Origin of the sequence: Bradyrhizobium sp., assembly GCF_027451485.1 — a bacterium.
Classification (GTDB): Bacteria; Pseudomonadota; Alphaproteobacteria; order Rhizobiales; family Xanthobacteraceae; genus Bradyrhizobium.
The window spans coordinates 1-43,377 of the sequence record NZ_DAIDJE010000079.1 but is presented as its reverse complement, the minus strand read 5'-3'; the positions used below and the strand labels follow the sequence as shown (position 1 = coordinate 43,377).

Here is a 43,377-nt window from a genome sequence, read left to right as displayed (position 1 = left end):
TCGCGCGCGCCCTGACGTTGCTCGGCGGCGATGCCGTCAAGCTTCACCACAGGACCGCGGCGCTGCTCGCCAGTCTGCCTCGGGTCGATCCGCGGGAGCTGCATGCGCTTGGTGATGCGCTTGGCGGCAGCGACAAGGTCGCGCTTGCGACCTTCATTGACAGCATCGAACGTTGGCTCGCTGCGCGCCTGCGCACCGAAAACCCTCGGGCCGACTTGCCGCGTCTTGCACGGCTGGCGGAGGTATGGGAAAAGATCGGCCGCGCTGCGCGCGACACCGCGGAATACAATCTCGAGCGAAAGCCGCTCGTTTTCTCGGTGTTTGGGATGCTTGCTGAAGCTACGCGATAACGGCTGCTTCGTTCACGATCCCGATAATCTCGTTACCGACAAAGGAATTCGTCGTGGCCAGGCTCACGAAAAAGAAGAAGTCGAAAGCAAAGACACACCGCAAGGCTTCGCGGCCTCTCCCGGCCAGGGCAGCCGCTCGCAAACAGAGCAACCGCAAGGCGAGGAAGGCCAAGAAGGCCGGGCCGAGGAAGCCAGGCAGGAAGGCAGCAAAACAAACCATCAAGAAATCTGCGAAGAAGGCGGGCAAGAAGAAGGCTGGCAAAAAGGCACCGGCAAGGAAAACAAAGGCGAAAGCTGCAGCTCCGAAAGCTCCCAAAGCCGCGCCAAAGCCCCGATCCTCCGGGGCCAAGCCGACTGCCATCGCGGCCGCTCCGAAAACGCCGGCTGCGCAAGCCAGAAATTCGTTCTACATCACGACTGCAATTGCCTATCCGAACGGCGTGCCGCATATCGGCCACGCCTACGAAGCGATCGCAACCGACGCGCTGGCGCGCTTTCAGCGCCTCGATGGCAAGGATGTTTTCTTCCTGACCGGCACGGACGAGCACGGCCTGAAAATGATCCAGACGGCGGAAGCCGAAAAGCTTACGCCAATGGACGTGGCAACACGCAACGCGCAACGTTTCAAGGAAATGGACGAGCGGCTGAGCATCTCATTCGACCGCTTCATCCGCACCACCGAAGAGCAGCACCATCGCTCCAGCCAGGAAATCTGGAGGCGGATGGCTGATAACGGCGACATCTATCTCGACAGCTATTCCGGCTGGTACTCGGTGCGCGACGAGGCCTATTACGCCGAGGAGGAGACCACCCTCGGCGAGGACAATGTTCGCCGCGGCCCGCAGGGTACGCCGGTGGAGTGGGTGGAGGAAAAGAGCTATTTCTTCCGCCTTTCCGCCTATCAGGACAGGCTGCTGGCGCTGTACGAACAGCATCCGGATTTCATCGGCCCGGATACCCGCAGGAACGAGGTGGTTAGTTTCGTCAAGAGCGGTTTGCGGGATTTATCCATTTCCCGCACCACGTTCGATTGGGGCGTCAAGGTGCCCGGCGATGGCGAACACGTGATGTATGTCTGGGTCGATGCGCTCACCAACTATATCACCGGCGTCGGCTTCCCTGACGAAAGCGATACGAAGTGGCATTACTGGCCGGCCGACGTGCATATCATCGGCAAGGACATCATCCGCTTTCATGCCGTTTACTGGCCGGCCTTCCTGATGTCGGCTGGAATTCCCGTGCAGAAGCGCGTCTATGCGCACGGGTTCTTGTTCAACCGCGGTGAGAAGATGTCGAAGTCGGTCGGCAACGTCGTCGACCCATTCAACCTCGCCGACCAGTACGGCGTCGATCAGATGCGCTACTTCTTTTTGCGCGAGGTGCCGTTCGGACAGGATGGAAGCTATAATCACGAAGCTATTGTCGCGCGCATCAATGCCGACCTTGCCAACGATCTCGGTAACCTGGCGCAGCGTTCGCTATCGATGATCGCGAAACAATATCAGGGCGTGTTGCCGGAACCCGGCGAATTCACCGACAACGACAAGGCCATTTTGGCGCAGGCGGATGGGATGATTGGGCTCGCCCGCAGCGCAATGGCGAGCCAGCAAATTCACCAGGCGCTCAACGCGGTCTGGGCGGTCGTCGCCGAAGCCAATAGATATTTCGCGGGGGAAGCGCCCTGGGCGCTGGCCAAAACCGACCCGAAGCGTCAGGCTACTGTTTTGTACGTGACCGCGGAAGTCGTGCGCCAGATCGCGATCCTGGCCCAGCCGGCAATGCCGCAGGCTTCCGGCAAACTGCTCGACATTCTCGGCATTGCCGGCGAGGTCAGTTCCCGCAACTTCGCCGCGCTCCCCGTGCGGATCAAGCCGGGCACGGTGCTTCCAGCACCGGCGCCCGTATTTCCGCGCTATATCGAACCGACAGCGGCCTAAGCGGTTCTAATCCCATGCTCGTCGACAGCCACTGCCATCTCGACTTTCCGGATTTTGCCGACGACCTCGATGGCATTGTCGCGCGAGCCGAAGCGGCCGGAATCGGGCGCATCGTCACGATCTCGACGCGGGTGAGGCGGCTTGAGGCCTTGCTCGCCATCGCGCAGCGATATCGGCAGGTCTATTGCTCCGTCGGCACCCACCCGCATCAGGCAGACGAGGAAGACGGTATTCCAGCCGATGAGCTGATCGCACTGACCGGACATCCGAAGGTGGTCGCGCTCGGCGAAGCCGGTCTCGACTATTTTTATCAGCATGGCTCGCGCGAGGCGCAGGAACGCGGCTTTCGGACCCATATCGCAGCGGCACGCGCAACAGGCCTTCCACTCGTCATCCATACCCGCGAGGCGGACGAGGACTGCGAGCGCATCCTCGTTGACGAAATGTCAAAGGGGCCGTTCCGCGCGGTGCTGCACTGCTATACGGGTGGGCGAAAGCTCGCGCACAAAGCAATCGAATTGGGGCTTTCGATCTCCTTTACCGGCATTCTTACGTTCAAGAAGTCCGATACGCTGCGCGCGCTCGCGGCGGAATTGCCGGCCGACCGCATCATGGTCGAGACGGATTCTCCATTTCTTGCGCCCGGAAAATTTCGCGGCAAGCGCAACGAGCCCGCCTATGTGGTCGAGGTCGCCAAGGTCCTGGCAGAGGTCCGCGGCGTTTCGCTGGAAGAGATCTCGCGACAGACGACGGAAAACTTCTTTCGTTTGTTCTCAAAAATACCCGCGCCGCAAACCGCATGACGCTCACACTGACCATCCTTGGCTGCGGATCTTCGGCCGGCGTACCGAGGCCGGCGCTTGGCTGGGGTGCGTGTGACCCTACGAATCCGAAGAACCGCCGCCGCCGCTGTTCGTTGCTGGTCGAACAAACCGGCGAGGGCGGCGCGGCCACGCGGATCCTGATCGACACCTCGCCTGATTTGCGCGAGCAGCTGATTGACGCTGAGGTCGATCACCTCGACGCCGTGTTTCTGACCCACGAGCATGCTGATCAAACCCACGGGATCGACGATCTTCGCTCCGTGGTGCTGCATCAGCGCCGCCGGATTCCGACCTATTTCAACATGTCGACCGCCAAGGACATCATGGCGCGGTTTTCGTACTGCTTCGTGACCCCGGAAGGCAGTCAGTATCCGCCGATACTCGATCGGCATGGGATTGAAGGTGGAGAGAGCCGAACGATCAAGGGGAAGGGCGGCACTGTCACCCTTTCGGCGTTCAATCTCGAGCACGGTGACATTCCCGCGCTCGGCTATCGCATCGGCGGGGCGGCTTACACGCCCGATGTCAGCGATATTCCAGAAGCGAGCTGGCCGTTCCTCCGGGAGCTCGATCTCTGGATCATCGATGGCCTGCGCTATCGGAGCCATCCCAGCCATTTCAGCGTCAACGACGCATTGTCCTGGATCGATCGTCTCAAGCCAAAACGCGCCGTGATCACCAATATGCACGCCGATCTTGACTACGAGGAGCTGCGCCAGAGCCTGCCGCACGGGGTCGTGGCAGCCTATGACGGCATGCGGCTGGACGTCGGCTGAATATTCACTGTCGAGCGCACGTCTTCATCCGCATCGTCGATGTCGTGCCCGGCCCTGTGTCGTCCATCCACGTCTTCTCTGCAGACGCAAAAGACGTCGATGGCCTCGAGCCGGGCACTGACGGGACATACCAGCCCGCCATCAAATCTTGTGCAGTTCGAGGGCAGATGGATGAAACAGCTCTTCGGGGCTAAGCAGGCGAGACGACAGGCCCTCGGCATGATGACGCTCCAGGAAGCGGCGGAGTACGTCGCGGTTCGGCTCGAGCCCATAAGACCAGAAATCCGCGCCCATCAGTCGCCGCGCGGCACCGAGCTGTTCCTCGACGAATGGCAAAGTTACCTTGGTGGCCGAAGTATCCGTAAGTTTCGCCAGCGCGATCGCCTTGGAGCGCTCGAAGGCCTTGGTGACCGCGACCGGCAGCCATGGGTGTTTTTCGACCAGCGTGCGGCGAATGCCCAGCGTATGCATGATCGGAAACAGGCGGGTTCGCCGGTACCAATCGGTCGCAGTCGCCTGCGGATCGGGGAAGAGATAGCCGACATGGGGATGTCCGCGATCGAAGCAGGACGGCGCACGCGGCCCGATCACCGCGTCGACTTCGCCGCTCGCCAATAGCTCGGAAATTGTGGCATCGACCCGCGCATTCTCGATCACGACGTCGGAGGGAAGATTGAGGCTGATCTTCTCGATCCTCCCGGGATGCTCATAGCCGCCGCGCACCCAGGTGACGTCGGACGGCCGAACGCCGTAATCCTCCTCGAGGAAGAGGCGAACCCAGATGTTTGCCGTGAGTTGATATTCGGGCACGCCGACGCGACGTCCTTTCAGGTCGGCCGGCGATTTGATCCGATCGGTGCGGACATAAACCGAGGTGTGGCGGAAAGCGCGGGAGGGAAACACCGGCACGGCGATATAAGGGCTGGTCCCCGCGGCCGTTTTCACCGAATAGCTGGAGAGCGACAGCTCGCAAATGTCGAAGTCGGCGTGCCTGAAAGCGCGAAAGAAAATCTCCTCCGGATCGAGCAGCATGAACTGTGCATCCACGCTGTCGATCTGGACCAGGCCGTCGACCAGGGGACGCATCCGGTCGTAGTCGCCGATCGCGACCGATAGCTGCAGTTTGCTCATGCATGCTCCTTCATTGACATTCCCCTGCGCCGGCTTATGGCTTCTTGGAAGTCAAAAACATAGCATCCTAAGGAATTTCCCACCATGTCCGCCGCTGCATCAGAGACCGTCGCAACGGTCATCCGCGAACTGGTCGACGCCAACCACATCTTGTTCGACCAGGGCGTGGTCGATGGGTTCGGCCATGTCAGTGTCCGGCACCCCGACCGGCCGGATCGCTTTCTCTTGTCGCGCAGCATGGCGCCGGCACTGGTCACGGAAAACGACGTGCTGGAGTTCGATCTCGACGGCAATCCAGTTGTCCCGAACGGTCCCGCTCCGTATCTCGAGCGCTTCATTCACGGCGAAATTTACCGCAAACGGGCGGACGTGAATTCGGTCGTCCACAGCCATTCCCCTTCGGTGGTCCCATTCAGTGTCGTCACGGGCGCTACGCTGCGGCCAGTCTGTCACATGTGCGGCTTTCTCAGCGAGAAGGGCACACCGGTCTTCGAAATCCGCGACTTTGCAGGGCCCGGCAGCGATCTCCTGATTACTAGCGGCAAGCTGGGCGCGGCGCTCGCCGACACCTTGAGTGAGGGACCAGCCGTTTTGATGCGCGGCCATGGTTCGACGGTGGTGGGCAGTACGCTGCGCCAGACCGTATTCCGCGCGGTCTACACCGAAATCGGCGCACGCCTGCAAATGGAGGCAATGAGGCTCGGGCCCGTCACTTATCTCACTGAAGAAGAGACCATCGGCACGACCAAGACGATCTCGACGCAGTATGATCGCTCCTGGTTCCTCTGGCTGAAGGCCGCCCGTAACAGCCCGATGTCGCGCTGATCCCTTATCCTATTGCCGCGCATTTGATTCCAGGGGTCGCCACGGGATGCAATCTGGTCTCTCCCCCTTTGTGGGCCTGGAGCGGGAGGGAAACGCACCGGGTTGCGAAATTCTATGACAGGATCGCCTTTGCCGAGTGAACCTGATCACGCAGCAGGAACTTCTGGATCTTGCCTGTGGAGGTTTTCGGGATCGGTCCGAACACCACGGCCTTTGGCGTCTTGAAGCCAGGCATCTGCGTCCGGCAGAATGCGATGATATCCGCCTCAGTCGCCTCGGCGTTTTCCTTCAGTTCGACGAAGGCGCAAGGTACCTCGCCCCATTTCGTATCCGGCTTGGCGACGACAGCGGCGAACAGAACCGCCGGGTGCTTGTATAGGACATCCTCGACCTCGACGGATGAAATGTTCTCGCCGCCGGAAATGATGATGTCCTTGGAGCGGTCCTTGATGATGACGTAACCGTCCTTGTCGAGCACGCCGAGGTCGCCGGTGTGAAACCAGCCGCCGGCAAAGGATTCCCGCGTGGCCTTCTCATTCTTGAGATAGCCCTTCATGACGATGTTGCCGCGGAACATCACTTCGCCGATGGTTTCTCCGTCGCGCGGCACTTCCCGCATGGTCTCCGGGTCGAGGACGGTGACGGCTTCCTGGAGCGGGTAGGAGACACCCTGGCGGCGCTTGAACTGCGCACGCTGATCGGCGGCCAAATCGTCCCAACCGGGCTGTTCGGCGCAGAAAGAGGCCGGACCATAGGTTTCAGTCAGGCCGTAGACGTGGGTAAGCCTGATGCCGATGCGCTCAGCTCCCTCAAGCACCGCGACCGGAGGCGCCGCGCCCGCGATCAGGCCGACGAGGGGGCGGGCATCCGACTTGTTCGGCGCTCCGGGCGCATTGATCAACGTATTGTAGACGATCGGCGCGCCGCACATATGCGTGACGCCGTGCCGCTTGATCAACTCGAAGATCTTCGCCGGGTCGACCTTGCGCAGGCAGACGTTAATTCCGGCCGCCGCCGCAATGGTCCAGGGAAAACACCAGCCGTTGCAATGAAACATCGGCAGCGTCCAGAGATAGACCGGATGGGCACCCAGATTGGCCGCGAGGATATTGCTGACCGCGTTGATATAGGCGCCCCGATGATGGGTGACGACACCCTTGGGATTGCCGGTCGTGCCCGATGTGTAACTCAGCGCGATCGCGTCCCATTCGTCAGCCGGCAGGCGCGCGACAAAATCTGCATCGCCCTGTGCGAGGGCCGCCTCATATTCGATTTCGCCGATTCGCTTCGGGCCGAAGGCTTCGTCGTCGACATCGATTACCTCAGGCTTTGCGCCCTTCATCTGTTTGAGCGCATCCGAAATCACGCCGGCGAATTCAGGATCGACCAGGATGATCTTGGCGCCGCCGTGCTCGAGCTGGAAGGCGATTGCCCCCGCATCGAGCCGGATATTGAGCGTGTTGAGCACGGCCCCCGTCATCGGCACGGCAAAATGCGCCTCGTTCATGGCCGGGATATTCGGCAACATCGCGGCGACCGTATCGCCCGGCCCGATGCCGCGCCCCGCAAGGTAGGAGGCAAAGCGCCGGCAGCGCGCGTAGGTTTCCGACCATGTGAAGCGGCGGCCCTCATAGACCGTGCTGACATGGTTGGGATAGATCGCGGCCGTGCGGGCCAGGAAGCTTAAGGGCGTGAGTGCCACGAAATTGGCCGGCGTCTTCTCAAGGCCGACGTCGTATTGGGTCTGTGCTCGTGCCATCGGTCACCCTCACTTGCTGCTTAAAGGAAGCCGATCGATATCCATGGAAAGATTGCAACGATAATCAAGCCTGCCAGCAGGGCCAGCATGTAACCCCAGATCGGGCGGATGCCCTCGGCGGGATCGACGCGGCCAATGGCGCAGGCCGCATAATAGCCGACGCCGAAGGGGGGCGCGAACAGGCCGATGCCCATCGCCAGAATGATAATCATCGCATAGTGAACTTCGTGCACGCCGACGGCGCCGGCAATCGGGAACAGAAGTGGACCGAACAGCACGATGGCCGGAATGCCTTCGAGCACACTGCCAAGCACGATGAAAGCCAGGATCGAAACGGCAATGAAGCTGGCAGAGCCCCCGGGCAGGCCGGTCATCGCGGCTGCCAGCGCCCGGGAAAAGCCCGACTGGGTCAGCCCCCAGGCCATGCCGGTCGCCGTTCCGATGATCAACAGGATCGCGCCGGAAAGGCAGGCGGTCTCGATCAGCATCGGTACCAGCCGCCGCCAGTCGAACTGGCGGTAAATCGTAAGGCCGACGACAAAGCCGTAGACGATGCCGATAGTGGAAACCTCGGTCGCAGTCGCAACGCCTTCGACCACCGCGGCGCGTATCACGAAAGGCAACGCGAGCGCGGGCAGGGCGATGACGAAGGCGCGGAGAACTTCCGACCTCGTAGCCCGTTTGACATGGCTCAGATCCTCGCGACGATAACGCCACCATACCAGCGCCGAGAGCGTGATCGCGCACACAACGCCGGGCAGGAGGCCGCCGGTGAACAGCGCCGAGATCGAGACGCCGGTCACCGAGCCGATGGTGATCAGCACGAGGCTCGGAGGAATGGTTTCGGTCTGCGCGCCGGTCGCCGCCAGCAGGGCGACGAGATCGCCGGGACGTGCGCCGCGCTCCATCATTTCGGGGAACAAGACCGGGGCGACTGCGGCCATATCGGCGGCCTTTGAACCGGAAATGCCCGAAACCAGATACATGGCGCCGACCAGCACGTAGTTCAGCCCGCCGCGAACATGGCCGAGCAGGCTCGCCAGAAACGTCACCATGGCCCGTGCCATGCCGGTCATTTCGATCAGAAGGCCCAGGAATACGAACAAGGGCACCGCAAGCAGGATCAGGTGGCTCATGCCCTCGTCCATCCGGCCGACCAGCACCATCAATGGCGTGCGCGTGGTCAGCGCGAGATATCCGAACGTCGCGAGCCCGAACGCGAATGCAATGGGCACGCCCGCAAAGACGCAGAAGCCGACCACGCCGACGAAGAAGATGACGAGGTTAAGGTTGCCGAGCGGCTTCAGCCATGGCGAAGCGAACCAGAACAGCGCCACCAGAGCCGCCACTGAAAATACCGCCTTGATGACAAGCGCAGCGTCGCCAACCCGCATCAGCCGCAGGAAGGCAAAGAGCAGCATCAGGCAGGTGCCGACCGGCAACGCCGCGGCGCGCCAGCTGTTGGAGATTTGCAGCGCCGGTGTCGTGATGAAGCTCTCCTCGTAGGCATACTGGTAGCTCGGGCCGACTATCAAAAGCAGAAATGCCAGCGCAGCGCAGGTCGCGAGCACATCGAGATAGGCGCGGAGAGCAGGCCCGGCGTTCGCAACTCCCGCCGTCATCCGCATATGCTCGGAGCGGCGGAAAGCGACGACAGCGCCGAGCATCGCGAGCCACAGGAAAAGGATCGAGGCTAGTTCGTCCGACCAGATCAGCGGCTGCTGCAACACGTAACGCGCCACGATGCCCGCAAACAGTGTGATGATCTCGGCCAAGACAAGCAGCGCGGCCGGAATTTCGACCAGCATGCCAACGGCATTCTCGAGCCGGGCGGCAGCCGTCCGGCGGCGAGGAGGGGACACCGCCTCACCGGCCGCCATCGCCTGCGCCGCCCCGGCATTCACCATCTTCGTCAGCCTTCGTTGCGCGCGTCAGGACAATTTGCCGACGGATTTCTCCAGGATCGACCAGGCCTCGTCACCGTATTTGCGCTTCCATTCGGAGTAGAAGCCCGCTGAGCGCAGCTTGTCGCGGAATGGCGTCAGATCCGGCTGATTAAAGACCAAGCCCTTGGCTGAGAGATCCGCCCGGACGGTCTCGTTGAGCTTTTCGGTGTCGGTACGGGCCTTCAGCGCCGCGGCATTGACGTTCTTCTCGACGATCGCGCGCACGTCCGGTGGCAGCGCGTCCAGGGCCCGCCGGTTCGCCAGGAACCAGTAGCCGTCCCACATGTGGTTGGTCAGGGAGCAGTATTTCTGAACCTCATAGAGTTTGGCAGTCGCAATCAGCGCCAAGGGATTTTCCTGGCCCTCGACGATCTTGGTCTGCAACGCCGAATAGACCTCGTTGAAATTGATCGAGGCGGGCGCCGCATCGAACGCCTTGAACATCGAAGTCCACAGCGGCGATACCGGCACGCGGATCTTGAAGCCCTTGAAGTCGGCCGGGCCGGTGATCGGCTTGGTCGAAGACGTGGTCTGACGGAACCCGTTATCCCAGATCTTCTCGAACGCGACGATATTGGCCTTGGCGATTTCCTTGCGCACATAGGCGCCGAGATCGCCGTCCATGGCCTTCCAGACGGTCGGATAATCCGGGAATGCAAATCCCATCCCATTGATCGATGCCGCCGGCACCAGGATCGCCAGGATCAGGCCGGACATCGTGAAGAACTCGACGCCGCCGGACCGGAGCTGGCTCAAAACGTCCGTATCCGCGCCAAGCTGATTGTTGGGAAAAATCTGCAGATCAAATCGGCCGTTGGTCTCGGTCTTGATCGCCGCCGCCATCTCACGGGCACGGACATTCAGCGGATGCGTGTCAGGCAGGTTATTGGCGAACTTGTAAGCGAATTCGGCTTGCTGGGCCCGCGCCACCAGCGGCGCGCCCAAGCCGCCCAATACGGCCGAGGCAGCCGTAGTCTTCAATAACGAACGTCGCGAAAAACCCATCTCGTCGTCTCCCAGATCGTCCTTCTTATCGGCTTCCTGCGGGAAGCGTCCCGATCGCTTTTTGCCCGCTTTCAAAGGAAATACCAAGCGCAGTTCTTTACGCTTTTTGCCACGGTCCCAGCCGCATGTTGCAGGGTTGTTCCAATACCGCGGGCACACGGCAGGATCGATTTCCCATTTCGCTGGAAGCTGAGGATTTGCATACAAATGTCTGGAATCTATGTGGAATCGAATGTTCCATAATATACCTTATGCGAATCATGGATGCTGCCGCTGGCGACGCCTGGACTTGCCAGCCATCCCAAGGAATCGGTTCTTGCGAGGCCGGCGTGGCCTTGCAAGAGCCTTGCTAGCCGAAAGATGCAGATCGCGCGTTGAAACGAAACCGCCAAATCCGAATTGCACGATGCGGGGGCCCATACCTTCCTTCCTCGAAGGCAACAAAGGAGAAGGACGATGCGCCCTGCTAGCTGGCGAGCCGCAATGGTGTCGGCCCTCATCGTTATGACGATCGGAGGTTTTGCTTTTGCAGCCGGTCAATTTGCTTTTGCAGCCGGTCAATATGACCCAGGCGCGACCGACACAAGCATCAAGATCGGCAACATCATGCCTTATAGCGGCCCCGCCTCCGCCTATGGCGTGATCGGCCGCGTAGAAGCCGCCTACTTCCACAAGGTCAACGTCGACGGTGGGATCAACGGGCGCAAGATCGATTTCATATCCTACGACGACAGTTACAGTCCACCGAAGGCCGTCGAGCAGGCTCGCAAGCTCGTTGAGGATGACCGGGTGCTGCTGATCTTCAATTCGCTGGGCACGCCCAGCAACACCGCGATCAGGCCGTATATGAACCATAAGAAGGTGCCGCAATTGTTCGTGGCAAGCGGCGCGACCAAGTGGAATGACCCGAAGCACTTTCCCTGGACCATGGGATGGCAGCCCAGCTACCAGGTCGAGGCCGGCATCTATGCAAAGTATATCCTAAAGCAAAAGCCGGACGCCAAGATTGCGGTCCTCTATCAAAATGACGACTACGGCAAGGATTACTTGAAGGGCCTCGAGGACGGTCTCGGTGACAAGGGCAAGAGCATGATCGTTGCCGAGCAAGGCTATGACGTATCGGAGCCTACGGTCAGCTCGCAGATGGTCAACTTGCAGGCCTCCGGCGCCGACGTTTTCGTCGATATCGCAACTCCCAAGTTTGCGGCGCAGTCGATCCAGAAGGCTTACGAGCTCAAATGGCATCCGATGTTCATTCTGAACAATGTCAGCGCTTCCGTCGGCAGCGTCCTGAAGCCGGCTGGGTTTGATGCGTCACAAGGGATTATTTCGGCGACCTATCTGAAAGATTCGACGGATCCCGAATGGAAAACCAGCGCCGACATGAAGGCTTGGAATGTCTTCATGGATAAATATGCTGCGAGCTACGATAAGTCCGACGCATTTACCGGCTATGGGTATGCGATCGCGCGCACCATGGTTCAGGTGCTCAAACAATGCGGTAACGACCTTACCCGCGCCAATGTCATGAAGCAGGCGGCGAACCTGAAAGACTTTGACCCAGGCCTGTTGCTGCCGGGCATCAGGATCAACACCAGCCCGACCGATTTCGCACCGATTCGGCAATTGCAGCTGATGAGCTTCAAAGGCCAAACCTGGCAACGGTTCGGACCCGTTATGAGTGGCGAAGCGAGCGGCGGACAAGGCTAGGCTACCCGTCCGAGGGGCCGCTGCTAGCGGCCCCTGAAGCGCGGCTTGCGCCGCTCCAGGAATGCGGCGACGCCCTCTTCGTGATCTTCGGTCATGGTCGCCAGGGCGAACTGGTCGACATCCATATGGCTCGTGAGATCATCGAGCGCGTGCGTCAGGCGGTTGATGGTGAGTTTGGTCATCGCTGCCGAGATCGGCGGCTGGCGCGCGAACCTGCCGGCGAGCACCATCGCCGCCTCGAAAGCAGAGCCGGGCTCAGCGACCTCTTCCACCAGGCGCCAGGCGTACGCCTCCTCGGCGGAGATGCGCTGATCGGCAAGGATCACCGCCTGCTTGGTGCGCGCCGGACCCATCAAGTGCAAGAGGCGCGGAATGCTCTGCCAGCTCATGTTCATGCCGAGCCCGATTTCGGGAATACGGACATGGGCGGCGCGGCTCATGACACGGAAGTCGAGTGCGACCGCCAGCGCAATACCACCGCCGATGCAGAAGCCTTCGATGGCTGCGATCGTGATCTGTTCCATGTCCTGCCAGGCCCGGGCGAGCCGGGGGCCGAGCTTCAAATGCCGGCGCAGAGCGCCGATATCCATCGACTTGCGTGAGCGGCCCTCGGCGTCCCTGAGATCAAAGCCTGCACTGAACGCTTTCGGCCCACCGGTTAACACGACGACCGATGTGTCGGCGTCGTCCTCAAAGCTGCGGGCTGCGCGGGTCAGTTGGCGCATGGCTTCCGGGGACAGGGCGTTGATGCCGTCGCCACGGTCGAACCGTACCACGGCGATGCGACCTTCGGGCCCAAGGCCCTTTTCAATGCTGACGAAATCCGCCATGGGCCCTTCCCGGTTCAGCGTTGCTATTTCCGAAGCGCGTAGTTGCCCGGACCGAACGCGGCGAGGACCGCAAAGAGGCCGATCAGCCCAAGGTTCTTGCCAAAGTTGATGGTTTGGCCCACGACCTGCGCCGGCGGCGAAGCCCAAAAATTGTGGAACATCACGCTCGCCAGGATCGTGAACACGATAAACGCGAGCGCCGCATAGCGCGCATAGATGCCGAGGATAAGCGCCAGGGAACCCCCGAGTTCGATCGCGATCGCGCAGGCCGCCAGAACGCTGCCGAAACCACCTGCGCCGCCCGGAAGCCGCCCCGCGGTGACTTCGAAGGCCAGGACTTTCCCGATGCCGCTGTAGATGAAGAGCGGAGTTACCAACAAGCGCGCAGCGAGCAGCACCTTGTCCTGCGTGGGTGTCGTCATTCCCGGAGTCGTCATCCTGTTTTCCCCCTCTATGAATGAAAGCTATTCAGCCGGCGCCACGCTGGCGGTGGCGCCGGCGCCTTGCACCGAAAGCGAACCGATCACCAGAGCCGCCACGATGGCGGCGCCGCTGATCGCCCAAAATACCGCCTGCTGGCTTCCCGTCACCTGTTGCAGAAAGCCGATGACGAACGGCCCAAGGATACCGCCGACGCGCCCTACCCCAAGCTCCATGCCGACACCGCTGGCGCGAAAGCCCGTCTCATAGGAGTTGGCCGTGAAGTTGTTGAGAACATGCTGGGCCCCGATCACGCAGAATCCGGCGACCGCGACGACCGCGAAGTTGAAGGCGTGTCCGTTGACGAACAAGAGCGAGCCAACCGCCATCCCCCCAATGATCCACCATGCGCCAAGCAGGCGCGGCGTTGCGGCAAGTCCGCGGTCGGCGAGCATCGCCAGCGTCAAGCCGCCGACAAAAGACGTCGCCTGCATCAAAGCGCCATAAGCAAAGCCCGAGGCAAAGGTCTCGCCGCGAGCGATCATCACGGTGGGAATCCACCCGACCAGCCCGAAGATGGCAAACAGCGTCAGGAAGGCCGTGATCCAGATCGTCAGGGAAACGCGGCGGTAGCGCGGTGCAAGCAGGGCGGCGATGGTGTTTTTGGGCGCGGCCCGTTCAGGGCTGCGAAACGTCGCATTGGCATAGACGCTGTTCCGATCGGGGCGCAGCCGCACCATCAGCGCCCGCAGCTCCTCAATGCGACCGCGCGCGGCCAGGAATTTCGGGCTCTCCGGCAGCACGGCATGGACCAGAAGCGTCAGCGGGATCGACGCCGCGCCGACGAAATAGAGAATCTGCCAGCCATGGGTCGGTGTCAGGAAAACCCCGACCAATCCGGCGAACACACCACCCAGCGACCAGCCGAACGTCACCCCCCACAATGAGAAAGCGTTGCTGACTCGCGGCGGCGCGAGTTCATTGATGAAGGTGGTGCCGAGCGGCAGCAGCACGCCGAGCCCAAGCCCGGTGAGAAATCTCAAGCCGCAGAAGCTTGCAAAGCTGTTGGCAAAAATGGCCGTCGCAAGCGTCAGGAGATTGACGATCCACAAGCCGGCCAGCAGCGTCTTGCGGCGCCCGTAACGATCGGCGACCATGCCGTGGCCCATCGCCCCGACCAGAAAGCCGATCAATCCGGAACTGACCAAAAAGCCGGCCTGGCTGGGCGACAGACCCCACGGCTGCCTGACATACTGAATGACATAGGCCGGATTGAACGTGTCGTAGCCATCGAACATGGTGATCAGCGTGACCATGGCGCCGAGCATCCTGTGCAGAGGCGTGATAGCCGCGCCTGCCAATTCTTCGTGGATATCGACTTCGTTCCCCGAACCCATGCTTCGCCTCCCCCTCATCGCTTTGCTTATCGCTCGCTCGTTCGCCGCTCCCGCTTCTACCGGCGGGTGCGCGGCGGCTTCATTTCAGCTTGAACAGCGCCCTCGCATTGTCGCGTCCGATCTTCTGACGGTCGATCTCGGAGATCGGCGCCGCATCGAACCAGTCCGAGGCGTGGTCGATATTCTCGAACGGCCAGTCGGTCGAAAACAGGATGCGGTCCGAGCCGATCTCAAGCAAGGCATCAATCAGCGTCTGGGTACGGAAATTTCCCGATGTCGTGATGTAAAAATTTTCGCGGAAATACTCTCCGATCAGGCGCTTGGCCGGATAGTTGTTTTGCACCCGCATCCACTTGTTGTGGTTGTCGATCCGCCACATCGAATAGGGCAGCCCCTCCCCCATATGTCCGATCACGATATTCAGTCGCGGATGCGCATCGAACAATCCCGAGCCCATGAGCCGCAGCGCATGAACGGCGGTTTCCTGCCCGAACGCCCAGGATGGTCCAAGCAGCCAGCGATGACCTTCGTAGATCGCCGCATCCTTCGGCAGCGGATTGCGCGGATGCAGATAGAACGGCACGTCGAGCCGCTCGACCTCCGCCCAGAACGGCCAATACGCCTTGATATCGTAATAGATCCCGGATGGACTGTCGGCTATCTGGCTGAAACCATTGACCAGCGCGCCGCAAAAACCGAGCTCCTTCACGCATCGAACGAGTTCCCGCGTTGCGAGTTCAGGCGTTTGCATCGGCAGCGCCGCGAGGCCGGCAAAGCGCGTCGGCTGGCGAACGATTTGCTCAGCCATGAAGTCGTTCGAACGCCGCGCGACGTCGTCGGCCTTCTCGGGATTCGGTATCGCCTGTACCGCCGGAGCGTTGAGCGACAGCAGCATCATCTCAATGCCGTGCGCATCCATTTCCCTTAAGCGGCGCTCCTGAATATCGAGCAGTCGCCCCTTCAATTCGGGCCAATCTGCTTCAGGTGCAAAGCCGGCGCTGTCCTGAAGGGTCTCCGGAATCGCAAAATGCTCCTCCAGCGCCACCTTTCCCTGCATCGCAGCACGCCTCCCCTTTTTTCGGCTTCTTCAACAGTTAGGCAGTACACTGTCCATTTGGCAAGTTCAAATCTGCTTGTTCGTTGCAGTGGATTGCCCCCGCACGCCACCCGGCAGCCGAGAAGATATCCGAAGTCAGAACCTGGCTGCGAGCGTCGGCTTGACCGGCTGCGGTCCGAAGCCGAGAATGGTTGTTCAGTTCTCCCATGGCCCAACCTTGCATTGCCTATGACCGACCACGATCATCATCATGACGACCATTCGGAGCTCTCCGAAACCGAACTGCGCGTGCGCGCGCTTGAGACAATTCTGACCGAAAAGGGTTATGTCGATCCCGCGGCACTGGATGCGATTATCCAGGCCTACGAGACCAAGATTGGTCCGCACAATGGCGCACGGGTCGTCGCCAAGGCTTGGTCAAATCCGGCCTTCAAAAGGGCCTTGCTGGACGATGCGAGCAAGGCGGTCGGCACGCTCGGCCATGTCAGTCGGGTCGGCGATCACCTCATCGCGGTCGAGAACACGCCAGAGCGGCACAATATGGTCGTTTGCACGCTGTGCTCCTGTTATCCGTGGGAAATGCTCGGCTTGCCGCCGGTCTGGTACAAGGCCGCCCCCTATCGTTCGCGCGCGGTGAAAGATCCGCGCGGCGTGCTCGCCGATTTCGGCGTCAGCCTGCCCAAGGAAACCGAAATCCGCGTTTGGGACTCGACCGCCGAGACGCGTTTTCTGGTGTTGCCGATGCGCCCCAAAGGCACGGAAGGCTGGAGCGAGGCGCAACTCGCTGAACTCGTCACGCGGGACTCGATGATCGGTACGGGGTTTCCCAAGCTACCCGGAGCGCCCTCATGAACGGTGTGCACGACATGGGTGGCATGGATGGTTTCGGCAAGGTCGAAGCCGAAATCGACGAGCCGACGTTTCACGAGAGGTGGGAAGGCCGCGTGATGGCGATGGTGCGCGCTATGGGCGCAGCCGGCGCCTACAACATCGATACCTCCCGCTTTTACCGCGAAATGCTGCAGCCGCAGGTTTATCTGAGGAGCTCCTATTATCAGAAATGGCTGCTTGGCCTTGAACACAATCTGGCGGACAAGGGTTTTGTGACCGAGTCTGAACTCGCGGCCGGCCACGCGAAGACGGCTGCAAAGCCGCTCAAGAACGGTCAGTTCGGGCTCGATGATGTCGAGCGCATCATGGTGCGCGGCTGCTTCGAACGCACACCGCAAGCAGCCGCCAAATTCAAGCCCGGCGATCGCGTGCGGGCGAAGAACATGCACCCGCTCACGCATACCCGCCTGCCCCGCTACGCGCGTGGGCATGTCGGCGTGGTCGAACGCATTCTGGGCTGCCAGGTTTTCCCGGATTCGGCAGCGATGGAATTGGGCGAAAATCCGCAATGGCTTTACAATGTGGTTTTCGGCGGCACCGAATTGTGGGGGACGGATGCCGATCCCACCCTCAAGGTCTCGATCGACGCCTTCGAGCCCTATCTGGAGCCGGCATCATGACCAGCGCCGCCATTGACCGGGCAACGCGCGCTCTGCCGGACCTGCCACGGGACGAGGACGGGCCCGTATTTCGTGAGCCCTGGGAAGCGCAGGCCTTTGCGATGACGCTCTCGCTTTACGATCGCGGCCTGTTCAGCTGGAACGAATGGGCCGCGGCGCTCGCCGATGAAATCAACATCGCGCAGGCGGCTGGCGATCCCGATACGGGGACAACCTATTACCGGCACTGGCTCAATACCCTGGAAAAAATGATCGCCAGGAAAGGTGTAGCAACGATCGAGACCCAGCATCGCTACCGCGACGCCTGGGACCATGCCGCCGACCGCACACCTCACGGCGCGCCGATCGTCTTGAGGCCCGAGGATTTTCCGCCCAGCGCTTGAGCGATCGACCGGCAGGCATGTTCTGATCCCAAGGAATTGGCGCGTAGCGTTCTGGTTTCTCTGGGAGCTGCGAACTTATTGCGGCATACAGAGCCGGAGATAATTTAGCCGTCCGGTGCCCAATGACCCCTTCCCGCGATATTTCCCGCCTGATCGAGATCATGGCGCAACTTCGTACGCCGGTAACCGGCTGTCCCTGGGACCTCGAGCAGAACTTCGAGACAATTGCGCCCTACACGATCGAAGAGGCCTATGAGGTCGCGGACGCTATTGCCCGCAAGGATCTCGACGATCTCAGAGACGAACTCGGCGATCTCCTCCTCCAGGTCGTCTATCACGCCCGCATGGCCGAGGAAGAGAAAGCGTTCGACTTCGGCGATGTGGTCGAGGCGATCTGCCGGAAAATGATCCGGCGCCATCCGCACGTTTTCGCGGACAAGAATGGCAATATCGCTGCCGCCGGCGTCAAGAGCGCATGGGAACGCATCAAGGCCGAGGAAAAGGCCGAACGCGCCGCGCGGCGTCCCACCGAAACCATCGCTGCCAGCTCGCTGTTGTCGAACGTCAAGGCCGGGCAACCGGCTCTCACCCGCGCGATGGAGTTGCAGCGCAAGGCGTCAACGGTCGGCTTTGACTGGAACGACCCGCGCGCGGTCCTGCATAAGATCCGCGAGGAGGCCGACGAGATCGAGGCTGCGCTCGATCACGGCGACAAGGCAGAACTCGCCGCAGAAACCGGCGACCTGCTGTTCGCACTGGTCAACCTCGCCCGCCATGTGGATGCCGATCCCGAAATGGCCTTGCGCGGTGCCAATGCCAAGTTCGAGCGCCGCTTTGCCTATATCGAACGCGCGCTGGCCTGCCAGGGCAGCTCGCTCGATGCGGCGACGCTTGCGCAGATGGATGCGCTCTGGAATGAGGCGAAGGCGAACGAAACCCGGTCATCGTCGCGGCCAAGCGAGTGAATCGAGCGCCTGCCGGGATTTTGTGACCGCAGACTTGATTTGTGAGGTCGCGTGCTGACAAGCAGCGCGTAACTCGTATTTGCCCGATTTCTCTTCCAGTTCGGCCAGTGACGGCTGCAGCGTTCGTCTTGAAACCGATTCGCCGCTTCGTCGATTTCAATGGCTCGAGGCGATCTTCCTTCGACCGATCGGCCAAGAACTCCGCGCTCGCGTTCTCGCCGATATGCCCCTTCTGCGGCAATCGCTGACTGACGATCAAGGTCGTTGTCGAAATGCCACACACGTCGACAACATTCTGGGAAACGCAGAAAACGCCTAAAAAGGCATCAGTTGATTTCCTTTTGCGCTTCTCGGCAGCTTCGCCGCAGCGCACATTCCCTAACAGTAATTTTTGAGATTCAGAAAATTGCCTTTGCGGCTGCTGCGCCGCCAAAGTCAAGCTTGAGGACCGAGATGAGGAAAGTTGCTTCATTCGCAATGATGCTGGCGTTTGTTTCGGGATCGGCCTTCGCGGCCGACCTGCCGGTGAAAGCCTTACAGGCGCCGCCGGCACCAACCTTCGACCCCTGGGATGTGGCCTTCGGCGGCGCATTGATGAACGATTATGTTTTCCGCGGCATCACGCAGTCTAATCATCAACCGTCGGTAGCCGCTTATTTCGAGCCCCGCTACAACATCAACAAGGATCTGCAGCTCTATGTCGGCTCGTCCACGGAGAGCATTTCCTTCGCCAACCGTGCGGCCGCCGAAGTGGACATCTACGGCGGTATTCGCCCGACCTTCGGCGCCTTCGCGCTGGACTTCGGTGTCTGGGGCTATCTCTATCCGGGCGGCAGTTGCGCCGACAATGTGCTGACTGGCGGCATTCCAGGAGGCAACGTCTGTCCGGTCTCGACCGACACGATCTTCCTTGCCAACGGCAACGTCATGAAGAAAGACGTCAGCTTTTATGAGGTTTATGGAAAGGCCAACTACACGGTCACCGACAACTGGCAATTCGGTGTCACCGAGTTCTACACGCCGAGCTTCCTGAACTCCGGCGCCTGGGGCAATTACGCTTCGGTCACAGGAAAATACACGGCGCCGTCGACTACGTTCGGCAAGAGCGGGATCGGGATGTACGTTTCCGGCGAATTCGGCCGGCAATGGCTCGGCACGTCGGACTCGTTCTATGGCGTCAACAGTCCGCTTGGCAATTTCTCCGCCGGAATTCCCTACGCCAGCTACAACACCTGGAACGTCGGCATCGGCTTTACCTACAAGACGTTCACTTTGGATTTTCGCTATTCCGGTACCGACCTGTCGAAGGGAGATTGCAACGCCTTTACCAGCGCCTTCAACGCGTCCGGCACCGCCAATGTCACCGCGATCAATCCGGGTGGCGCAGGCTCCAACTGGTGCGGTGCGGCCGGTATCGTCAAGCTCTCGGCTGACCTAACCGCAATGAGCAATCTGAAATGATCTTCGGGACCAGGATGTTGGCACCAGGGGCGGCGGCAGGGTTTGCCGCCCTCCCTCGCTGAGAAGGGTTCGGGTCGAATTCTCTTCGCTCGACGCTTACAGTGATCGCGTTCAAGCGTGATCAGCTTCGAGCGGAGTTCGGCCTCACGGTCGACAAAGTCAAATCTCGGTCTGAAGTAGACCGTGTGGGCTTGGGTTTGGCTTGTTCTCGCCCGTCATGCGAGCACACGCAGTGCTCTTGATCGCGACACGGTTTTGTCCAACAGTGCGCTAAGCAAAGGCGCAACGGGTTGGAATGTCGGTGCTTGAGGCTGTCGAAAAACTGGAAATCCGTGTTCTGGTGGACAACTCCACCGATACGCTCTCGTCAAACCCCGCTTTCGTCGAAAGCGAGAGCGCGTATATCGGCCGGCGCGGGCTCACGCCTTCCGCTCGATGCCTGTGCTGTGCCGCCCATGGCCTGTCGTGCCTGGTTACCGTGCACCGCGGCGGCGCTAGCCGTGCCTTGCTGTTTGATTCTGGACCGGAGGATTACACGTTCCAGCGCAACGTCACGAGGCTTGCAGTCGATCTCGGCGCGGTCGAGACCATCGTGCTGTCGCACGGACATTGGGATCATGCCGGAGCAATGCTGCTTGCGCTCGGCATGATCCGTTCGCGCAACGGCGGCGCCAAAGTGCCGTTCTATGCCCATCCCGGCATGTTCGTAACCCGCGGTGTCCGCCAACCGAACGGCGCCGTGCGACGGATGGACGATGTGCCGAGCGCCGTCGAGCTAGCCGATTTCGGTGCCGAGTTGATGGTGACGACCGAGCCGCAAGCGTTGCTCGGCGGCCTATTTTACGTCAGCGGCGAAATTCCGCGCGAGAGCGGGTTCGAGCGGGGTTATCCCGGGCAGGTCAGGCGGACTGCTGCCGGCTGGGAGCCCGATGAATTATTGATGGATGAGCGCTGGCTCGCTGTGAACGTGGCCGGAAAGGGACTGGTCGTGCTCTCGGCTTGCTCGCACGCCGGCATCGTCAATGTGTGCCGGCACGTCCGCGCGACGTTTCCCGGGCTTCCCATCCACGCCATCATGGGAGGCCTGCACTTGTCCGGTCCAAACGAGGCGATTATTCCGCAGACCATCGAAGGTCTGAAAGAGTTCGGTATCACGACCATTGCGGCTGGCCATTGCACCGGCTGGCGCGCCATGACGGCGCTGGCGAATGCCTTTCCAGACGCGCTCGTTCCGACCGCGGTAGGCAAGCAGTTTACGTTTTAGAAGCAGCCGCGCCGGCATCGACGCTCCTTGAACTTTTCGCAGCATCCCCGCCCGTGACGTAGCGCTCAGGCATCTTCGCAAGCGCGACGAACTCGGGGCGCGGCGAGGCGACCGGCGGAGGGTCTGTCCAAGATGATGCCGGCTGTTGGCCCCATAGCCGGCCTGTCTCCTGCGGCTCTCGATAATCGCCTTCGGAGAGAGCCGGTCCAGCAATTCCGGGCGGACGACTACGGTCCGTTGGGCACCGCATCGAAGCGGTTGATCACGAGATCGCGCTTGGTCTCATCGACACGCACGGTCATCTCGTAGCGACCGTCGAGCAAATTCTTGTCCAGAACTTCAGAGTTGCGATGCAGCCAGCTGATGCCCGCGCCGTCGGCGGCATCGATCGACAGATGCAGCGTCGTGCGCTTCGCCGCCAGCAAATCTTCGATTGCGGCCAGTAGGCGATCGATCCCCTCCCCGTTTTCGGCGGAAACCAGGAAACAGGGCCGGTCCGGAGGACGACGCGCGGCCATATTCGTGACGTTTTCGCGCTCTTCCGGCGTCAAGCGATCGATTTTGTTCCAGACTTCAAGAATGCGCTGCCCGCCTGCCGGATCGATGCCGAGCTGACGCAATACGGCTTCCACATCCTGCTCCTGTGCCTCGCTGTCCTCGTGCGAGATATCGCGGACGTGAAGAATGATGTCAGCTTCCAGCACTTCCTCGAGCGTGGCGCGGAATGCGGCGACCAGTTGGGTAGGCAGGTTGGAAATGAACCCGACGGTGTCCGACAGCATCACCTTGCCGCCATGCGGCAGATTGAGCGCGCGCATGGTCGGGTCAAGGGTCGCAAACAGCATGTCAGCTGCCTGGACGTCGGCGCGGGTCAGGCGATTGAAAAGCGTCGACTTGCCGGCATTGGTGTAACCGACCAGCGCCACCACGCGGTAGGGTACGCGCTGCCGTCCGGCACGATGCAGCCGCCGCGTCGCCTGGACCTTCTTCAGCTCATTTTCGAGCCGCGTGATCCGCTCGCCGATCATGCGGCGGTCGGCCTCAATCTGGGTCTCGCCGGGACCGCCCATGAAGCCGAAGCCGCCGCGCTGGCGCTCGAGGTGCGTCCACGACCGCACCAGACGGCTGCGTTGGTAATTCAAGTGCGCGAGCTCAACCTGAAGCGCGCCCTCCTTGGTCTTGGCGCGACGTCCGAAGATTTCGAGGATCAGCCCGGTGCGGTCGAGCACTTTCGTCCGCCACGCCTTTTCCAGATTGCGCTGCTGGATCGGCGACAGCGCGCAGTCCATGACCACGAGTTCTGCCTCGTGGCTGGCGACAAGGCCGATGATTTCCTCGACCTTGCCCTTGCCGAGATAGGTCGCAGGCCTGATCTGACTGACCGGCGCGATCAGCGCCCCGGCAATCACAAGATCAATGGCGCGCGCGAGCCCTACGGCCTCTTCGAGCCTTGCTTCCAAGCCGCGGCTGACACCAGAATCCTCCCGCGCGTCCGGGCCTGCCCGGCGCGTGCGCAAGTAGGGGCCGATGACAATCACCCGCCCGGTTTGCTTCCCCATCGCCGACCGCGGACGGTCGGCTCCCCCGTCAGAAGTTCGGGGTTCCAAATCAGCTTACTCTCAAGCCGGTGCATCCTCGCCGCCTTCGAATAACTGGATCGGCGCCCCCGGCATGATGGTCGAGATCGCATGCTTGTAGACAAGCTGTGAGTGACCGTCGCGCCGCAGCAGCAGGCAGAAATTGTCGAACCATGTGACAATGCCTTGCAGCTTGACCCCGTTGACCAGAAAAATCGTGAGTGGCGTTTTGGTTTTTCGAACGTGGTTGAGGAAGGTGTCTTGTAGATTTTGTGCGCGGTCTGCCGCCATTGTTTTTATCCCGCAGGTCTCGGTGCTTCTTCTTGTTGAACCGACGGCCACTTTCTGACGAAGCAGTCCTTCGGCTATCGGCTCCCTGAGATCCCCCTCCGGGGAGCACGATGGTGTGATTAGAGGGCAGGCTTTGCTATTAGGCAAGCAGCTTCGCGCGTGACCAGCGGGCCAAGAGAGGCCAATTCCCAAAAGAGCTGCAAAAACAGGCCGAAATTCCGCCGCCGAGCCTCATCCACAGCGCAAAAGAGCTACCCGACGCCGAGCGCCTTGAGCTTGCGATGTAAGGCCGATCGTTCCATACCGACGAATTCCGCAGTACGGGAGATGTTGCCGGAAAATCGGCTGATCTGGGCCATCAGGTAGTCGCGCTCAAATACCTCGCGCGCCTCCCGGAGTGGGAGACCCATGATGTGCTCACCGTTGTTGCTGGTCGGCATCGCCGGTACCATCGAACCGACATCCTGCGGCAGCATATCGGCTGTAATAATCACTTCCGGTCCACCACCCGCCAAAATCATCACCCGCTCGACATTGTTGCGAAGCTGGCGGACGTTGCCCGGCCAGACATGCGACTGCAAAACCGCCATCGCGTCCTGACCGATCTGGCGTTTCGGCAGGCCGGTCGCGGCTGATATCTGATCCATGAAATAGTCGATCAGCTCGGGTATATCCTCGCGACGTTCCGACAGCGGCGGAACGCGGATCGGCACCACCGACAGGCGGTGGTAGAGGTCCTCCCGGAAATGACCTGCGGCAATCTCTTCCTCGAGATTGCGCGCGGTCGAGGAAATGATGCGAACATCCACGCTGACCTTGGCGGTGCCGCCCTGGCGCTGAAACGTCTGATCGACGAGAACCCGCAGGATCTTGTTCTGGGTCTCGCGCGGCATGTCGCCGATTTCGTCGATGAACAGCGTGCCGCCGTGCGCTTCTTCCAGCGCCCCCGTCTTGCGCGCGTGCTCGCCGTTGGGCTCGACACCGAAGAGTTCGATCTCCATGCGCTCGGGCGTAATCGCGGCCGCATTGATGACGACGAACGGGCCGTCGGCACGGGTGGACATGTTGTGCAACGTGCGTGCAGCAAGCTCCTTGCCGGAACCGGACGGGCCGACGATCAGAATCCGGCTGTTGGCCTTGGCGGCGCGCTCGATGGTCTGGCGCAATTGATTCATGCAGGCCGAACGGCCGGTCATGACGCTCGCGGCCGGCGCCAATTGCTTGAGTTCTTTCACCTCACGCTTCAGCCGCGAGGTTTCCAGCGCCCTGGTCGCCACCAGGATCAGGCGGTCGGACTTGAACGGCTTCTCGATGAAGTCATAAGCGCCGCGCTTGATGGCCGCGACCGCGGTCTCGATGTTGCCGTGGCCGGAGATCATCACACCAGGAAGATCGGCATGGTCCCGCTTGATCTGCTCCAGCAGTTGCAGCCCGTCGAGCTTGCTGCCTTGCAGCCAGATGTCGAGAAAAACCAGGCTCGGACGCCGGCTGGCGATCTCTGCGAGCGCGGAATCGCTGTCCCGCGCCGTCCGCGTCGCAAATCCCTCGTCGTCGAGAATCCCGGCGACCAGGTCACGAATGTCCGCCTCGTCATCGACAATCAAAATATCACTTGCCATAGGAGACGCCCGTATTCTCAATTGCCCGTTGCGGCTTCAATTCTGTTTTTTTCATTAGTCGTGTCTGATGATCCTGCGGTTTCTTCCGTGGGCTGCTTTGTTTCGGCGGGCGCAGCGACCGTTTCGGCACGGGGGGGTACGCCCTCCACCGGTACCGCTTGGCCCGAGATCGCGAATCGCAGCCGCATCCAGGCGCCCCGCGCACCGGGCCGCATTTCCGATGCATCGTGCAGTTCGATTCGGCCGCCGTGGTCTTCAAGAACGCGGCCGACGATCGCAAGCCCGAGACCGGTGCCCTTTTCACGGGTCGTCACATAGGGTTCGAGCAGGCGCGCGCGGCTGGTTTTGGGCAGGCCAATTCCATTGTCGACCACGTCAATCACGATATCGTCGCGGTCGCGCGCGGCGATGACGTCGATGCGGCCCCTCTCCAACTCACCGGCCGGAACCGCCTCGATCGCCTCGCTGGCATTCTTGATGATGTTGGTCAGCGCCTGCGAAATCAGGCGGCGGTCGAACTTCGCCCGTAGAGGCTCTTCCTTGATTTCGGCGTTGATATCGACGTCCGGATGACCGACTCGCATCAGGAATACGGCCTGGCGCACGGTGTCGGCAACGTCTTCCCCTTCGATGACGGGCTTGGGCATTCGTGCAAAACGCGAGAATTCATCGACCATCCGCCTGATGTCGTCGACCTGCCGCACGATCGTTTCGGTACACTGTTCGAACACCGCTTTGTCTTCGGTGATTGATTTGCCGAATTTGCGGCGGATGCGCTCGGCCGAGAGCTGAATCGGAGTCAGAGGATTTTTGATTTCGTGAGCGATCCTGCGAGCGACGTCGCCCCAGGCTGAAGTTCGCTGCGCGGAGACGAGCTCGGTGATGTCGTCAAGAGTGATGATGTAGCTGTCGCGGCTCTGGCTCGTCTGTTCGGCGGTGACTCGCACCGACAGGATTCTCTCGTTGCCCTCGCGGTTGATCGTGATCTGGCCCTGTACCAGCCGCTGGGTTCCTTCCCGGGCCGTTTTCATCATCTCGTCGAGTTCGGGAAGCACGTCGGACAGAGGATGATCCAGCGTTTCCGATTCGACATGGCCGATCAGCTTTTCCGCCGAACGATTGAGAATGCCAACGCTGCCCGAAGCATCGACGCCGATGATGCCGGCGCTCGCCGATGACAGCACCGCCTCGATAAAGCGCCGACGGCTGTCGATCAGTTCGCTCGCATTCACGAGTTCGTCGCGCTGGGTACGCAGTTCCTGCGTCATCTTGTTGAAGGTCTCGCCGAGTTGCGCAAGATCCCCCTCCGAGCGAAGCACCGGCACCTGCACCTTGAGGTCGCCGGTCGAGACCATGTTGGCGGCCCCCATCAGCCGGCGGATCGGCGTCACGAGACGGTTGGCGAAATTCAGGCCCAGCAGGATCGAGGCCATCAGGATGGTCAGCGCAATCACGGCGAAGATCAGCGCGAAGTTGACCTGGATGCCGAGCCTGCGCGACTCGATTTCCGCATATTCGGCGACGCTCGCCTCGGTCTGTTTCAACTGATCGACGACATGCGGATCGAGCGGACGAGCGACATACAGAAAGGTATCCTGGAACGAGCGCAGCCGGATCAGAGCCGCAACATAGTTTTGCTCAGGCAGGACCGCGATCTCTGGTTCATCTTCCTTGACCTTGTTCAGGAAGTCGGCCGGCGGCTCGGCGAACGCGAGCGGAATTCCGGTTTGCGCGCTTTCAAGAACGTGCCGATCCTTGTCGATCAGCATGGCCCCCGGCAAATTGCGGGAAGCGGCGCTTGCGGTGAGGAATTCGCGGAAGGATTGGCGGTCCTGGTCGTAAAGCGGCCGGGCGTGCGCGATATCATTCGCCATCCCGAGAATGTCGCCACGGATGAGATGGGCGTGTTCCTCGACATAGGCCCGCGCGATGATCAGGGAATTTTCGATCACCGCCTTGGTCGGGCCGGAAAACAGTCGGTCGAAGCCGCGGTCGATCGTGATGTTGGCGGCGACCGCGACCAGAACGGCGGGCAGCACCGCGATGATCGAGAACAGGCTGACCACCTGAACGTGCAGCCGCGCGGCTGCGCGGCCGCGCCGGCGCGCCTGCATCAGCTGCCAGACCTCGCGGAAGATGATGCCGAGCAGCACCAGAATGGTGGCGCCATTCATCAGGATGAAGGACACCGCGACCTGGCGCGTCGGCTCAATCCGGGTCAGGCCCGTCAGGACGACAAAGGTCAGGACAGCCGAGAGCAGCGCCAGGCCGATGGCAATCGGCGCCAGCAGTCTCATCAGGGAGCGCCCCTTGGGCTCAGCGAGGGACGGATCGAGTTGTGCGGCCGAGTTGTCTACGCTGGTCATTCCGGCAAATGATGCGATGAAGGCGGATCGCCCGCGCCTGACTTGCGGACTGATGCAATCATATCACATTGTTGCCGATACACTACAGTGCCAAATAGCTGTGTTTTCTGAGTGTCTTACAAATTTCAAGGACTTGTTTCGGCCACGATCTATCAAACCGTCACGCACTCGGGCGCCCTACAAAGGTCGATCGATTTTATCCTTTCGGGCCCGCGCGCCCGCCCCACAGTGCCGGACGGTTTGCCTCCCGGGGGCGTCTAAAAGGGTCATTTGCCGCCGCCGTTAGCAGCCTGCTGCCGCCCTTCCGCAAAGCCTCGGGCAACCGCGATCACCCAACTTTTGGAGTCCCCGCCGCGCCTACCGCTAATCCGCCCGCGGTACGCTTGCCCCGTCAACAAATGGAACGTCGACTGCCGGCCATCTGACTCACCAACGGAGAGGCCGGTAAGCGCTCCGCTTTTGAATGGGGCGTCCACCCTTTGCAGCACCTGAGCAGACGGCCATCCCTGTCGCCGATTGGCTCCAGAGCTATCGCGTCGACGACGTTGGATTCGTAGCACCTGACTGTTTCGGGAGACGCCAACTCGCTTGCACGACAGGACCAGTTGCTCGAGGCAGAATGCTCGCACGGGTGCCTCGAGGCTGCGATTTCGCGCCTTCAAGGGAAAGCTTGGAACCCGCTAGGAACAAGTTCAACTGGTAGCCGTTTGCCATGCGCCTTAACTCCAGCCGGCACATCCGACGTGCCGCCAGCTAGGCACCAGGTACCAGCCGAAGCCGGAGTCTTTCGTCATGGAAATCCAGCCGGAAAAGGGGTGTACCGAATTACCCCATAGTCAGATCGTCGCGCCAGAACCGATCCTTACTATGGTGGAAAGTCAGCCGGAAAAAGAGGCCGCACGCCGGATCAAATTTCACAGGTTCGAAATATGGGTCAGAGGCCTTTTGGGCAGCATCGGTGCGGATAAGGCTGAAAACAGCTTTGTACGCGACTCTATTCAGCGGATTAGCACGGCTGCTACGGCAGACGTTCAACTCATCGCTGCTTCAAACATGGAGTTATTGGCCGGATATTACCAAATCGCGCTGGCGCAATCTTACCGCATATTCTTTTGGACATTGGTGGGTTCGGGAGTCGGGCTGATCTTCTTTGTTGCAGCAGTAGTGGAAGCGCTTCCCTCTGGAAGCGCTTTCCTCTCCGGCGCTATACTCGAAATTGTAGCCGGGATGGGTCTCGTTCTTTATGGGAAAACAACAGCACAGCTCAACAGCTTTCGTAGCCGGCTAGAAGACTTACAGCGTTACGTTCTGGTCAATAGCCTGTGCGAGGCCCTTGACGGAGACGAGCGAAACAAGGCTCGGGCTGCCTTGATAGAAGAAGTCACCCGTCCGCTGGCAATGCAGAATGCGGCGAGGTGGCAGCGAACGGAGTACTAACGTCGCTGCAGTGACCGCGGCGCGCGTCACACCTTACGCGACGCCGGGCACCAACCCTAGCTACGGCCGATCAGATCGAATTCCCCTTGAAGCCGCAAAGCCGACCACCACGGCGCCAGCACAGGCCTGTCGGAGCAATCCCCCCGCCAGAGAGGCCAGCAAATGAATACTCAGTTGCCCGTCCGATAGACCTGAATGTCGAGATCCCTGATCTTCTTCCGCAGCGTGTTTCGGTTCAAACCGAGCAGATCGGCGGCCCGGATCTGGTTACCACGGGTTGCCGCGAGCGCCGCCGTCAGCAACGGCACTTCGATCTCCTTGAGGATGCGGTGATACAGACCCGGCGGCGGCACGCCATTCGGGAAACCGGAGAAATGCGAGGACAGATAGGCCTCGACCGCCCCGCCCAGATTATCAACCCCCTGCTGCAGGTTGCCACCGGAGGCAACCGCCGGCGGGGCCAGTTCGCCGTCGATCACGGAAGCCGTGATGACGTCCTGCGGGTAGAGTGCCGCAAGACGCCGCGCGAGATTTTCCAGTTCGCGCACGTTGCCGGGCCAGCGGTGCTGCTTCATCCGTTCCAGCGCCATTGCATCGAGCTTCTTCGGCGGCAGGCCGTCCTTCTCCGCCAAAGCGAAGAAATGACGGATCAGGTCCGGAAGATCCTCGATCCGTTCGCGCAGCGGCGGCAGCCTTAGCGGCACCACGTTCAGGCGGAAGAACAAATCCTCGCGGAACAGGCCCTGCTGGATCAGGATTCGCAGATCCTTGTTGCTGGCAGCCACAATGCGCACATCGGTCTTGATCGGCGTGCGGCCGCCGACGGTTGTGTACTCGCCCTGCTGAAGCACGCGCAAAAGCCGCGTCTGCGCTTCCATCGGCATGTCGCCGATTTCGTCCAGAAAGAGCGTGCCGCCTTCCGCCTGCTCGAAGCGGCCCGAGGCACGCGTGTTGGCGCCGGTGAAGGCCCCGCGCTCATGGCCGAACAACTCCGACTCGATCAGGTCACGCGGGATCGCCGCCATGTTGACGGCCACAAACGGACCATTGCGCCGCTTGCCGTAGTCATGCAGCGCGCGCGCGACCAGTTCCTTTCCGGTGCCGGACTCGCCCGAAATCATCACCGTCAGATCCGTCTGCATCAGACGCGCCAGCACCCGATAGATTTCCTGCATCGCCGGCGAGCGACCGACCAGGGGGATCGAATCGAATTCTGCATCGTCGGGCGTGCTCGCGACCCGCTCCTTCGGCTCCGACAGTGCGCGGCCGACGATCGCGATCAATTCCTTGAGGTCGAAGGGCTTCGGCAGGTATTCGTAAGCTCCGCGCTCCGAAGCGCGGATCGCGGTCATGAAGGTGTTCTGCGCGCTCATCACGATGACGGGCAGATTGGGCCGCATCTTCTTGATCCGCGGCAGCAGGTCGAACGCGTTCTCATCAGGCATCACCACATCGGTGATGACGAGATCGCCCTCGCCCTGGCTTACCCATCGCCACAGCGTCGCGGCATTTCCGGTCAATCTCACCTCATATCCGGCGCGCGACAGCGCCTGGTTGAGAACGGTACGGATAGCGGTGTCGTCGTCGGCTACGAGAATGCTACCTGCGGGCATCGCTATTCCTCATCTTATGTTCTGCGAGGTGTGCAACGGCGTCCCGGCAACGTCATCGCGGTCACTCTGATCAGGTTTCTTGGTAGGATTGAACATGGGCAACAGCACGCGGAAGGTCGTCTTTCTTGGTTGGGAGTCGCACTCGATAATGCCGCCGTGATCGCCAACGATCTTGGCGACCAGCGCCAGACCGAGCCCGCTTCCTGTCGGCTTGGTCGTCACAAATGGATCGAACAGGTTCGGCAGGAGGTCGTCCGGCACGCCCGGACCGTTGTCACGCACGCAGAATTCGAGCGGCAGCGAGACGCGCGATTTCTTTCCCGGCACCGACAGGCGCACGCCCGGACGGAATGCGGTGGTCAGCTGGATCTCCGCGTCACTGCCGAGTTCGGCGGTGGCTTCGGCCGCGTTCTTGACGAGGTTGAGGAACACCTGGATCAGCTGATCCTGGTTGGCGAGCACCGGCGGCAGCGAGGGATCATAGTCCTCGATGAAGCGGACGTTGCGGGCAAAGCCGGACTGCGCCAGCCGTTTGACGTGATCGAGCACCGAATGGATATTGACCGGACCGCGCGCCACCGGCCGGTCGTCGCCGAACACTTCCATCCGGTCGACCAGCGTGACGATTCGGTCGGCTTCGTCGCAGATCAGGCGCGTCAGCGTGCGGTCTTCGGGAGAAGCCGCCTGCTCAAGCAATTGCGCGGCGCCGCGGATGCCGGACAGTGGATTCTTGATTTCATGCGCCAGCATGGCCGCCAGTGCAATCACCGAGCGCGCCGCGCTTCGATGCGTCAGTTGCCGGTCCATCTTGTCGGCGATGCTGCGTTCCTGGAGCATTACGACGATATGGCCGGGGCGCTCGGTGACGGGCGCAACGTGAAGGTCGACCTGGCGGTCGGCTCCCGTACGTGGCGTGCCGAGGTCGACCCTGTATTCATAAACCGGGGCACTGCTGATGCGAACCTGATCGATCAACGCGAGCAGCGGACTGCCGAACGGCACCAGCTCTTTCAGCGAATGCCGCTGCAGGAACTGGGCCGAAATTTCGAAAAACGATTCTGCGGCCATGTTGGCGTCGACGATGCGCCCGTCCGGCCCGACCAGCAGCACGGGATTTGGCAGCGCGTTGAGAATGATGTCCGAGTCTGACGGCAGCGGCGGGCGATGTTCGGCGGTGGAGCTCATGCGGCAGCTTTCCACGCGAAATTGTCGAATGCCTCGCCCAAAGACCGATGAACGACCCCTGGGTCCTCAGACGTCAGGATCTTACCACGCCAGTTTCTCAAGAGCTCCGCCGGCGCGCAGCTATGGCCGGCCGCGACCTCGAGCGCCCAGCCGAGATGCTTGCGCGCGTGGCGCAGACCGATCCGCAGACCATAATGTCGGCAGATTTCGTCATAGAGCGTACGGACGTGGCGGAGCTGCTCCTTTAGCGACGGCGCGGCCTCGGCCACGCCGGCCTCGAGCTGGCGGCCGAGCTGACCGAGCAGCCAGGGCTGGCCCTGCGCGCCGCGGCCGACCATGACCGCATCGGCGCCGGAGGCTTCCATCGCCGCCACCGCCGCGTCGAAAGAAGTGATGTCGCCATTGACGACAAGGGGAATTCGGATGGCGTCCTTGACCGCCCGCACAGCCTGCCAGTCGGCTGCGCCTTTGTAGAACTGGCAACGCGTCCGGCCATGAACGGAAATCAGCTGCACACCTGATGCTTCGGCGCGTCGCGCCAGCTCCGGCGCATTCAACGATCGTTCATCCCAGCCGAGCCGCATCTTCAGCGTTACCGGGACGTTCACTGCGCCGACGGTCGCCTCGATCAGGCGCACGGCATGATCAAGATCGCGCATCAAGGCCGAACCGGACTGCCCACCCGTGACGTGGCGCGCCGGGCATCCCATGTTGATATCGATGATGTCAGCGCCCGCGGCTTCGGCAATCCGCGCGCCTTCCGCCATCCATTTGGCTTCACAGCCGGCGAGCTGAACGACATGGGGCCCGATTCCGGCCGCCTCACACCTGAGTTGCGACATCGGCTTGCCGTTCACCAGATCGTCGCTGGCGGTCATCTCCGAGACCACCAGCCCTGCCCCCAGTTCCGCCGCGAGACGCCGAAACGGTGCGTCAGTGACGCCCGACATGGGCGCCAGAAAAACCCGGTTCGCGACCGCAATGTCACCGATTTTCAATGGGTTAGGACGCAAATAGTCGAAACTGCCCACGGATTTCCCATCTGGCTGCGCGGGTGCCCTTACCCGCAAGAAACCATTCTCTAGCACAAATCTTGTGCAGTCAAGTTTCATGCCTACAGTTTAGACAAGTCAACGTGCGTTGCAAGTGCACTGCAACATATCAGGCATTTGTGCCGTCCCCGCAGGAAACGCTCTGGCTTCGGTGCCTCGGCGTGATAAGGGCTGGGCCCCGGTCACACGCTGGGTTCCTCAATTCCTGACAACTGATAGCCGAGAACCATGACGAATCCGCCGCGGACCGCCGCCATCCTCGTTGCCGCTGGCCGCGGCCTCCGCGCCGGCGCGGGCGGGCCGAAACAGTACCGCGCGATCGGCGGTCAGCCGGTGATCTACCGGGCGATGGCGCCATTCAGTTCGCATCCGCAGGTCTCCGTCGTGCAGCCTGTCGTCAATCCGGACGATGCGGCCAGCTTCAATGATGCGGTGCGCGGACTGGCTCACGCCCCACCGGCCAAAGGCGGCGCGACACGGCAGGCCTCGGTGCATGCGGGGCTGGAAGCCCTCGTTGCCGAAAAGCCTGACATCGTCCTGATCCATGACGCGGCGCGGCCGTTTGTCTCAAAGGCCCTCATCTCGCGCGCGATCGATGCGGCGTCCGCAACGCGCGCGGCCGTTCCCGCTATTCCGGTCGCGGACACCATCAAGCTGGTCGACGGCAACGGCCGCATCGAGGCAACGCCCGAACGCGCGCGACTGCGGATTGCGCAAACGCCGCAGTCGTTCCATTTCGACACTATCCTCGAGGCGCACCGCCGTGCCGCGCGCGAGGGACGTGACGATTTCACCGATGATGCGGCGCTCGCCGAATGGGTAGGATTGACCGTCGCGACATTTGAAGGTGAAGCTGCAAACATGAAACTCACGACACCGGAAGATTTCGTCCGCGAGGAAGCGCGCCTGGCAAGCCTGCTCGGCGACATCAGGACCGGAACGGGTTATGACGTGCATGCCTTTGGCGAGGGCGACCACCTGATGATCTGCGGCATCCGTGTGCCTCACACCAAAGGCTTTCTCGCCCATTCCGACGGCGACGTCGGTCTGCATGCACTGGTCGACGCCATCCTGGGCGCGCTCGCCGACGGCGATATCGGCTCGCACTTTCCGCCCAGCGACATGAAATGGAAGGGCGCAGCTTCCGACAAATTCCTCAAATACGCCGTCGAGCGCGTCGCCGCGCGCGGTGGACGCATCGCCAATCTCGAGGTCACGTTGATCTGCGAGCGGCCGAAGATCGGTCCCTTGCGCGATCAGATGCGGGCGCGGATCGCCGAGATTACCGGGCTTGATATTTCGCGCATCGCCGTGAAAGCAACGACCAGCGAACGCCTCGGCTTCACCGGCCGCGAGGAAGGCATCGCAGCCACCGCCTGCGCCACTATCCGCCTGCCGTGGGATGACAAGGGACCGATCGCGATTTGACGTCTGGTTAGGGGGGCAGCGGGGCAAATGGCTAGCGAACGTCAAATCGGCTCCACAACCACCCTCGCCCGCGCGCTGCTCGATCTCTGCCGCAGCCGCAAACTGACGATTGCAACTGCGGAATCCTGCACCGGTGGTCTCGTCGCCGGCGCGCTCACCGACATTCCCGGCTCTTCCGATGTGATCGACCGAGGCTTCGTCACCTATTCGAACGACGCCAAGCGCACGATGCTGGGTGTCGAGGCAGACACGCTGGCGACCTTCGGCGCCGTCAGTAAGGAAACCGCCATCCAAATGGCGGTCGGCGCGCTGGAGCGAGCCGAAGTCGATCTCGCCGTCGCCATCACCGGTATAGCCGGGCCCGGGGGCGCGGTGCCAGGCAAGCCGGTCGGTCTCGTGCATTTTGCTGTCGCCGCCCGCGACGGGCGCATCACGACCCACGAATGCCGGTTTGGGGCGATCGGCCGCAGCGCCGTGCGACAGCGCTCGGTCATCGAGGCGCTGCGAATGCTGATGGAGATGGCGCGCGGGCCGAAGGTCGCCAAACCAAAACGCGCTGCCGTCAGCCGCATCCGCCCCCGCGTGACGCGGACACCGCGCCGGCACGCGATGAAGCGGCGACGGCCGCCGCGGGGATAGCCAACCCGGCTTCCTTCCACCGCGAGGAACGCAAGCGACGAGATGCAATCCGGCATCCTTTCATGGTGTGCGTAGTCCGTCATCGGGCGCGCGTCACACCTCGAGCCACTGCTTGCGAACCTCGTCATTGGCCCTTAGTTCGTCCGGCGTGCCTTCGAACACGATGCGGCCGTGTCCCATGAGGTAGACGCGATGAGAAATGCGCAGCGCGATCGACAGCTTCTGTTCGACGAGCAATATGGAGACCCCGGCCTCGGCAATTTTCGCGATCAGATCGCCCACCTGCTGCACGATCAACGGCGCCAGCCCCTCGGTGGGCTCGTCGATCATGATCAGTTCGGGATCGCCCATCAGCGTTCGGCAAACCGTCAGCATCTGTTTCTCGCCGCCGGATAAGACCTCGGCCGGCGTATCGGCGCGCGCCGCAAGGTTGGGAAACATCTCGAGCATGCCTTCGATCCGCCATCTGCCGGGACGACGCACGTCCTTGATGCCGAGCAAGAGGTTTTGACGGACGGTAAGTCCGGGGAAGATGTCGCGATGTTCCGGTACATAACCCAGACCGCATCGCGCGATCTTGTGGCTCGGCAGCCCCGCGATATCCCGTCCCTTGAAGCGGACGATGCCCTGCGGCGCGACCTCGCCCATGATCGCCTTGACGGTCGTCGAACGGCCGACGCCATTACGCCCGAGCAGGCTCACGACCTCGCCGGCGCGGATGTCCAGATTGACGCCCTGAAGGATGTGGCTCTTGCCGTAATAGGCGTGAAGATCCCTGACCTCCAGCATCAGTGAGCCTCCTCGCCGAGATAGGCTTCCTTGACCTGCCGATTGGCACGAATTTCCTCCGGCGTGCCCGAGGCGATGATCTGACCGTAGACCAGCACCGAAATGCGGTCGGCGAGGCCGAACACCACGCTCATATCGTGCTCGACAATCACGAGCGTGCGCCCTTCAGTCAGGCGGCGGATCAGGGCCACCGCGCGTTCGGTCTCGGCGAGGCTCATGCCCGCGGTCGGCTCATCCAGCATGATGACGCTGGCGCCGCCGGCGATGGTGATGCCGATTTCGAGCTCGCGCTGCTCGGCATAGGTCAGAAGCCCCGCGGGCACATCCCGGCGGTGGCCGAGATGGATGTCGTCGAGAATCCGATCGGTGCGCCGCTTCACCTCCGGCAGGTGATCGACATTCTTCCAGAAGGCATAGCCATGGCCGGTTGCCCACAGCACGGCGCAGCGCACGTTTTCCAGCACCGTCATCCGGGCAAAGACATTGGTGACCTGGAATGAGCGCGACAGCCCGCGCCGGTTGATTTCGAACGGCCGCAAGCCGGAGATGGCGTCGCCATTCAAGCGTATCTCGCCCGCGCTCGGCTTGATGTAACCGCTGATCAGGTTGAACGTCGTCGACTTGCCGGCACCGTTAGGGCCGATGATGGCATGACGCTCGCCCTTCGCGACACTCAGGTTGAGGTCGCGGATAATGCTCACATTGCCGAAGCGCTTCTGCACATCCTTGATTTCGATCGCTGCGCTCACGCGAGATACCCCCGGTCCCGGGCTACCGTCGCGGCGCGATCCCAGGCATCAGCGACCCGCCGCCAGGTCAGGCGCGCGATCAGAAAACCGCCGACGACAAGCAAGGCCGCAACGGCCCAGGTGGTGGGCGCAGTCGCGTCGAACGGCACGCCAAAAAGATTGATGATGTTGCCTTCGCCCTCGCTTGCCGTGTAGTGCGCGACCGTTTCGATCGAAAGGATGATGCCAAGTGCGAACACCAGCGTCGGCAGAGCCGCGAGGAGGTAGGACGGGATCACGACGGGCCATGATCCGGCACGGACCAGCGGACGATGCATCATCAACAGGCCCGCAATACCGCCCGGTGCAAACATCACGATGCCGATGAAGATGATGCCGAAATAAAGTTGCCATACGGTGGTAATGTTGGTCAGCCCGAGTTGCAGATACGTCACGAGAATTGCGCCCAGGATCGGTCCGAAGAAATAGGCGGTGCCTCCGATGAACGCAGCGAACAGCACGATGCCCGACTGGGTTGCCCCGAGATAGGCGGAGTTCGCGATTTCGAAGTTGATGGCGGTGAGACCGCCGGCAATTCCGGCGAAAAATCCGGCAAATCCATAGGCGAAGTATCGCACCACGTGGGGGTCGTAGCCGATGAATTCGACGCGCTCCGGATTGTCACGCACGGCGTTGCAGATGCGCCCGAGCGGCGTCCGGGTCAAAGCATACATCGCAATCGCCGAGACCAGCACCCAGAAGGCGATCAGGTAATAGACCTGGCGCTGTGGCCCGAAGGTCCAGCCGAACATGTGAGGCAAGGCAGTACGATCGGTGGTAATGCCGGATTCACCGCCGAACACGCTACGCAGGATCAGCGACGACGATGCGACCAGTTCGCCGATGCCGAGCGAAATCATCGCAAACACCGTTCCCGCGCGCTTGGTCATGACCCAGCCGACCAGGATCGCGAAGGCAAGCCCCCCGACGCCGCCGACCAGCGGAATGAAAGGCAGCGGGAGCGGCCAGTTGTAATTGGCGACCGCATTCATGACATGGACGGCGAGGAAGCCCCCGAGGCCGTAGTGGACGGCATGGCCGAATGACAACAGGCCCGTCTGGCCGAGCAGGATGTTGTAGGAGAGCGCGAAGATGATGGCGATTCCGATCAGATTGAACGACGTCAGTGAACTGCCCGAAGAGAATACCAGGGGCAGTACGATCAACGCCGCGGCAGCGATCAGCCAGATGCCGTAGAAGCGGAGATTCCCGCCGGGCTGCTCCTTCAATTCATCGAGTGCGGTGGCATCTGTCATGTTTCGCGCGTCCCCAAAAGACCCATGGGGCGGACGATCAGGATCAAGACCAGCAGGACATAAGGCAGGATCGGCGCGATCTGGGCGATGGTTACGTTCCAGATATCGGTCAGCACCGATGGTCCGAGGCTCGGGTCGAGCGGCCCGAACGCGCTCGCCAGCGAGCCATTGAGTGCGACGGCAAAGGTCTGGATTAACCCGATCAGGAGCGACGCGATGAAGGCGCCGGGCAGCGAACCAAGCCCGCCGAACACGATCACCACGAACAGGATCGGTCCAAGCAGCGAAGCCATATCGGACTGCGTCACCAGCGAAGGACCGGCGATGACGCCGGCAAGGCCCGCGAGCGCGCTGCCGACGCCGAACACCACCATGAAGACGCGCCCGACATTATGGCCGAGATGGCCGACCATGGTCGGATAGGTCAGCGCCGCCTGCACGATGAGGCCGACGCGCGTCTTCTTGAGCACGATAAGAAGCGCCACGAAGATCGAGACCGAAATCGCCAGCATGAAGATCTTGTAGGCGGGATAGTTGGTGGAGAACACGGTGAAGGCAGGAAAATCGAGCGCCGCCGGAATCCGGTAGTCCACCGGGCTCTTGCCCCAGATCATCGAGACGATTTCCTCGATCGCAAACGCAAGGCCAAAGGTCAGCAGCAATTCGGCGACGTGGCCGTGCCTGTGGGTGTTGCGCAGACCGTAGCGTTCGACCGCCATGCCGACCACGCCGACCAGGAGCGGCGCCAGCACCAGTGCCGGCCAGAAGCCGATCCACCTGGTGAGTTGATACCCGAAGAAAGCCCCCAGCATGTAGAAGCTGGCATGGGCGAAATTCAGCACACCCATCATGCTGAAGATGACGGTCAAGCCGCTGGACAAGAGGAACAGCAGCATCCCGAACAAAACGCCGTTGAGCGTTGAAATGACGATCAACTCAAGCAAAAGCCCACCCGCCGAATGGCTCGATTAATTACTGCGCGAAAAGATCGAGAAAAGATCCCCGGCATCACTCGCCGGGGACTGTCCGCCCCGGCGCCGGAACAGCGCACCGGGGCGGAATGATCGACAGATCAGTCAGGCCGCTTCATCTTGCAGGTCGTCGGCAGGATGGTCTGGGCGGTGTCGATCTTGGATACGAGATGCCAGCCCCAACCGGTGTTTTCCTCGTCGAACGGATCCTTCGCCTTGTCCTTCAGGCTGCCGAACGAGGAGATGTAGATCGGCTGGAAGAACTGGTGATCTTCCTTGCGCATGAAGCCTTCGCCGCCATCAAGGACCTCGAACTTCATGCCCTCCAGCGCTGCGGCGACCTTCACCGGATCGAGCGAATTGGCCTTCTCGGCGGCTGCCTTGAACATCCGCATCTCGTTGACGGCGCGCGGATACCACAGCGACATATTTTCCTTGGCGCGGAATTCTTTTTCGAAACCCATCGCCGTCTTGTTGCCGGAGTTAGGGATGCCCTCGGTGATCTGGTACACCTGATGATCGAGGCCGGCCTGCTTGATCGCGGTCGGGCCGCCGGCGCCTCCGGCATAGTAGGTGTACCAGCTGACCTTCAGGCCGGCGTCCGCGGCCGCCTTCAACAGCAGCGCAATGTCCTGGCCCCAGTTGCCGGTGACGACGGTATCAGCGCCGGAGGCCTTGATCTTGGCGATATACGGCGAGAAGTCGGTCACCTTGAGCAACGGATGCACTTCGTCGCCAACGATCTGGATGTCGGGTCGCTTTGCAGCGAGCATCTTGCGCGCCTCGGTGCGAACCGCCTGACCAAACGAATAATCCTGGTTGATCAGGTAGACCTTCTTGATGGATTTCTCGCCCTTCATGTAGTTAGTGAGCGCCTCCATCTTGATGTCGGAATTGGCGTCCCAGCGGAAATGCCAAAAGCTGCACTTCTCGTTGGTCAGCGCCGGATCCACCGCGGCATAGTTGAAATACAGCAACTCCTTGCCAGGATTGCGCGAGTTGTTCTTGGTGACGAAATCCTCGAGCGCCGCGGCCACCGACGAGCCGTTGCCCTGGGTGATGTAGTGGATGCCGGCGTCGATCGCCTTCTGGGCCTGCACCAGGCTTTCCTGCGGATTGGTCTTGTTGTCCATCGGCACGATCTCGACCTTGTGGCCGAGAATGCCGCCCTTGGCATTCAGTTCGTCGGCAAGAAACTGGTACGTCTTGAGACCGCCCTCGCCGATGCTGGCGCCGCCGCCTGACAGAGGATCGATATAACCAATCTTGAGACTGTCCTGCGCATGCGCCGCACCAACCAGAAATGGCACAGCCATCGCAGCAGTCATGATCATCTTCCGCATGCCTAAGGCTCCTCCTCGATTTTTTAGACCAACGCCAAGGTCTTATTCGTTGTAGTCGGCAAGACCATTGATAGTTCGGCTAAGCGCGCGTTGACAAGCCTACAACTTTCGTCGCCGGAGGATCACTTGAGCGCCGGTACCCCTGTCCGTCCCCTTCGACTGGCGCCTCTTTCAATCGCTGCGTGGCGACTGTCATTCCGCCTGGCGAAAGCGTCATGCCCCGGCTTTCCAGGGATAGTTAGCCGACACACGTGAGGGCATTTTGCTCTACCCAACCAAACCGAGGGGATTTTGGTCAAGCAGCGGGGCCCATCCGTGTGATTCCACATACTCGTGGCGGGTTGAGCGGATTGGAACTCAGCTATTCTCAGTTTTCCGCTCATCGTCGAGAACGAGGCGATTGGGTGAACGCCTCGTCTAAGGCGCCGCTCCCAGGAAACGGCGAATGGCTGCAGCAGTTTCCGTTGGAAACTCCTCATGTACGGCCAGTTTTCCCTCGGGCAATTCGACCGAGGAAATTCCCGGCAGTTCCGATAGCGCTTGCATCTCCGACTTCGACCGAAGCGGCGTCTTCGCACCATACACGACCAATATTGGATCTTTGACGCGTCGTGCCGCTTGCAAGAACTCGTCCCGGCTGGTCATCGGATCGAGCTCACCGGCGACGAACCTGAAAGAGGCGTGGCGCGCGCCGATAGCATTCGTCACCTGCAGCTTCTCCGCAAAACGCTGCGCGGTCAGCCACGACCGGTCGGAGTAAACGTGCCCAAGACTCATCATGCGGATCATCGGCCGATTGACGTTCAACCTGTAAAGCGCCGTCCCAAGACCAGGGACATCGACAACGCGAGACAGCGCGCGAAACGCAGGATGCCGACGGCCCATCATTGTCGGAAGCGGCCCTCGCCAGGTCGGTGCAACCAAGCACAGCCGGCCGGCCGAGCCGGGATGACCGGCGACGTGTCCAATTAGGTACCCGGCGGCATGGCCGGCCGCGACTGTGGCGACGGGATTCGAGAAACGGTCAAGGATGAACGCAACGAAGGAGCGGTACGCATCAGGGGCCCAAGCGGTCGGCGGCCGCGGCAGCGAACCAAAGCCCGGCAAATCGACCGCGACACATCTGAAGCTTGAGTTCAAAAGCTCCGAGATCGGGTGCATCTCGCTGCGGCTTGAGATTGAACTCAAGGCCGGCAACATCACAACTGTTGGACCTTCTCCCCGGATATCGACCCCGAGCTGAATATCCCGTCCGCGCCAGTTCCAAATCAGGGATTCCTGCATGTGTTTGTAAGAGACCTCTGACTAGGTAGGATAACACTCGAAGCGCATGTCAATCGACTTTGTTTTTACTGCCCGGAGTTCGCGAACCAGGCTGCTCGATCGCTTTCACCGGCAGCGCGATGGCCTCGCAACGGCAAAGCCGGGTCTACCATGCGCCAATTCTATCGCCCGCGGGAGCGTAGAAACTTTGCGTGAGACGATAGTGACCGCGCTCCCAAACCCAGACTTGATGCAAGCACCCTGATGGGCGGCAATAGCTGTCGCCCCCATTGCAGAGGAAATGTTCGAAGTGAAGCTCTATCTTTCTCGAACCATCCGAATAGGCCGCGAACGGATGCAAAGCTTTTGGCTCTTTGCATGTGCGGAAGATGGAGGTGCGGACTTCGGCAGGTAGGCTGTCGACATGCTGTGGATTATACCGGTTTTCCATGCGATAGGAGCCGCCCTTCGCCGATAGGCCGTTGCATGTCATCAGCAGCAAAAAAAGCGCGGACAGAGATCGTCTAATAATCATCTCACACCTCTCGCCGATCATTTGGTCGTCCTCTCCCGGACAACAGTGCGGTCACCTCGTACTCCGGCTAGACGACGCTATTGGGCGCCAAAGCGCAGGCGTTATCTTCGTTGACTTCGATCTGCAGAGTGGGGTGCACAATTTTGAACGACCGTCGCAGTATACTCGCCGATTCGATCAAGAAGTCATCTCCGGGATGGCCGGCCGGCATGACGACGTGGCAGGTCATCGCGGTCTCCGTGGTGCTGATCGGCCAGACATGCAGGTCATGCACGTTTGCGACGCCAGGGCGGCCCAATAGAAACTGCCGCACCGCCTCGACGTCGGTACCGCGCGGCGCGGCGTCGAGCGACATGTCGATCGAAGCTCGCAACAGTCCCCAGGTGCTCCAGAGGATGACTGCACAGATCAGCAGGCTCGTCACGGGATCCAGCCACAACCAATTCGTGAACTGGATCAGTGCGGTCGCAACGACAACGCCGGCGGAGACCGCGGCATCACCCGCCATATGGAGAAAGGCGCCCCGAATGTTGATATCCCCCTTCCGGCCGCTTGCGAAGAGCAGCGCAGTAGCGCCGTTGATCAGGATACCGAACGCCGCCACGACCATCACGGTAATTCCCGCGACAGGTTCCGGGCTCCAGAGACGCTGGATCGACTCGAGCCCGATGGCGCCAATCGCGACAAGCAGGAAAACCGCATTTGCAAGAGCGGCGAGAATTGAAGTCCGGCGAAAGCCGTAGGTAAAGCGTCCGCTTGGCGCACGTTTGGCCGCCACCGATGCACTCCACGCCACAATCAAACCCAGGACATCACCAAGATTGTGCCCCGCGTCCGCCAGAAGTGCGGTCGAGTTACCGAGATAGCCATAGATTCCCTCGGCCGCGACCAGCGCGGTGTTCAGCGCGACGCCGACGGCAAACGCCCTCCCGAAATCAGCAGGGGCGTGAACACGGCCGGTACCGTGGGAATGGTCGTCATGGTCGTCGTGGCTGTCGCCTCCATTGTGGTTGTCAGCATGCGAGTGGGATCGGTCTGAAGCCATTCGAGGTTCCTCAAATCGTCACGGAATCGGAAGCTCCGAAGCTAGACGCTCTCGCTGGACGGGCTCGCGGGAGCAGGCTTTGCCTCTTTCCGGAACAATACATAATGCGCCGGGAGCACCAGCAAAGTCAGGACGGTGAACGAGGCGATCCCTCCGATAACAACGGACGCAAGCGGTCGTTGCACCCCATCGGCGGCCTGCGCCTCCGCAGGAGCGATTTCGTGTCATATATTCTCATATTGAGCAGGCTCTTCCGCACTCGCGCGGAGCTCGGCTATCGATGTGCAACGTTATTACATCCTCAGATTTGATGAACGCAGTACTCCGTATGAGTTGGAATCGAGGGACGTGCATATGGGGCTTCTCCGGATCGAAACGATATGTGACGCGTTCGCCCTCTTCCCCGGCAGCGCACCAAAATGCTTCACGCGATCGCTGCCGGCAAATTCCGCTTGCGCCGTCGGGCAAATCACGGGCACATCTTCGCGCGTCTTCCGCCCGGCAAGAGGGGCGTTTCGCGATCGTCACTGAACGTTGGCGGAAGATGCGGTGGACGCGGCGCGCGCAACAGACGAATGCGCGCGCTCGCGGACGGCGAAGTCGTGGCGTCCTGATACCTCGACGCTGGT

37 protein-coding genes and 1 pseudogene are annotated in these 43,377 nt (G+C 61.3%); 15 read left to right on the top strand and 23 right to left on the bottom strand.

The window, feature by feature from the left end:
- The 4 genes and pseudogenes from NEZ08_RS11140 to NEZ08_RS11125 all read left to right on the top strand — a co-directional run.
- Window positions 1-350 (top strand): annotated as a pseudogene (locus NEZ08_RS11140) (DNA polymerase III subunit delta'); the annotation flags it as partial.
- A gap of 26 nt (window positions 351-376) precedes the next feature.
- Window positions 377-2,287, top strand: coding sequence for a methionine--tRNA ligase (metG, locus tag NEZ08_RS11135; protein ID WP_298106792.1), 1,911 nt, complete (start codon window positions 377-379; stop codon window positions 2,285-2,287).
- A 14-nt stretch (window positions 2,288-2,301) separates the two neighbouring features.
- Window positions 2,302-3,090 carry a TatD family hydrolase gene (locus NEZ08_RS11130; protein WP_298106784.1) on the top strand — a complete coding sequence of 263 codons (789 nt, stop codon included), beginning with the start codon at window positions 2,302-2,304 and terminating at the stop codon, window positions 3,088-3,090.
- Window positions 3,087-3,887 (top strand): MBL fold metallo-hydrolase, encoded by an 801-nt coding sequence (locus NEZ08_RS11125; protein ID WP_298106782.1) that lies wholly within the window; start codon window positions 3,087-3,089, stop codon window positions 3,885-3,887. Before NEZ08_RS11130 ends, NEZ08_RS11125 begins: the two co-directional genes overlap by 4 nt.
- A 141-nt stretch (window positions 3,888-4,028) precedes the next feature.
- On the opposite strand, the gene NEZ08_RS11120 is transcribed toward NEZ08_RS11125, so the two are convergent.
- A complete protein-coding gene (locus tag NEZ08_RS11120) occupies window positions 4,029-5,018 on the bottom strand; it encodes an ABC transporter substrate-binding protein (protein ID WP_298106780.1) in 990 nt (329 codons plus the stop codon).
- Window positions 5,019-5,102: 84 nt separating this feature from the next.
- Here NEZ08_RS11120 and NEZ08_RS11115 point away from each other — a divergent pair, with 84 nt between their 5' ends.
- A complete protein-coding gene (locus tag NEZ08_RS11115) occupies window positions 5,103-5,843 on the top strand; it encodes a class II aldolase/adducin family protein (protein WP_298106779.1) in 741 nt (246 codons plus the stop codon).
- A 112-nt stretch (window positions 5,844-5,955) separates the two neighbouring features.
- On the opposite strand, the gene NEZ08_RS11110 is transcribed toward NEZ08_RS11115, so the two are convergent.
- Genes NEZ08_RS11110 through NEZ08_RS11100 form a run of 3 tightly spaced genes read right to left on the bottom strand, consistent with a single transcriptional unit; the run spans window position 5,956 to window position 10,553 of the window.
- The gene (locus NEZ08_RS11110) at window positions 5,956-7,602 is read right to left on the bottom strand and encodes an acyl-CoA synthetase (RefSeq protein WP_298106777.1); all 1,647 of its coding nucleotides are present in this window, start codon (window positions 7,600-7,602) and stop codon (window positions 5,956-5,958) included.
- 20 nt (window positions 7,603-7,622) lie between these two features.
- Complete coding sequence (locus tag NEZ08_RS11105) at window positions 7,623-9,509, bottom strand: TRAP transporter large permease subunit (protein WP_298106775.1); 1,887 nt, start codon at window positions 9,507-9,509, stop codon at window positions 7,623-7,625.
- A 24-nt stretch (window positions 9,510-9,533) separates the two neighbouring features.
- Window positions 9,534-10,553 (bottom strand): TRAP transporter substrate-binding protein, encoded by a 1,020-nt coding sequence (locus NEZ08_RS11100; RefSeq protein WP_298106773.1) that lies wholly within the window; start codon window positions 10,551-10,553, stop codon window positions 9,534-9,536.
- A gap of 504 nt (window positions 10,554-11,057) precedes the next feature.
- On the opposite strand from NEZ08_RS11100, the gene NEZ08_RS11095 reads away from it, so the two are divergent.
- The gene (locus NEZ08_RS11095; protein ID WP_298106790.1) at window positions 11,058-12,263 is read left to right on the top strand and encodes an ABC transporter substrate-binding protein; all 1,206 of its coding nucleotides are present in this window, start codon (window positions 11,058-11,060) and stop codon (window positions 12,261-12,263) included.
- Window positions 12,264-12,286: 23 nt separating this feature from the next.
- Here NEZ08_RS11095 and NEZ08_RS11090 read toward each other — a convergent pair whose 3' ends face one another.
- The 4 genes from NEZ08_RS11090 to NEZ08_RS11075 all read right to left on the bottom strand — a co-directional run bounded on the left by NEZ08_RS11090 (window position 12,287) and on the right by NEZ08_RS11075 (window position 15,967).
- Complete coding sequence (locus NEZ08_RS11090; protein ID WP_298106771.1) at window positions 12,287-13,093, bottom strand: enoyl-CoA hydratase/isomerase family protein; 807 nt, start codon at window positions 13,091-13,093, stop codon at window positions 12,287-12,289.
- A gap of 23 nt (window positions 13,094-13,116) precedes the next feature.
- Complete coding sequence (locus NEZ08_RS11085) at window positions 13,117-13,515, bottom strand: DoxX family protein (protein ID WP_298106769.1); 399 nt, start codon at window positions 13,513-13,515, stop codon at window positions 13,117-13,119.
- A 42-nt stretch (window positions 13,516-13,557) separates the two neighbouring features.
- Entirely contained in the window at window positions 13,558-14,910 is a 1,353-nt protein-coding gene (locus tag NEZ08_RS11080; protein WP_298106767.1) for an MFS transporter, read from the bottom strand.
- Between the two features lie 79 nt (window positions 14,911-14,989).
- A complete protein-coding gene (locus tag NEZ08_RS11075) occupies window positions 14,990-15,967 on the bottom strand; it encodes an amidohydrolase family protein (RefSeq protein ID WP_298106765.1) in 978 nt (325 codons plus the stop codon).
- 228 nt (window positions 15,968-16,195) lie between these two features.
- Here NEZ08_RS11075 and nthA point away from each other — a divergent pair, with 228 nt between their 5' ends.
- From nthA to NEZ08_RS11045, 6 genes are all read left to right on the top strand, one after another.
- Complete coding sequence (gene nthA, locus NEZ08_RS11070) at window positions 16,196-16,819, top strand: nitrile hydratase subunit alpha (protein ID WP_298106763.1); 624 nt, start codon at window positions 16,196-16,198, stop codon at window positions 16,817-16,819.
- Window positions 16,816-17,478: a nitrile hydratase subunit beta gene (gene nthB, locus NEZ08_RS11065; RefSeq protein WP_298106761.1), complete on the top strand. Its 663-nt coding sequence runs from the start codon at window positions 16,816-16,818 to the stop codon at window positions 17,476-17,478. Before nthA ends, nthB begins: the two co-directional genes overlap by 4 nt.
- On the top strand, window positions 17,475-17,861 hold the full coding sequence (locus tag NEZ08_RS11060) for a nitrile hydratase accessory protein (protein WP_298106760.1): 387 nt from the start codon (window positions 17,475-17,477) through the stop codon (window positions 17,859-17,861). Before nthB ends, NEZ08_RS11060 begins: the two co-directional genes overlap by 4 nt.
- A gap of 122 nt (window positions 17,862-17,983) precedes the next feature.
- On the top strand, window positions 17,984-18,826 hold the full coding sequence (gene mazG / locus NEZ08_RS11055) for a nucleoside triphosphate pyrophosphohydrolase (protein WP_298106759.1): 843 nt from the start codon (window positions 17,984-17,986) through the stop codon (window positions 18,824-18,826).
- A gap of 453 nt (window positions 18,827-19,279) precedes the next feature.
- Window positions 19,280-20,287: a TorF family putative porin gene (locus tag NEZ08_RS11050; RefSeq protein ID WP_298106758.1), complete on the top strand. Its 1,008-nt coding sequence runs from the start codon at window positions 19,280-19,282 to the stop codon at window positions 20,285-20,287.
- Between the two features lie 301 nt (window positions 20,288-20,588).
- The gene (locus tag NEZ08_RS11045) at window positions 20,589-21,551 is read left to right on the top strand and encodes an MBL fold metallo-hydrolase (protein ID WP_298106757.1); all 963 of its coding nucleotides are present in this window, start codon (window positions 20,589-20,591) and stop codon (window positions 21,549-21,551) included.
- A gap of 227 nt (window positions 21,552-21,778) precedes the next feature.
- Here NEZ08_RS11045 and hflX read toward each other — a convergent pair whose 3' ends face one another.
- The 4 genes from hflX to NEZ08_RS11025 all read right to left on the bottom strand — a co-directional run bounded on the left by hflX (window position 21,779) and on the right by NEZ08_RS11025 (window position 27,404).
- The gene (gene hflX / locus NEZ08_RS11040; RefSeq protein ID WP_298106756.1) at window positions 21,779-23,158 is read right to left on the bottom strand and encodes a GTPase HflX; all 1,380 of its coding nucleotides are present in this window, start codon (window positions 23,156-23,158) and stop codon (window positions 21,779-21,781) included.
- 12 nt (window positions 23,159-23,170) lie between these two features.
- Entirely contained in the window at window positions 23,171-23,419 is a 249-nt protein-coding gene (gene hfq, locus NEZ08_RS11035) for an RNA chaperone Hfq (RefSeq protein WP_006020546.1), read from the bottom strand.
- Between the two features lie 251 nt (window positions 23,420-23,670).
- On the bottom strand, window positions 23,671-25,038 hold the full coding sequence (locus NEZ08_RS11030) for a sigma-54 dependent transcriptional regulator (RefSeq protein ID WP_298106755.1): 1,368 nt from the start codon (window positions 25,036-25,038) through the stop codon (window positions 23,671-23,673).
- A 17-nt stretch (window positions 25,039-25,055) separates the two neighbouring features.
- Window positions 25,056-27,404, bottom strand: a complete 2,349-nt coding sequence (locus NEZ08_RS11025) for a PAS domain-containing sensor histidine kinase (protein WP_298106754.1) — start codon at window positions 27,402-27,404, stop codon at window positions 25,056-25,058.
- 792 nt (window positions 27,405-28,196) lie between these two features.
- Between NEZ08_RS11025 and NEZ08_RS11020 the strand changes: the two genes are divergently transcribed.
- Window positions 28,197-28,841, top strand: a complete 645-nt coding sequence (locus NEZ08_RS11020) for a hypothetical protein (RefSeq protein WP_298106753.1) — start codon at window positions 28,197-28,199, stop codon at window positions 28,839-28,841.
- Between the two features lie 170 nt (window positions 28,842-29,011).
- Here NEZ08_RS11020 and ntrC read toward each other — a convergent pair whose 3' ends face one another.
- From ntrC to dusB, 3 genes are read right to left on the bottom strand one after another with little or no spacing between them, the layout of a single operon-like run.
- Window positions 29,012-30,454, bottom strand: coding sequence for a nitrogen regulation protein NR(I) (gene ntrC, locus NEZ08_RS11015; protein ID WP_298106752.1), 1,443 nt, complete (start codon window positions 30,452-30,454; stop codon window positions 29,012-29,014).
- A gap of 9 nt (window positions 30,455-30,463) precedes the next feature.
- Window positions 30,464-31,639, bottom strand: coding sequence for a nitrogen regulation protein NR(II) (locus NEZ08_RS11010; protein WP_298106751.1), 1,176 nt, complete (start codon window positions 31,637-31,639; stop codon window positions 30,464-30,466).
- Window positions 31,636-32,637 carry a tRNA dihydrouridine synthase DusB gene (gene dusB, locus NEZ08_RS11005; RefSeq protein WP_298106788.1) on the bottom strand — a complete coding sequence of 334 codons (1,002 nt, stop codon included), beginning with the start codon at window positions 32,635-32,637 and terminating at the stop codon, window positions 31,636-31,638. Before dusB ends, NEZ08_RS11010 begins: the two co-directional genes overlap by 4 nt.
- A 282-nt stretch (window positions 32,638-32,919) precedes the next feature.
- Here dusB and NEZ08_RS11000 point away from each other — a divergent pair, with 282 nt between their 5' ends.
- Both NEZ08_RS11000 and NEZ08_RS10995 read left to right on the top strand, forming a co-directional pair.
- On the top strand, window positions 32,920-34,119 hold the full coding sequence (locus NEZ08_RS11000; RefSeq protein WP_298106750.1) for a bifunctional 2-C-methyl-D-erythritol 4-phosphate cytidylyltransferase/2-C-methyl-D-erythritol 2,4-cyclodiphosphate synthase: 1,200 nt from the start codon (window positions 32,920-32,922) through the stop codon (window positions 34,117-34,119).
- A 27-nt stretch (window positions 34,120-34,146) separates the two neighbouring features.
- Window positions 34,147-34,758 (top strand): CinA family protein, encoded by a 612-nt coding sequence (locus NEZ08_RS10995; RefSeq protein WP_298106749.1) that lies wholly within the window; start codon window positions 34,147-34,149, stop codon window positions 34,756-34,758.
- A 93-nt stretch (window positions 34,759-34,851) separates the two neighbouring features.
- Here NEZ08_RS10995 and NEZ08_RS10990 read toward each other — a convergent pair whose 3' ends face one another.
- The 8 genes from NEZ08_RS10990 to NEZ08_RS25775 form a co-directional block, all read right to left on the bottom strand.
- On the bottom strand, window positions 34,852-35,547 hold the full coding sequence (locus tag NEZ08_RS10990) for an ABC transporter ATP-binding protein (RefSeq protein ID WP_298106748.1): 696 nt from the start codon (window positions 35,545-35,547) through the stop codon (window positions 34,852-34,854).
- Window positions 35,547-36,296 carry an ABC transporter ATP-binding protein gene (locus NEZ08_RS10985; protein WP_298106747.1) on the bottom strand — a complete coding sequence of 250 codons (750 nt, stop codon included), beginning with the start codon at window positions 36,294-36,296 and terminating at the stop codon, window positions 35,547-35,549. The genes NEZ08_RS10990 and NEZ08_RS10985 overlap by 1 nt, the downstream gene beginning before the upstream one ends.
- Window positions 36,293-37,591: a branched-chain amino acid ABC transporter permease gene (locus NEZ08_RS10980; RefSeq protein ID WP_298106746.1), complete on the bottom strand. Its 1,299-nt coding sequence runs from the start codon at window positions 37,589-37,591 to the stop codon at window positions 36,293-36,295. Before NEZ08_RS10980 ends, NEZ08_RS10985 begins: the two co-directional genes overlap by 4 nt.
- Window positions 37,588-38,535 (bottom strand): branched-chain amino acid ABC transporter permease, encoded by a 948-nt coding sequence (locus NEZ08_RS10975; protein ID WP_298106744.1) that lies wholly within the window; start codon window positions 38,533-38,535, stop codon window positions 37,588-37,590. Before NEZ08_RS10975 ends, NEZ08_RS10980 begins: the two co-directional genes overlap by 4 nt.
- Before the next feature lie 128 nt (window positions 38,536-38,663).
- The gene (locus tag NEZ08_RS10970) at window positions 38,664-39,905 is read right to left on the bottom strand and encodes a branched-chain amino acid ABC transporter substrate-binding protein (RefSeq protein WP_298106743.1); all 1,242 of its coding nucleotides are present in this window, start codon (window positions 39,903-39,905) and stop codon (window positions 38,664-38,666) included.
- 417 nt (window positions 39,906-40,322) lie between these two features.
- Entirely contained in the window at window positions 40,323-41,066 is a 744-nt protein-coding gene (locus NEZ08_RS10965; protein WP_367278405.1) for an alpha/beta fold hydrolase, read from the bottom strand.
- A gap of 704 nt (window positions 41,067-41,770) precedes the next feature.
- The gene (locus NEZ08_RS10960; RefSeq protein WP_298106742.1) at window positions 41,771-42,748 is read right to left on the bottom strand and encodes a cation diffusion facilitator family transporter; all 978 of its coding nucleotides are present in this window, start codon (window positions 42,746-42,748) and stop codon (window positions 41,771-41,773) included.
- Window positions 42,749-42,789: 41 nt separating this feature from the next.
- Complete coding sequence (locus NEZ08_RS25775; protein ID WP_367278404.1) at window positions 42,790-42,933, bottom strand: hypothetical protein; 144 nt, start codon at window positions 42,931-42,933, stop codon at window positions 42,790-42,792.
- Window positions 42,934-43,377 lie beyond the last annotated feature (444 nt).

Coding starts and splice junctions, on each gene's coding strand:
- NEZ08_RS10970 (WP_298106743.1), bottom strand. CDS start 39,905: ATGCGGAAGATGATCATGACTGCTGCGATGGCTGTGCCATTTCTGGTT.
- hfq (WP_006020546.1), bottom strand. CDS start 23,419: ATGGCGGCAGACCGCGCACAAAATCTACAAGACACCTTCCTCAACCAC.
- NEZ08_RS11125 (WP_298106782.1), top strand. CDS start 3,087: ATGACGCTCACACTGACCATCCTTGGCTGCGGATCTTCGGCCGGCGTA.
- NEZ08_RS11020 (WP_298106753.1), top strand. CDS start 28,197: ATGGAAATCCAGCCGGAAAAGGGGTGTACCGAATTACCCCATAGTCAG.
- NEZ08_RS11095 (WP_298106790.1), top strand. CDS start 11,058: ATGACGATCGGAGGTTTTGCTTTTGCAGCCGGTCAATTTGCTTTTGCA.
- NEZ08_RS11075 (WP_298106765.1), bottom strand. CDS start 15,967: ATGCAGGGAAAGGTGGCGCTGGAGGAGCATTTTGCGATTCCGGAGACC.
- ntrC (WP_298106752.1), bottom strand. CDS start 30,454: ATGCCCGCAGGTAGCATTCTCGTAGCCGACGACGACACCGCTATCCGT.
- NEZ08_RS10965 (WP_367278405.1), bottom strand. CDS start 41,066: ATGCACCCGATCTCGGAGCTTTTGAACTCAAGCTTCAGATGTGTCGCG.
- NEZ08_RS11025 (WP_298106754.1), bottom strand. CDS start 27,404: ATGACCAGCGTAGACAACTCGGCCGCACAACTCGATCCGTCCCTCGCT.
- NEZ08_RS11080 (WP_298106767.1), bottom strand. CDS start 14,910: ATGGGTTCGGGGAACGAAGTCGATATCCACGAAGAATTGGCAGGCGCG.
- NEZ08_RS10960 (WP_298106742.1), bottom strand. CDS start 42,748: ATGGCTTCAGACCGATCCCACTCGCATGCTGACAACCACAATGGAGGC.
- NEZ08_RS11105 (WP_298106775.1), bottom strand. CDS start 9,509: ATGGTGAATGCCGGGGCGGCGCAGGCGATGGCGGCCGGTGAGGCGGTG.
- NEZ08_RS10995 (WP_298106749.1), top strand. CDS start 34,147: ATGGCTAGCGAACGTCAAATCGGCTCCACAACCACCCTCGCCCGCGCG.
- NEZ08_RS11100 (WP_298106773.1), bottom strand. CDS start 10,553: ATGGGTTTTTCGCGACGTTCGTTATTGAAGACTACGGCTGCCTCGGCC.
- NEZ08_RS11110 (WP_298106777.1), bottom strand. CDS start 7,602: ATGGCACGAGCACAGACCCAATACGACGTCGGCCTTGAGAAGACGCCG.
- NEZ08_RS10980 (WP_298106746.1), bottom strand. CDS start 37,591: ATGACAGATGCCACCGCACTCGATGAATTGAAGGAGCAGCCCGGCGGG.
- nthA (WP_298106763.1), top strand. CDS start 16,196: ATGACCGACCACGATCATCATCATGACGACCATTCGGAGCTCTCCGAA.
- NEZ08_RS11060 (WP_298106760.1), top strand. CDS start 17,475: ATGACCAGCGCCGCCATTGACCGGGCAACGCGCGCTCTGCCGGACCTG.
- NEZ08_RS11010 (WP_298106751.1), bottom strand. CDS start 31,639: ATGAGCTCCACCGCCGAACATCGCCCGCCGCTGCCGTCAGACTCGGAC.
- NEZ08_RS11130 (WP_298106784.1), top strand. CDS start 2,302: ATGCTCGTCGACAGCCACTGCCATCTCGACTTTCCGGATTTTGCCGAC.
- NEZ08_RS11085 (WP_298106769.1), bottom strand. CDS start 13,515: ATGACGACACCCACGCAGGACAAGGTGCTGCTCGCTGCGCGCTTGTTG.
- NEZ08_RS11030 (WP_298106755.1), bottom strand. CDS start 25,038: ATGGCAAGTGATATTTTGATTGTCGATGACGAGGCGGACATTCGTGAC.
- mazG (WP_298106759.1), top strand. CDS start 17,984: ATGACCCCTTCCCGCGATATTTCCCGCCTGATCGAGATCATGGCGCAA.
- NEZ08_RS11120 (WP_298106780.1), bottom strand. CDS start 5,018: ATGAGCAAACTGCAGCTATCGGTCGCGATCGGCGACTACGACCGGATG.
- NEZ08_RS11050 (WP_298106758.1), top strand. CDS start 19,280: ATGAGGAAAGTTGCTTCATTCGCAATGATGCTGGCGTTTGTTTCGGGA.
- NEZ08_RS10990 (WP_298106748.1), bottom strand. CDS start 35,547: ATGCTGGAGGTCAGGGATCTTCACGCCTATTACGGCAAGAGCCACATC.
- NEZ08_RS11090 (WP_298106771.1), bottom strand. CDS start 13,093: ATGGCGGATTTCGTCAGCATTGAAAAGGGCCTTGGGCCCGAAGGTCGC.
- NEZ08_RS11115 (WP_298106779.1), top strand. CDS start 5,103: ATGTCCGCCGCTGCATCAGAGACCGTCGCAACGGTCATCCGCGAACTG.
- NEZ08_RS11000 (WP_298106750.1), top strand. CDS start 32,920: ATGACGAATCCGCCGCGGACCGCCGCCATCCTCGTTGCCGCTGGCCGC.
- nthB (WP_298106761.1), top strand. CDS start 16,816: ATGAACGGTGTGCACGACATGGGTGGCATGGATGGTTTCGGCAAGGTC.